This window comes from Paenibacillus sp. J2L1-98, assembly GCF_056269405.1.
Window position 1 is genome coordinate 1 of record NZ_JBWDNW010000003.1, and the last position, 57,671, is coordinate 57,671.

At 46.7% G+C, this 57,671-nt stretch carries 42 protein-coding genes and 1 pseudogene; 34 read left to right on the forward strand and 9 right to left on the reverse strand.

What is annotated here, in order from left to right:
• Nucleotides 1-411: 411 nt before the first annotated feature.
• The gene (gene acpS / locus AC0YNZ_RS08355; RefSeq protein ID WP_475826173.1) at nucleotides 412-807 is read left to right on the forward strand and encodes a holo-ACP synthase; all 396 of its coding nucleotides are present in this window, start codon (nucleotides 412-414) and stop codon (nucleotides 805-807) included.
• Nucleotides 808-862: 55 nt separating this feature from the next.
• Nucleotides 863-1,099 (forward strand): hypothetical protein, encoded by a 237-nt coding sequence (locus AC0YNZ_RS08360; protein WP_475826174.1) that lies wholly within the window; start codon nucleotides 863-865, stop codon nucleotides 1,097-1,099.
• A 111-nt stretch (nucleotides 1,100-1,210) separates the two neighbouring features.
• On the opposite strand, the gene AC0YNZ_RS08365 is transcribed toward AC0YNZ_RS08360, so the two are convergent.
• Nucleotides 1,211-1,561, reverse strand: a complete 351-nt coding sequence (locus AC0YNZ_RS08365; protein ID WP_475826175.1) for a c-type cytochrome — start codon at nucleotides 1,559-1,561, stop codon at nucleotides 1,211-1,213.
• 172 nt (nucleotides 1,562-1,733) lie between these two features.
• Here AC0YNZ_RS08365 and AC0YNZ_RS08370 point away from each other — a divergent pair, with 172 nt between their 5' ends.
• Genes AC0YNZ_RS08370 through AC0YNZ_RS08385 form a run of 4 tightly spaced genes read left to right on the forward strand, consistent with a single transcriptional unit; the run spans nucleotide 1,734 to nucleotide 5,525 of the window.
• Complete coding sequence (locus AC0YNZ_RS08370) at nucleotides 1,734-2,615, forward strand: AraC family transcriptional regulator (RefSeq protein ID WP_475826176.1); 882 nt, start codon at nucleotides 1,734-1,736, stop codon at nucleotides 2,613-2,615.
• A complete protein-coding gene (gene mutY, locus AC0YNZ_RS08375) occupies nucleotides 2,615-3,868 on the forward strand; it encodes an A/G-specific adenine glycosylase (RefSeq protein ID WP_475826177.1) in 1,254 nt (417 codons plus the stop codon). The genes AC0YNZ_RS08370 and mutY overlap by 1 nt, the downstream gene beginning before the upstream one ends.
• A gap of 28 nt (nucleotides 3,869-3,896) precedes the next feature.
• Entirely contained in the window at nucleotides 3,897-4,529 is a 633-nt protein-coding gene (locus AC0YNZ_RS08380) for a bifunctional 4-hydroxy-2-oxoglutarate aldolase/2-dehydro-3-deoxy-phosphogluconate aldolase (protein ID WP_475826178.1), read from the forward strand.
• 18 nt (nucleotides 4,530-4,547) lie between these two features.
• A complete protein-coding gene (locus AC0YNZ_RS08385) occupies nucleotides 4,548-5,525 on the forward strand; it encodes an alpha/beta hydrolase (RefSeq protein ID WP_475826179.1) in 978 nt (325 codons plus the stop codon).
• A gap of 270 nt (nucleotides 5,526-5,795) precedes the next feature.
• Here AC0YNZ_RS08385 and AC0YNZ_RS08390 read toward each other — a convergent pair whose 3' ends face one another.
• Nucleotides 5,796-7,298 carry a glycoside hydrolase family 32 protein gene (locus AC0YNZ_RS08390; RefSeq protein WP_475826180.1) on the reverse strand — a complete coding sequence of 501 codons (1,503 nt, stop codon included), beginning with the start codon at nucleotides 7,296-7,298 and terminating at the stop codon, nucleotides 5,796-5,798.
• Nucleotides 7,299-7,427: 129 nt separating this feature from the next.
• On the reverse strand, nucleotides 7,428-7,658 hold the full coding sequence (locus AC0YNZ_RS08395; RefSeq protein ID WP_475826181.1) for a hypothetical protein: 231 nt from the start codon (nucleotides 7,656-7,658) through the stop codon (nucleotides 7,428-7,430).
• 1,030 nt (nucleotides 7,659-8,688) lie between these two features.
• Between AC0YNZ_RS08395 and AC0YNZ_RS08400 the strand changes: the two genes are divergently transcribed.
• From AC0YNZ_RS08400 to AC0YNZ_RS08445, 10 genes are all read left to right on the forward strand, one after another.
• Nucleotides 8,689-10,479, forward strand: a complete 1,791-nt coding sequence (locus AC0YNZ_RS08400; RefSeq protein ID WP_475826182.1) for a cache domain-containing sensor histidine kinase — start codon at nucleotides 8,689-8,691, stop codon at nucleotides 10,477-10,479.
• Entirely contained in the window at nucleotides 10,476-12,062 is a 1,587-nt protein-coding gene (locus AC0YNZ_RS08405) for a response regulator (RefSeq protein ID WP_475826183.1), read from the forward strand. The genes AC0YNZ_RS08400 and AC0YNZ_RS08405 overlap by 4 nt, the downstream gene beginning before the upstream one ends.
• A 125-nt stretch (nucleotides 12,063-12,187) precedes the next feature.
• Nucleotides 12,188-13,504 carry an ABC transporter substrate-binding protein gene (locus AC0YNZ_RS08410; protein WP_475826184.1) on the forward strand — a complete coding sequence of 439 codons (1,317 nt, stop codon included), beginning with the start codon at nucleotides 12,188-12,190 and terminating at the stop codon, nucleotides 13,502-13,504.
• An 81-nt stretch (nucleotides 13,505-13,585) separates the two neighbouring features.
• Nucleotides 13,586-14,467: a carbohydrate ABC transporter permease gene (locus tag AC0YNZ_RS08415; protein WP_475826185.1), complete on the forward strand. Its 882-nt coding sequence runs from the start codon at nucleotides 13,586-13,588 to the stop codon at nucleotides 14,465-14,467.
• A 13-nt stretch (nucleotides 14,468-14,480) separates the two neighbouring features.
• On the forward strand, nucleotides 14,481-15,350 hold the full coding sequence (locus AC0YNZ_RS08420) for a carbohydrate ABC transporter permease (RefSeq protein ID WP_475826186.1): 870 nt from the start codon (nucleotides 14,481-14,483) through the stop codon (nucleotides 15,348-15,350).
• 22 nt (nucleotides 15,351-15,372) lie between these two features.
• A complete protein-coding gene (locus AC0YNZ_RS08425) occupies nucleotides 15,373-17,142 on the forward strand; it encodes a glycoside hydrolase family 36 protein (RefSeq protein WP_475826187.1) in 1,770 nt (589 codons plus the stop codon).
• A gap of 474 nt (nucleotides 17,143-17,616) precedes the next feature.
• Nucleotides 17,617-19,146: a glycoside hydrolase family 31 protein gene (locus AC0YNZ_RS08430; protein ID WP_475826188.1), complete on the forward strand. Its 1,530-nt coding sequence runs from the start codon at nucleotides 17,617-17,619 to the stop codon at nucleotides 19,144-19,146.
• 494 nt (nucleotides 19,147-19,640) lie between these two features.
• Entirely contained in the window at nucleotides 19,641-22,139 is a 2,499-nt protein-coding gene (locus AC0YNZ_RS08435; RefSeq protein ID WP_475826189.1) for a GH39 family glycosyl hydrolase, read from the forward strand.
• Nucleotides 22,140-22,480: 341 nt separating this feature from the next.
• Nucleotides 22,481-23,722 (forward strand): PTS sugar transporter subunit IIC, encoded by a 1,242-nt coding sequence (locus AC0YNZ_RS08440; protein WP_475826190.1) that lies wholly within the window; start codon nucleotides 22,481-22,483, stop codon nucleotides 23,720-23,722.
• Nucleotides 23,723-23,763: 41 nt separating this feature from the next.
• A complete protein-coding gene (locus AC0YNZ_RS08445) occupies nucleotides 23,764-26,034 on the forward strand; it encodes a beta-glucosidase (RefSeq protein WP_475826191.1) in 2,271 nt (756 codons plus the stop codon).
• Nucleotides 26,035-26,310: 276 nt separating this feature from the next.
• Here the strand turns inward: AC0YNZ_RS08445 and AC0YNZ_RS08450 are convergent, their stop codons facing one another.
• Nucleotides 26,311-27,207 (reverse strand): LysR family transcriptional regulator, encoded by an 897-nt coding sequence (locus AC0YNZ_RS08450; protein ID WP_475826192.1) that lies wholly within the window; start codon nucleotides 27,205-27,207, stop codon nucleotides 26,311-26,313.
• 157 nt (nucleotides 27,208-27,364) lie between these two features.
• Between AC0YNZ_RS08450 and AC0YNZ_RS08455 the strand changes: the two genes are divergently transcribed.
• From AC0YNZ_RS08455 to AC0YNZ_RS08470, 4 genes are all read left to right on the forward strand, one after another.
• Nucleotides 27,365-28,204 (forward strand): SDR family NAD(P)-dependent oxidoreductase, encoded by an 840-nt coding sequence (locus tag AC0YNZ_RS08455; RefSeq protein ID WP_475826193.1) that lies wholly within the window; start codon nucleotides 27,365-27,367, stop codon nucleotides 28,202-28,204.
• Nucleotides 28,194-29,390, forward strand: coding sequence for an MFS transporter (locus AC0YNZ_RS08460; protein WP_475826194.1), 1,197 nt, complete (start codon nucleotides 28,194-28,196; stop codon nucleotides 29,388-29,390). Before AC0YNZ_RS08455 ends, AC0YNZ_RS08460 begins: the two co-directional genes overlap by 11 nt.
• 41 nt (nucleotides 29,391-29,431) lie before the next feature.
• Complete coding sequence (locus tag AC0YNZ_RS08465; RefSeq protein WP_475826195.1) at nucleotides 29,432-30,094, forward strand: SDR family NAD(P)-dependent oxidoreductase; 663 nt, start codon at nucleotides 29,432-29,434, stop codon at nucleotides 30,092-30,094.
• Nucleotides 30,095-30,246: 152 nt separating this feature from the next.
• Complete coding sequence (locus AC0YNZ_RS08470) at nucleotides 30,247-30,354, forward strand: hypothetical protein (protein ID WP_475826491.1); 108 nt, start codon at nucleotides 30,247-30,249, stop codon at nucleotides 30,352-30,354.
• Nucleotides 30,355-30,678: 324 nt separating this feature from the next.
• On the opposite strand, the gene AC0YNZ_RS08475 is transcribed toward AC0YNZ_RS08470, so the two are convergent.
• The gene (locus AC0YNZ_RS08475) at nucleotides 30,679-31,617 is read right to left on the reverse strand and encodes a helix-turn-helix domain-containing protein (RefSeq protein WP_475826196.1); all 939 of its coding nucleotides are present in this window, start codon (nucleotides 31,615-31,617) and stop codon (nucleotides 30,679-30,681) included.
• A 69-nt stretch (nucleotides 31,618-31,686) separates the two neighbouring features.
• Here AC0YNZ_RS08475 and AC0YNZ_RS08480 point away from each other — a divergent pair, with 69 nt between their 5' ends.
• Entirely contained in the window at nucleotides 31,687-33,735 is a 2,049-nt protein-coding gene (locus AC0YNZ_RS08480; RefSeq protein WP_475826197.1) for an alpha-L-rhamnosidase-related protein, read from the forward strand.
• A gap of 89 nt (nucleotides 33,736-33,824) precedes the next feature.
• Here AC0YNZ_RS08480 and AC0YNZ_RS08485 read toward each other — a convergent pair whose 3' ends face one another.
• On the reverse strand, nucleotides 33,825-35,345 hold the full coding sequence (locus AC0YNZ_RS08485; RefSeq protein ID WP_475826198.1) for an AraC family transcriptional regulator: 1,521 nt from the start codon (nucleotides 35,343-35,345) through the stop codon (nucleotides 33,825-33,827).
• On the reverse strand, nucleotides 35,323-37,137 hold the full coding sequence (locus AC0YNZ_RS08490) for a histidine kinase (RefSeq protein WP_475826199.1): 1,815 nt from the start codon (nucleotides 37,135-37,137) through the stop codon (nucleotides 35,323-35,325). The genes AC0YNZ_RS08485 and AC0YNZ_RS08490 overlap by 23 nt, the downstream gene beginning before the upstream one ends.
• Nucleotides 37,138-37,343: 206 nt before the next feature.
• On the opposite strand from AC0YNZ_RS08490, the gene AC0YNZ_RS08495 reads away from it, so the two are divergent.
• The 7 genes and pseudogenes from AC0YNZ_RS08495 (at nucleotide 37,344) to AC0YNZ_RS08525 (ending at nucleotide 47,833) form a co-directional block, all read left to right on the forward strand.
• Entirely contained in the window at nucleotides 37,344-39,668 is a 2,325-nt protein-coding gene (locus AC0YNZ_RS08495; RefSeq protein WP_475826200.1) for an alpha-L-rhamnosidase-related protein, read from the forward strand.
• A 185-nt stretch (nucleotides 39,669-39,853) separates the two neighbouring features.
• On the forward strand, nucleotides 39,854-41,182 hold the full coding sequence (locus AC0YNZ_RS08500; RefSeq protein ID WP_475826201.1) for an ABC transporter substrate-binding protein: 1,329 nt from the start codon (nucleotides 39,854-39,856) through the stop codon (nucleotides 41,180-41,182).
• Between the two features lie 31 nt (nucleotides 41,183-41,213).
• Nucleotides 41,214-42,083, forward strand: coding sequence for a carbohydrate ABC transporter permease (locus AC0YNZ_RS08505; RefSeq protein ID WP_475826202.1), 870 nt, complete (start codon nucleotides 41,214-41,216; stop codon nucleotides 42,081-42,083).
• Nucleotides 42,080-42,898, forward strand: coding sequence for a carbohydrate ABC transporter permease (locus AC0YNZ_RS08510; protein WP_475826203.1), 819 nt, complete (start codon nucleotides 42,080-42,082; stop codon nucleotides 42,896-42,898). Before AC0YNZ_RS08505 ends, AC0YNZ_RS08510 begins: the two co-directional genes overlap by 4 nt.
• A gap of 267 nt (nucleotides 42,899-43,165) precedes the next feature.
• Entirely contained in the window at nucleotides 43,166-46,615 is a 3,450-nt protein-coding gene (locus tag AC0YNZ_RS08515; RefSeq protein WP_475826204.1) for a glycoside hydrolase family 3 C-terminal domain-containing protein, read from the forward strand.
• Nucleotides 46,616-47,031: 416 nt separating this feature from the next.
• A pseudogene (locus AC0YNZ_RS08520) lies at nucleotides 47,032-47,343 on the forward strand (AzlC family ABC transporter permease); the annotation flags it as partial.
• Nucleotides 47,344-47,500: 157 nt separating this feature from the next.
• Complete coding sequence (locus AC0YNZ_RS08525) at nucleotides 47,501-47,833, forward strand: branched-chain amino acid transporter permease (RefSeq protein ID WP_475826205.1); 333 nt, start codon at nucleotides 47,501-47,503, stop codon at nucleotides 47,831-47,833.
• 15 nt (nucleotides 47,834-47,848) lie between these two features.
• Here AC0YNZ_RS08525 and AC0YNZ_RS08530 read toward each other — a convergent pair whose 3' ends face one another.
• Complete coding sequence (locus tag AC0YNZ_RS08530; protein ID WP_475826206.1) at nucleotides 47,849-48,202, reverse strand: winged helix-turn-helix transcriptional regulator; 354 nt, start codon at nucleotides 48,200-48,202, stop codon at nucleotides 47,849-47,851.
• Between the two features lie 188 nt (nucleotides 48,203-48,390).
• Here AC0YNZ_RS08530 and AC0YNZ_RS08535 point away from each other — a divergent pair, with 188 nt between their 5' ends.
• From AC0YNZ_RS08535 to AC0YNZ_RS08545, 3 genes are read left to right on the forward strand one after another with little or no spacing between them, the layout of a single operon-like run.
• Nucleotides 48,391-49,356 carry a zinc-binding alcohol dehydrogenase family protein gene (locus AC0YNZ_RS08535; protein WP_475826207.1) on the forward strand — a complete coding sequence of 322 codons (966 nt, stop codon included), beginning with the start codon at nucleotides 48,391-48,393 and terminating at the stop codon, nucleotides 49,354-49,356.
• A gap of 13 nt (nucleotides 49,357-49,369) precedes the next feature.
• Nucleotides 49,370-50,095 (forward strand): protein-ADP-ribose hydrolase, encoded by a 726-nt coding sequence (locus tag AC0YNZ_RS08540; protein WP_475826492.1) that lies wholly within the window; start codon nucleotides 49,370-49,372, stop codon nucleotides 50,093-50,095.
• Nucleotides 50,096-50,120: 25 nt separating this feature from the next.
• Complete coding sequence (locus tag AC0YNZ_RS08545) at nucleotides 50,121-50,540, forward strand: ester cyclase (protein WP_475826208.1); 420 nt, start codon at nucleotides 50,121-50,123, stop codon at nucleotides 50,538-50,540.
• Nucleotides 50,541-50,545: 5 nt separating this feature from the next.
• On the opposite strand, the gene AC0YNZ_RS08550 is transcribed toward AC0YNZ_RS08545, so the two are convergent.
• On the reverse strand, nucleotides 50,546-51,451 hold the full coding sequence (locus tag AC0YNZ_RS08550) for an AraC family transcriptional regulator (protein ID WP_475826209.1): 906 nt from the start codon (nucleotides 51,449-51,451) through the stop codon (nucleotides 50,546-50,548).
• Between the two features lie 255 nt (nucleotides 51,452-51,706).
• On the opposite strand from AC0YNZ_RS08550, the gene AC0YNZ_RS08555 reads away from it, so the two are divergent.
• From AC0YNZ_RS08555 to helD, 3 genes are all read left to right on the forward strand, one after another.
• Nucleotides 51,707-53,023, forward strand: a complete 1,317-nt coding sequence (locus AC0YNZ_RS08555; protein WP_475826210.1) for an MFS transporter — start codon at nucleotides 51,707-51,709, stop codon at nucleotides 53,021-53,023.
• Between the two features lie 142 nt (nucleotides 53,024-53,165).
• Entirely contained in the window at nucleotides 53,166-54,614 is a 1,449-nt protein-coding gene (locus AC0YNZ_RS08560; RefSeq protein ID WP_475826211.1) for a family 43 glycosylhydrolase, read from the forward strand.
• Nucleotides 54,615-55,192: 578 nt separating this feature from the next.
• Complete coding sequence (gene helD / locus AC0YNZ_RS08565; protein WP_475826493.1) at nucleotides 55,193-57,610, forward strand: RNA polymerase recycling motor HelD; 2,418 nt, start codon at nucleotides 55,193-55,195, stop codon at nucleotides 57,608-57,610.
• Nucleotides 57,611-57,671: the final 61 nt, after the last annotated feature.

Sequence of the window (57,671 nt, forward strand, 5' to 3'; positions counted from 1 at the left end):
TGTTTAGTTTCGTGAAATGAAACTAAACAGCGCTTTTTTCAAACAGTATGAAAATTTAGTTAGCAAAATGAAACTAAATCATAATCCGATGTATCAGCATGGGTTTGAGAATGTAAAAGGTAAGCGTGTCCCGCAGGGACGAAGCGAGTCAAGGAGAAGCGAAACTTACAGCCGCCTGATTCGCACTTACGTTAGTCCAATTGCAGGTGTCCAGAGGACGCAGTCCTCGGGGCCCTCCCTTGGAAGGGAGGGTTTGGGAGGGTTCGAAAGCACTTAAAGGGTTCGAAAGCACTCAGAGGGTTCGCAAGCACTCAGAATTTGTAAGCACTTAAAAGGTTCAAAGAGCCTTTAGCCTTGACTTCGAACGAGCCATCTGCTAATCTCACCTTCAGAGAAAAGGCGGGTGTAAGCATGATCATCGGCATCGGAAATGATTTATCGGATATTACGCGAATAGCAAAAATATTGGAAGGGAGCACAGGCGGACGATTTATGGAGCGTGTGCTGTCCGCAGGCGAACGTGAGCTGGCTGCGCAGTATTCGGGTGAGCGGCTGAGCCAATTTACGGCTGGGCGGTTCGCGGCGAAGGAAGCGGTCGTGAAAGCTTTTGGCTGCGGCATCGGTAATGTTATCGGATTTACGGACATTGAAATATTGCGGGGAAGCTGCGGCAAGCCGGAGTGCAGTCTATCTTCCGCCGCATGGGACCGCCTCGGCTTTAGTCCTGAATCGGTGCGGATTCACGTAACGATTACGCATGAGCATAAGCTGGCTTCTGCTTTTGCCGTTGCAGAACGGATAACGTAGTAACCTTTTGCCTATACTTGGAATGTAATATACCAAGTCAGCTAGTCGAGAGGGGATGGCGGCAGTGCAGGAGCAGCGGCAGCAAAAGACGAAGCGTCGCTTTAAAACGGGGCAGTGGGTCGAAATTGACGGCTTGTATTCGGACGATTGGGGCGGAGATCTGGTGCTGGTGCAGGGCGATCTGTTTCCGATGCACCCCCAAATGGGTGAAACGCATTGGACGTACGCAGGCCAATCCGCTCTTCATTTCACGAAATCTCCCAAAATAAATGGACACCATATCGGCTATTAGGCTGATAAAAAAAGGATGCCAGCAGCAGTAATGTCTGCTTCGGCATCCTTTTCTGTTTATTATCTTAGCTTCGGCATCCCTTTCTGTCTATCATCGAAGCTGCCGCAGCCGTTACTTTTTGCTTGCTAACCATTCGGCTAGTCCGGCAATCTCTTCGGAAGTCAGGCGATCCTTGAAGGCAGGCATCGAGCCTTCTCCCTGCTCAATTTGCTTCGTAATATCCGAAGCGCTCATGCGTGCGCCGACCTTCTGAAGATTCGTTGCAGGGCCTACTCTGCCTTGCAGCCCGGTGCCGTGACAGCTGACGCAATTCGCCTTGTAGACGGAGACCACCTCGGCAGGTCCATCCAGCGCGCTGCTTCTCTCCGCAGCACTATCGCCTCCGCAGCCTGCCAGAGCAACCAGTAGTCCCGCAGAAGCAATAAGCGTTATTCCAACAGTCAGCAAACGATTAAAAGGCATAGAAAGCTCCTCCTTACTAATTTCAATATTTTGGAAATTTTGGACTTGTTCGGGACATTCACAGGACGTCCATATGAATTTTAATCGTTAATTCGTATAATAGAGTAGGCAGATGACTATTCATAGAGGACATGAAATACATTATATCGCAGTATTACCTACAGGAGAATTCATGAAACCGACAATAGAAAGCATTTTGAAAAACCAATTAAAAAAAATCCAAGCTGAGGTTATTATGGCCGCCTATTCGGAGAGCTTGCCAGGCTGGACCGAGCAAAAATCCGAGCCGGATTTTTACCGTTTCTGTTACACGGACAAGGGTGAAGCTTGGCTGAACGTACAAAATGAGAGGTATATCGCACAGCCGGGCACGCTTTATTTACTGCCTGCGGGAACGGTCCAATCGTTTGGCACGGAAGGCGACGAGCCTTTTGGCCGCTATTGGTGCCATTTTCGTTTAGAGCTTGGGGATATTGAGTTTATAAATTCGTTACAGTTGCCGCCATTCGTATATGTGCAGGACAAGCAGATGATGAATGAGCTTTTTTCCAAAATGGAATCGTATCAGCACAGCGCCTCTATCACGAGAGAGCTGCGTCTGAAGGCGGTTTTACTGGAGATGATCGCCTTCTATTTGGATGAAAGCCATGTCCAGAGGCAAACGCTCCAAGACCCAGGCTTTGGAGTAAAATGGAATGAGGTGCTCGCATATATCGAAGCCAATTTGCATGCGAACATTCAAATCGAAGAGCTCGCTAAATTCGCCTTCCTGCATCCAAACTATTTCATTACTTCCTTCAAGAGCATCATGGGCTGCTCGCCGATCCAGTATGTGACGAATCGCCGAATCGCGCATGCCATGCGGCTGCTTATGGATACGGATCTTCCGGTGGCAGCCATCGCGAAGCAGGTGGGCATGCAAAATCATTATTTATCAAGGCTGTTCAAAAGATATACGGGCCTCACGCCGGTTCAATATCGCCGGATCAGCAAGCAAAGCGCGGGCAATCGAGTGGATTTGACAGAGACAACGGGCGAGAAGGAGAATAGTTAATGGAACAGGAAGACATTAATACATTTTTTAGCACGGAGCTGCTTGCCTGGTACCGGCTGATTAAACGGGATTTGCCATGGCGGATGAACCGGGACCCTTATCGGGTATGGGTATCGGAAATTATGCTGCAGCAGACGAGGGTAGATACCGTCATACCTTTTTACAATAATTTCATGAGTAAGTTTCCCACTGTGCGGGCGCTTGCGGAAGCGCCCGAGACGGAAGTGCTCAAAAGTTGGGAGGGTCTCGGATACTACTCGCGCGCACGGAATTTGCAGGCAGGCGCCAAAGAAGTGGTGGCGCGCTATGGCGGCATTGTGCCTGATGATAAGACGTCCGTGGCCGGACTGAAGGGCGTCGGTCCTTACACAAGCGGCGCGATTATGAGCATTGCGTTTAACCGTCCGGAGCCTGCGGTTGACGGCAACGTCATGCGTGTGCTTTCACGTTATTTTTGCTTGGAGGACGATATTGCGAAGCCGTCTACGAGAGCGGGCATTGAGAAGCTGGCTGCCTCTCTTATTCCCGAAGGCGCTGCAGGCGATTTTAACCAAGCGCTTATGGAACTCGGGGCACTCGTATGTACGCCGAAATCGCCAAGCTGCCTGCCATGTCCCGTGATGGAGCATTGCGCAGCTAGGCTTGCGGGCAGAGAGGCGGAGTTGCCGATTAAGACGAAGGCGAAGCCGCCGCGTCCGGAATACAGAGCGGCAGCCATAGTTGTAGGCAGCGGCGAGAATGCAGGCAAAGTGCTCGTAAGACAGCGTCCGGATACCGGGCTGCTTGCCCAGATGTGGGAGCTGCCGCATCTGCTGCTATCGCCGGATCAGGCGAAATGGCTGGCCGAGACGGCGCCGAAGGAGCAAGACGAGCTGGGCGAGATGATCAGCCGCATGCTCGAGGAGGATACGGGGCTGCTTATCCGTCCGCGCAGCTGGTTTGTGGATGCCGACCATATTTTTAGCCATATTCTTTGGAAAATGCGGTTTTACTTGACGGATTTGGGCGAAGAGGCTTGTTCTCCTGCGGAGGCGGCTGCGGCTTCTGCCTTCGAGGGAGCGGGCATGGCTGAGGAGGCGGCTTCCGTATATGAAGTAAGTGCGGGTGATGCGCAGAAATCGGCGGGCAGCGGTGCTTCCGCCGGAGCAGGGGATACGGAGCTGAGCAGTTATCGTTGGATTGGCAAGGAAGATATGGAAACTTTGCCGTTTCCGAATTTATTTTTGCGCATTTTAAAGCAATTTTGGGAATAAATGAATAGAAGATTCGGGGGAGAAGAGAATGAACAGTATGCTTGAGCTGCTGCTGCAGCACAAAATTGTAGCGATCTTAAGGGGAATTGAGGATCGGCATGCGGATGCTGCGGCGCAGGCTTTAATTGACGGCGGTATTCATATGATGGAAATTACGATGAATACGGAGGGGGCGGCGGTTATGATCGAGCGCTGGCGCACGAAGTTTGACGGTCAGGCTGCGGTGGGCGCCGGTACGGTAACCGATGTCGCCCTTGCCGAGCAGGCGGTTGCAGCTGGAGCGCAGTTTCTCATTTCTCCTAATTTGGATGAGGAAGTTATCGCTTATGGGCGTGAGCGCGGCATCTCCGTATGGCCCGGCGTTATGACGCCGACGGAAATCGTAAAGGCATGGAAGGCAGGGGCCGATGCTGTGAAAATATTCCCGATGGGAACGCTTGGCATCGGGTACCTGCAGGAAATTCGCGGTCCGCTGAACGATATACCGATGATTGCGACTGGCGGCGTTGATTTACATAACATCGCAGATTACTTTAAAGCAGGGGCAAATGCCGTTGGAATGGGCAGCAAGCTCATCAATTTGGAATGGGTACGCGAAGGCAAATTCGCTCAGGTAACGGAGCGGGCGCGGCAATTTGCAGATGCCGTGCGGGCTTTGTAGAGCAAGGAGGGGAATGACGTGGACGCTTCATGGTGGCTGCTGGCCAGCTTCTTCATTATCATTGCATTGCTGGCTGCGTTTGTCTGGCAAATGGGAGTACGCAGTCAGAAGCCGCGCAAGCTAACGAATGCGGATGCTCCTGACGTGGACACGCAGTGGCGATCCTTATCCTTCACAAGCAATGGCTCCAAGCTGGAAGGCTGGCTGCTCCTGCCAGCCTCCTGCGCAAAACCCGATGAGGGACTTGCGCCTCTTATCATAGTCGCGCATGGCTGGGGCTCCAACCGGACGAGAGTGCTGCGATACACGCGTCCGCTTTACGAATCGGGCTTCGCTGTATTTATGTACGATGCGCGAAGCCACGGCGACAGCGATTCCATCTCTGCGCCTTCCGCGCTAATGTTTCGCGATGACGTGCAGGCTGCGGTCGATACTGCGAAGCGTCTTCCGGGAATCGATCCGGACCGGATAGCGGTGCTCGGACATTCGCTCGGAGGCTTCGGAGCACTGCTTGCACTCGATCAAGGGATACAGGTATGCGCAGTTGTAACGGACTCGATGCCTGTCCGGTTCGAGACGATGATGAAGTCAGAGCTGAAACGAAAAAAAATTCCGTTCTTTCCCCTAGCCTATCTTATTCCGATGATTTGGCTTATTCGCGCAAACATATCACGGGCTGAGTTCAAAGCCGCCAGCATTCCATTGGTGTTATCGAAGCATGCGGGCAGCCCGGAAGAGGGCCGTACGCCGGTTATGATGATTCACTCGAACGGCGATGATTTTATTAGTGCGGAGGATCTGCGTGTGCTGAAGAGGCAATTGCCTGAGGGCATTATAAGTACGTTGTTCGTATCGACCAAGGGGCATAGCGCATCGGAACAGGAGCCTGCCTTTTGGGAGCGGGTCATCCCTTTTTTGCAGGAAACGGTCATGAATGCTTCGGGCAAAAAGGAAGCCTGCGGCACGGGGCTGCAGGCTACAAGAGAGAATATATAATAAAGGGGGGTCATGAATCTATTATAGAAGCCTAAGATGAAAGCAAGATGAGAGAAATATTACAGTTTGATTACATGGCTGTGAACTAACCAGTCCCGTTAGCTGGGAAAGGTGAGAGAAAATAAAGTTCTTTAATTATATGAATATCATGAAGTTGGGGAAATTGGTAACGGTTAAACTAAGGCTCTTACTGTAATTTTGGCGAGAGCCTTATTTGTGATTGATGCTGCCATTTTTTAAATCGGATTCAATGGAATATCTACAATAATTTCATTTGAAAGATGAAGACTCCACGCCGGAATTTAATTTCCAACATTTCATTATCTTCAATAAGGCGCTTTTGTCCGCGAAAAAGATGATTCCCGTTGAAGTCTCCTGCGGATAAATCCTCGCCGTCATCGCTTTCTCGCCGTCCTGAATAAAAATTTCGACGGAAGACCGGTCGATGAACAGGCGGAGATTGAGCTCGCCGTCCTGCAATTCAACCGGAACTTGGCGAATGCCTCCCGGCCCTTTCACCTTGTGGTTCCGGTCCAGCGTCAGCAAGCCTTCAGCCTTATCGTAGGTTAAAACCGTCGCTTCATGGCCTGCTTGGTCGCATCTGAACTGGATTCCGAAGCTTGACGCCGATTGCGCGGCGATACAAACTTCAAGCTCCAGGCAGTCGCCCGCTATCCCTTCCAGCGAAAGCTCGCCGGAAAGAGGCACATTTTCCATCGTGATTTCGTTCAGGCGAAGGGCTTGAAGCTCCAGGACGGGGAGGCTGATGAGCTTGCCGTCTTTCATTTTCAGCTCGCGCGGCAGCGTCATGGCCCCGGCCCACCGGTCCGACTGCTCCGGCATTTCGCTTTCCCACATCGCCATCCAGGCGATCATAATCCGTCGGCCTTGATCGTCCACAAGGGTCTGCGGCGCATAAAAGTCGAAGCCGTAGTCCAGAAGCCCAAATTCACCGTGATCGAATTTCCCCTGCTCATAATCCATCTGTCCGATTAAATACCCTGACTGATGCAGGTTATGGTACAGATACCCTTTAGGCTTCATGCCCTGCGGAGAGAAGACCAATACATCGTGCTGGTAAAGCGGAAACAGGTCCGGACATTCCCACATAAACCCTAATTTATTGTCTCTCCCGGCGATAACATTGACAAACTCCCAGCGGATCAAATCGTCGGAACGGTACAGCAGCACCTGACCGACCTGATCGAGCGTCCGCGATCCGAGAATGCAGTAGTAAGTGTCTCCGCGTTTCCATACTTTCGGATCGCGGAAGTGATGGGGATGGATGTCGCCTTCCGGCGCTTCTGCGATTACCGGATTTTCAGCGATTTTCTCGAACGTCACGCCGCCGTCCCCGCTGACCGCGAGGCACTGCGCCTGCTTCAAATCGGTGTCGTAATTGCTCCCCGTCCATTCATTGCCGGTATACATCAAGTAAAGCTTGCCGTCCTTCTCGATCGCGCTGCCGGAGAAGCAGCCGTCGCGGTCGTATTCTTCACCGGGGGCCAGCGCTATCGGCAGATGGCTCCAGTTGATGAGGTCGCCGCTTTTCACGTGCCCCCAATGAATGTCCCCCCATACCGGCGAAAACGGATTGTGCTGGTAAAATAAATGGTACTCTCCTTGATAATGAACGAACCCGTTCGGGTCGTTCGTCCAGAAGGCCGGCGGGGAAATGTGGTACTGCGGTTTCCAGTACGACTCGCTTGCCGCCGCTTGAGTCTTGATGACCGAATCCATCGCTTTATGGACCGCTTTCTGATGACGATTCATTTGAGGCCTCCTGTTTTATAATAAGCGTTTGCAAATTACAGCCTCATATGGCTTCAATACGCCTTTTGATGATCCTTCCGGTTTGACAAGACAAGAAACTCGGATAAAGACTCCGGTACAGAGATGCTTCTATTCGTAAACACAGCACCGTCCAGATTTCCTCCCCGAGCGTCCGGGTATGCCGCCGAGCTCCTCGGTTTCCGCGTAAATTTCCTTGTAGTCGCCGTAGAGCGACTGCTCGTCCGCCATCGACTGCTCCATGTTGACAAGCGGATAATCCGGATTGACCGTGAGCCACGGTTCCCCGGAAGTAACCCGGCCATCGGCCCGGCACCTCACTGTATCGGGGGAAGCTTCCACGGATGATACACACCTTGGCAAACGGCTTCGCGTCCAATCCCCTCGAGGATGTTTTTATTATACGAGCATGGATCAGCGTAATGAATGGAAATTCCGCTACGAACTTGGAAGAATCGCGTCACTTTTGGCGGCTGCGGCAACCGCTTCCTGATGACGTTTCATTTTAGAACTCCTGTTTTATTGTATATGTTTTATTGTATATTACCGCCTCATATGGCTTCAAAACGCCTTTTTGATGACCTTTTAAACTAGATAGCACAAGCGATTCGGATAACTCTTCTGAAACGGCGACGGTGCTATCCGTAAAGTTGTACAGTGCCGTCAATATATTCTGCATAAAACACCTAAATTTGAAAATTATATTAGTTGAACCGCAGAGAAATATTTCTTGAACAGAGGCACTTTCATGGAGCTATTTGTCCAGCGAAATGGGCATTAGATAGGACACCGAAGACATGATGAATTCGATGCTCCGTGCATCGAACGCATGGGAGATATCCGACCAGCCGAAGAGCAGGCTAACATGAAAGAGATCTTTGTATCAGTTTGGTCTCAAAATGTCGGAACAGCAGCAAATCTTATTTGAGAATGCTTCGTCAAGTAATTTCTGTTCACAGCCGCCTTCTTTTCGTTTATCATAGACAATTAAAAGCTCCTGCTTATCGATGAGATGGATCGACTCAAATCCGAAAAGATGTCAAAGGATTGATACTACCGACGAATACAAGGGTTGTAAAGGTGAGCGTGAGGATTTTAAAGGCAGATCATGGCTATTCCTGAAGCTGTCAAATGGATGGAAAATTATCAAAAGCGTTTAAGCGAGCAGAAGGAGCTACTTTATGTTTATGTTAGACGTTTTCTTGGATGTGCTGAGGTCATTATGGGAAGAACGGAGAAGGCCCATAGCATCGGGCGACGACATACCCTGCGACAACTAAACTGCTGACCACTTTCGTGGTCAGTTTATTTGTTTTAACAGCGAAGGCGCTTGTCAGCCGCAAGAATGGAAGAAAGGAGCGCGATCTGCAAGATGAAGAAGCTTAGCATCATGTTCTCCAATTTAAGAATCAGGCATAAGATGCTCACTGTGTTTCTGCCACTCATGATTATTCCGATGCTGCTGGTTGGACTGATTTCTTATTTTATCTTTCAACATAATGAAGTAAAGAAGACGATCCAGGATCGCATGAACAGCTCTAATCTGATCAAGCAAAGAATCGATAATGTGATTCAGAATACGGAAAGCTGTCTGGATATGATCACATTCTACATGAATGATCTGTCCGTCTTATTAATGGACAGCAGTGGCACCACGTCGGCGATCGACCGCAAATATGCGATAGAAAATAAGCTGAATTTTGCCTTACTTGTATTCCCCGATGTGAAAGAAGCGATCTTTATTGACAATCAACAGCGAATATACGCTGCGAATGACCGATCGATCACTTCAGCAAATGCCAAGGATCAGATTCAAGCCTATATCGACCAACTGCAAGTGACATCGGGATACAGCAAAGGGTTTGAGATGACTCGTTTTTCCTTTGGCAATGAGCAGCAATCGCAAATTGTACTGCCGATGGGCAAGAAGATAACCGATATCAAGTCAGGAGAAACGCTGGGCGAGCTGATTCTGTTCGTCAGCGAGGACCAGATTTCCTCCTTGTTTGAGCAGATGAACGATCTGACAACGAGCAATTTTTATTTGATCGACGAGAATCACAGGATCATTTCCTCGACGAATCGCAGCAAAGTCTTACAGACGGTCAGCAATCTGGCTCTGAATCCGCTGCTTCAAAGCAGCGCGGCAGAAGGCAACGTGATGAATATCGACAACCAAAAGATGGTGTACACCAAATATCCGCTGAATCGAAACAAATGGCTGATCCTCTATCAAGTATCTTTGGACGAGCTGATGAAGGATTATCAATTTCTGCAAAGGATCTCGATCGTTGTCATCCTGGTGTGCGCACTTGTTACCGTGCTCGTTGCGTTGAAACTATCTGTCTTCATCGTGAATCCCATCCAACGTCTGATCCAAACCATGCGCGAAACGGAACGGGATCTGTATAAGGTAGTCCCGGCTGTTTTCAGTCATGATGAGGTTGGCCAATTAACCTTCACTTATCATCGCATGACTGAGCATATTCGGCAGTTGATCGACGACATCAGAGAGGAACAGCGTACGAAGCGAAAATATGAGCTGGCACTGATGCAGCAGCAGATTCGTCCTCATTTTCTATATAACACATTGGATGTTGTCTATACGCTGGCCGAACTGGGCCGGACCAAGGAAGCGAAGAAAGCGACCAAGGCGCTGGCAGCCTTTTATCGGCATTCCTTGAGCGGGGGCAACGAGATCATCACGGTACGGGAAGAGATCGAAATGATCCGCAATTACTTGTATATCCAGCATCTGCGCTACAAAGATGAATTCGATTACACGATTCGCATACCGGCGGAATGCTTGGACTATCGAATCTTGAAGCTGACGATTCAGCCGTTGGTGGAAAATGCGATTTATCACGGGTTAAAGCCGAAACGAGCCTTTGGACACCTGGAAATAACAGGATACAAGAAAGACGGCATGCTTTGGATCGAAGTCAGAGACAACGGTATCGGAATGTCCGAAGAAGCGCTTCGAAAGCTTTGGACCGATCCAAGCCAGAACGAAGACGGCAGCGGCTTCGGCTTATTCAGCATTGATCATCGAATCAAGCTGTACTTCGGCACGCCATACGGGATCGAACTGCACTCGAAGGTTCATAACGGCACCGCCGTAATTGTGAAAATACCGTTTAACGAAGGAGTGGAAACATTATGAATGTGATCATTGTGGATGATGAACCCATGTTCCGAGAGCGTCTGAGGAAAGAGATCAGATGGGAGCATTATGGATTTCATGTGGCGGGGGAAGCGAAGAATGGTGAAGATGCGCTGGATCAGTGCAAATCGCGCCATATTGATCTGGCATTAGTGGACATTTATATGCCTTTTATGAATGGGCTCGAGCTTTCGAAGCATCTAAAGGACATGTATCCCAACATGGAAATTGTCATCATTACCGCATACAGCGAGTTTGAATATGCCAAACAAGCGATTAAATATGGCGTATCAGACTACCTGCTGAAGCCTTACGATAAGGAAGAGCTGGTCCTGACGCTGCTCAAAATCAAAGCTCGGCATGATGCAATGACGAAGAACCGGAAAATCGCGGAAAGCAACAAGAAAAGCTTGAGAGAAATGCATCTGAACGACTTGGTCATTGGGGGGGATCAGCAAGACCGGGAGGCGATCCTTGAGCAATTGGCCGAGCAGGGGGTTCATTTTCAACCGGAGGACTGGTTCCAGGTGATTTCCATTGAATTGAACCCGGTCAAATACAATTGGGATCAGATGAAGGAAAGGCTGCTCTGGAAATTTGCCGTTAACAATATTTGGGATGAGCTGAGCGAGGAAGAGTGCCGTCAAGTTTCGTTCTACGGGGATGAGGATCGCATTGTTTCCATTATGGTCCTTGAGGATGGTCAGAAGCTCGATCCGGATCTGTACCGCAGACTGTGTGAGTTGATTGAGAAGTATTTGAAGTTGCCAATTACAATCGGGGTAGGACAGTCTCACCGCGGGCTGGAGCAGATCGAGAAGTCGTATCAAGAATCGCTGCTCGCCCTGCACAACCGGTTTCGGCTGATGAACGAAGGGGTCGTATTTTACGATCAGCTTGCGCCAAATGATTCCAACGTCGGGTCTTACTCACTGTTCGTGAATGAGGAGATCCTCATTCATCTGAGAATGAACGAATGGGAGGCCATTCAAGATAAGCTGGTCAAGGTGCAGGCCTATATTATCGATAATAAGCTGTCGCTGGATTATATCTTTGTCATCTACATGGGCTTTATCTCGATGTGTCTTACGTACTTGGAGGAGCTGGGCGGAAGTGTGGAGGACGTGTTCGGTGCGGAATTTTACCCTTATTTGGAATTGAAGCGCCAGAGCTCCATTGGGACCATCCACAGCTGGATCACCGATATCTTCAAGAAGGTCGCGGCCTACAACCGTGTCTCGAAACCGACCAAATCCAAGAAAATTGCGCTGGCAGCCAAAGACTATATTGAAGCGGAATACAGCAAAGAGGACCTCAATATAGAAGCTATTGCAAATCATTTGTACATCAATGCCGGTTATTTGCGCGGTGTATTTAAAAAAGAGATGGGCCTGCAAATATCCAAATATCTGTTAAATATCCGCATGCAGAAGGCCAAGGAAATGCTCAATCAGAATACGATCAAAATCGCAGAGGTTGCATTGATGGCGGGGTACAGCGACCCGGGTCATTTTAGTAAAGTGTTCAAAAAATACTTTGGTTATTCCCCCCGGGAATATGAAAGTCTGAACAAATTATCATAGTCGCTAAAAAGTAATGCGATTCTTCCAAGTTCGTTGCGGAATATCCATTCAATACGCTGATTCATGCTCGTATAATGAAGACATCCTCGAGGGAATTACTACTTAATCAGGAGGGGTCTTACAGGATGTTAAACAGAGGGCTACATCGAATTACGGCGCTGTCTCTTGCGGCAGTGATGCTCGCAGCCGTTATAGGCTGCGGCAGCAACAGCGGGCAGACCAAAGGAAGCACAACCGACAAGACTGCGAGTGATAAGGTCAATTTAAAGCTGTATCTGCAGTATTCCGATGATTCTGAGAAGGTTCCGCTTGATTACGCGATTGCCGAAATGAAAAAAGTCATGCCGGATGTCGAAGCGGAAATTATGCCGGCAGCCAGGGACGACAACCAAAAGCTGAAAACACTGGCGGCAGCAGGGAATTTGCCGGATATTTTCGATGCGAATCCGGATATCATCAAGACGTTTAAAAAATCGAACAATATCCTTCAGCTTGATTCTTATGTCAAGGAATTGAATATCGAGGATCAATTGCTGGACTCTACGAAGGCGAATCTGCGAGACGAAGATGGTCAAATTTATGGCATTCCGTCCGACGCTCCATGGTTTGCAATGTTGTATTATAACAAAGATGTGTTCCAGCAAAACGGGCTGCAGCCTCCGGCGAACTTCAACGAACTATTGGATGTCGTCGAGAAGCTGAAGGAAAAAAATATCATCCCGCTGTCCTTGTTCGCTAAGGAAAAATGGCCGGGCGTTCAATTGTACGACATGATTGCAACGAGAATGGACCCTAAGGGGATTTCCGACCTGGACAAAGGTACGGTAATGGCATCGGATCCTGAATTCTCCAAAACAGCTGATAAAATCAAGCAGCTAATCAGTGCAGGTATGCTTGCTCCGGGCGTCTTCAATACGGGCTATGATGAAGCGCTTTCGCTGTTTGTAGAAGGCAAGGCGGCTATGCTGCTGAATGGCGGCTGGGCGGTACAGGATTTGGGTGCTAAAATGCCCGGCAAAGCCGGAATCTTGAAGTACCCGTTTGCCGATCCCGGACAGGAAAGTGCGACTGCGAATCAAATGAGCGGCGGCGGAACGATCGGAGGATTGGGTGTCTCGCCTAATTCCGAGCATAAGGATATTGCGGCCAAATATGCTATCCAGCTCTCGCTCAAAATATCCGAAGGCCGTGTACTGAAGAGAGGCGCGTTCCCGATTGTGAAAAATGCGATTCAGCCGGAAAAGCCTTACACGGACATCCAAAATGAATACAAGGCTTATGCAAGTCAAGCCAAGAGCTCTAGCGCTTTCACCTTTGGAATGACGAATCCGACGATAAAGACCGCGCTGGAAGATAACGTTCAGAAGCTGCTTGCTGGAGGCTACCCGGCAAAAGATTTCATCAAGGATATGGACGCGGCGATCAACCGGGCAAGAAAATAAATAAGCAAGAAAGCGGAAACATTCGAATGTGACTGCACATTCGAATGTTTCTTGTTAGGACATTGTTAAGGGAGGTAGACCATGAACAAGCTTAGAAGGAACAAAGCAGCAATCGTCCTCTTTGTATCACCGGCCTTACTGCTTTTCAGTATTGTGGTGGTTTATCCTATGCTGCAAACCTTCTACCGGAGTTTATTCGAATGGGATGGACTGGGCAAACCGGTATTCATACAATTGGATAATTATATTCGGCTTTTTCAAGATCCTGATTTTTATATTTCTTTTAAGAATGGGCTTATATTTGCAGCAGTGCTGGTGATTATGCAGATCGGACTGGGAACCGTGCTGGCGATCTTGATCTCGTCCAGACAAATAAGAGGCAAGCGCTTTTTTAAGAATGCTCTGTTTATTCCCGTCGTCTTGTCTGTTACGGTCGTATGCCAGCTATGGCTGAATATCTATAACGGTCAGTATGGACTGCTGAATAAAGCGTTTGAGCTGCTTGGCTTGTCCTATAGACAGGATTGGCTCGGTCATGAGAGCACGGCGATTTGGGCCGTAGCCGGGGTTAACGCTTGGCAGTATATGGGCTTCCACTTTGTGCTGCTTTACACCGCGATTAAGGGCATCCCGGAATCGTATTTCGAAGCGGCGACCATTGATGGGGCTTCCAAATTCCAGGCGCACCTGCGCATCACGATGCCTATGCTTGCAGAGACGTTCAAGTTTTGTCTGATATTTGCCGTCACGGGAGGGCTGCGGGCATTTGAGCATATGGCGATCATGACCGGAGGCGGACCTGGCACGAGCACCTATACATTGACGTATTTCATGTACAGGGCGGCCTTCAGGCTGAACGAATACGGATATGCTTCAGCCTCCGTTGTTTTGTTGGTGCTTGAGTGTTTGATCTTCACGATTCTCATCAATCGCTTTGTGGCGAGAGAACGAATCGTATATTAAGGAGGTATGCTAATTGAGATCGTCCGTTATCAGCTCTAGGCGCTCTAGGTTTCGCTTCAATCCGTTCAGAAGAGAGACGCTGGCCTATGGCTTTCTGACCTTCTATGCGCTGATCTCGGCTTATCCGATTGTGTGGATGCTCTTTTATTCTTTCAAGAATAATAATGAAATATTCGTCACGAACCCGTTCGGGATTCCGAAGGTGTTCCGGATCGAGAACTATGTAAAAGCGCTAACGGAATTTAACATTGCGGTCTATTTTCGCAACAGTCTCATCGTCAGTCTCAGTGTGGTAGCGGCCACCCTCGTGATCGCTTTGCTGTTCAGCTATGCAACGGCCCGAATGGAATGGAAGCTATCGGGCTTCGCCAGGATTTTTATGACGGCCGGCCTATTTATTCCCGTTCAGATTATCTTGATTCCGTTATTGATTCTAGTGAAGGATTTCCATTTGACCAACACGTATTGGTCCTTGATTATACCATATACCGCCTTTCAAATTCCGTTTGCCTCGATGATTTTTTACGGGTTTCTGCGCTCTGTACCCTTTGAAATGGAGGAGGCGGCGGCTATCGACGGTGCGGGCATTTTGCAGACCTTTATCAGGGTCATTGTACCGATCGTCACGCCTGCGGTCGCTACGGTTGCGATTTTTGTCTTTCTGGCGGCCTGGAACGAGTTCACCATTTCTTTGATCCTCATTTCAGATGAATCCTTGAAGACCCTGCCTCTGGGGCTGATGAGTTTTCAAGGCGCCTTCAATACCGATTGGGGGGCAATGGGGGCAGCGTTGGTCATTTCCAGTATCCCTACGATTGTGTTCTACCTGATTTTTAGCGAGCAGGTGGAGAGGGCTATGGGGGTTGGCGGCGCAGTCAAATAAAGATAGGAATGGAGGCTTTGCGTTGAAGCAGATTGAAACACCTTATCAAACGATTTATATGTCCGGCGCGAATGAACTTCAGGTAGAGAGCGCAGTTTCGGAAATCGAGCCAGGATTGATTCACATTCAGGTTACCTTTCAATCCGAGGTGGAGCGGCATTTTCCGCAGCTCGAGCTGTACTGGAAGCACCCGATGGTGGATATCCAGTCGTATTGGCAACCTGCCGCATTTCACAATAAGAGCCTTATTCCCGACTTCAATCATCACATCACCTCCAAGGCGGCAGTCTCTGCGCCAGTCGGCTGCTTTTATAATCTGAATGGTCAGAACCGACTGACGTATGCGCTGTCCGATGCCTTGAATCAAGCTGAATTCACGATGGGTGTCCATGAAGAGGATGCCACGCTGAATTGCCGGGTGCGACTGCTGACGGAACCGACACGACCGAGAACGTCTTACCAGATCGTGCTGCGAATCGATACCCGAAGCATTCCTTACTATGAAAGTCTCAGATTGGTATCCGGCTGGTGGGGACGAATGGAAGGCTATGAGCCTGCTCCTGTTCCCGCTGCTGCGAGAGCGCCCATGTACTCCACGTGGTATAGCTTTCATCAACAGATCACAGCTCAGGACATCGAGGACCAATGCCGATCGGCGCGGGAATTGGGAATTGAGGCCGTAATCGTGGATGATGGATGGCAAACGTCGGACTCGAATCGCGGTTACGCCTATTGCGGAGATTGGCAGGTATGCCCTGATCGCATTCCGGACATGCGTGTGCATGTCGAGAGCATCCATAATCTTGGATTGAAATATATCTTGTGGTACAGCGTGCCCTTCGTCGGTATTCACTCCCAAGCTTGGCCGAGATTCAAGGATAAGCTGCTGAGCTTTAAGGAAAATATTGGGGCGGGCGTATTGGATCTGAGGTACACCGAGTGCAGGGAATACTTGATCTCCACCTATGAGCGGGCTGTAATGGAATGGGGGCTGGATGGCTTCAAGCTGGATTTCGTCGACGAATTCTACTTGAGCGCGGGGCAGGAAGCCGAACCGAGACCTGGTATGGATTACGTTTCCGTTCAAGAGTCGGTGGACCGTCTCCTCACCGATGTGATGGAGCGGCTGAGAGTGATCAAGCCGGACATCATGATCGAGTTCAGGCAGACCTATATCGGACCCTTAATGAGAAAATACGGGAACATGTTCCGTGCAACGGACTGTCCGAACGATGCGCTGACCAACCGCATGGAAACGCTTGATATCCGCTTGTTGTCCGGGACTACGCCCGTACACTCGGATATGGTCATGTGGAATCCTCAGGAGCCAGTAGAAGCGGCCGCTCTCCAGATGGTGAATATTTTATTCTCCGTTCCACAGTTCTCTATGAGATTCGAGGCGCTTCCTAAGCATCATATCGATATGACGAGGTTCTGGTTAACCTTCTGGCGAGAACACCGGGATGTATTGTTAGACGGCGAGCTGTCGCCCCGTTCTCCTGAAGCCATGTATCCGCTGGTGCAAGCCGATACGGTGTACAAAAGGTTGATTGCCGTGTATGCGGATGTGGTCGTACGTACTGGATTGAAGGTACCTAAGAAGCTGATCCTGGTTAATGGAACGCTGCAGGATAAAATCGTCGTTTCTTTTGAGGAGGAATTAGCTGCGCGAAAGGTTCGAGTATTGGACTGCTGTGGTAAGATCGTCCGTGAAGAGACAGTATCGTTCGCGAAGGGGGTACAGATTCTGAAGATTCCTGGACCCGGTGTTGCGCTAATTGAAGATAAATAGTGTGCTAATTTGGGGCAGCCGTAAATGATACGGCTGCTTTTGTTTTTGTCATATTCAACAAGACGGACATCACATCATTACCATGCCCCGGTCGTCTGTTACGTGTACATCGATAAGAGGTCCTGAGCACGATCAGATTGACTTAGCCTCTGATTGTTCTTGATCGGTGAGCCGGTCTTGAATAAGCTATGGGAGAGCATCGAACAGGTTGAGTGTAACATGGTAAGTGGCGTATATTATACGCTGATACAGCATATCCCTTGGGTAAGATATGGTTATGTTATACCACTGACCACTGACTGAGTCGAAGCGGCGATCTATCTACTTTAAAAACATAACATCGGTTTACTAACGAATATAGCTGCGGCTAAATCGATACATCTAGAAATTCAGACTCCACATGTTTAAATGGTGATACAGGCATTCATGTTTGTTCAATAGTGTGGGTGCGAAATCCTTGGATGAGGAGGCTATATGTATAACGTTACCATTAGTGTTCCATTGATGGAAAATGAATATTGGTGGGGCGGGGTCATTAGCGATGGAACGAAAATGCCATTCGGCAGCACGGCATATCAGAGAGATCTGTTCGGAAACGCTGGCAATAACCAGGCATGCCCGCTGCTGCTTTCGAATAAGGGAAGATATGTTTGGTCGGAGGAACCGTTCTGCTTTACTTTTGATGGCGATGAGCTGGTCATTGAAGGAGTGGCAGGAACGATCAAGATCGAGCAAGGCGGCAATCATTTGCGCGATGCGTTTCTTCATGCATCACAATTGTACTTCCCGCCATCTTTCACCTTGCCAGACTTATTGTTTTTCACAGTTCCGCAGTACAACATCTGGATGGAGATGAGCTATCATCCGACGCAAGATAAGGTGATCGCTTACGCCGAAGCGATTATTGCAAACGGGTTTCCGCCAGGCATCCTGATAATCGATGATAATTGGCATGAAGACTACGGGACGCTAACCTTTCACCAAGGTAGGTTTCCCGATCCCAAGGCGATGATCGACCGGCTGCATGCGCTTGGATTCCGCGTCATGCTATGGGTTTGTCCGTTCATTAGTCCCGATGGTGAAGTGTTCCGCTATTTGCAGAAACAAGGGTACCTGATAAGGGAATTACACGGGGAGCCGGTTATTCGCCAATGGTGGAACGGCTATAGCGCCATTTTGGACTGTACGAATTCCGAAGCGGTAAGCTGGTTAACAGGTCAATTGGATCAGCTTATGGAAGAGTACGGTGTCGACGGCTTTAAAATGGATGCCGGAGATCCACAGTTCTACAAGATGACGGATATCAGCGCACGACCATCGACGCCGAACGGCCAATGTGAAGCATGGGCGCGGATCGGCCTTGGCTATTCCTTTAACGAATACCGGGCTTGTTGGAAGCTCGCGGGTCAACCGCTTGTCCAGCGGCAGACCGACAAAAATCACAGCTGGGGTTCCGACGGCCTGGCTAGTTTAATTCCGAACGGACTTGCGCAAGGACTTGTGGGATACGCTTTTAACTGTCCCGACATGGTCGGCGGCGGTCAATATCAGGATTTAATCCAGCCAGACTTCCAGGTGGACGAAGAGCTATTTGTCCGTTACGCACAATGCTCGGCCCTGTTTCCGATGATGCAATTTTCAACAGCGCCATGGAGGGTGCTTGATCAAACGCATTTGTCGTACTGCATCGAAGCCGCAATGCTTCACTGGCGAATGGGGGCCATGATTGTCGAGTTGGCCAGACACGCTGCAGCAACAGGCGAACCGATCATGAGGCACATGGCATACGTGTTTCCTAAAGGTGGTTATGAGACGATAACCGATCAATTCATGCTGGGCAACGACATTTTAGTTGCACCGGTGTTACGTAAAGGCGCAACGGCCCGAAAGGTCGTATTCCCGCAAGGAACGTGGCTGGGAGAGGATGGAAGTCAAGTGTCCGGCCCGCGCGAAGCGGAAGTCGAGGCTCCACTTTCCAGGCTTCCCTGGTTCAGACGGGAGTAACTAAACGGTTATTTCGGTTGGCTGATCGAGGCTACTAGTAGTCTAATCTACTATTGAGCTTGACTCTGATATAGAAAAACAAAAAGTGCTTAACTTTGCTGATGCAAGGTTGAGCACTTTTTTGGATTGTTCTTATACTATATTTTCAATGAGAAGACTTAGGTTACTTCGGGTTATGCGGTTAACCAAATTCATAGATGGGCAGATATCGTATTTCTTGAGTTGCGGCAGGGCTTTAAGATCCTTACTAGTTCCAAAGATGTCTCATTACGATGTGTATGATTATGACCAATCCGGATGTTAGGGCTTTGTACCACTTCTACGTCGAGGTGAAGAAGCTAAAGAAAATGAAATCCATTATGAAATTATGCGGCCAGCCATGGGAGTAGCCAAGCCTCTTTGTAGCGCCCATTTTTTTGATTCAAAGTGGCTACGTGATTGTATCTTTCCTCTTATTTGATACATAATGAGACTATGGAAAGCGAGGTCACCCCATGCGATACCAGTACGAGTTTATCAAACATCAGGATGACTTGCCGATGCACTTGTTCGTCAATAGTGTTACGCATGTTCCTTATCACTGGCACAAAGAAGTCGAGATCATTTATGTTTTGCAAGGAGCCGTCACCCTCCTAGTTGATCAGCATCAATACAATATTAAACAAGATGATATTGTTGTAGTCAACAGCATGTCCATACATAAGTTAATACGCACCCAGCAAGACAATGTGCTGCTCACGTTGCAATTAAGCCCCGGATTATTGGAGGGCGAAACTTTTATCGAATGCAATTCTACCCTGCAAACAGCGGAAAATCGGGAACGCTATAACCAAATCCGCCGATATTTGGCTCAACTGGTTAGGGAATTGACAAAAAAGGCGCCGGGTTTTCATAACTTCTCGCTAGGCTTGCTGCATCTATTAACGGGGTACCTGTTGCGTGAATTCTCCGCCGGTAAGAAGGAAGCGATACACACCGAAGGGAAGCTGTATGAATATGCTCGGCTTAACCGGGTGTTAAAATACATTGATCGTCATTATAGGGGAAAAATCACCCTTCAATCAATCGCCGATCAAGAGCATTTAAGCCTGCATTATTTCGCCCATTTTTTCAGCGGGAAAATCGGGATGCCTTTTCAAAAATATTTGACGTCGGTGCGCTTGGAGAAGGCGGTGGCTGAAATGACGGATTCAAATAAAAATATAACTCAGATTGCCATGGACTGCGGTTTCGCTAACGTCAAATTGTTCAATAAATACTTTAAGGAAAAGTACGATATGACGCCAACCTCCTTCAGAGAATCACTAAAAAAAACCGAGGTAACGCGGCACCGGGAGCATTTAACTTCGCTGACCAAAGAGTCGCCCAGCGCCGATTACTACGTAATCGACACGATTCAAGCCATGGAGACGCTATACCGCCATCTCGAGGAAGCGAGTGGAGACGCGAATGCAATTTCCTCAGCAGGGATTGCCCAGGAACCCACGTTAATTAGCGTTCGTTCTGAGGTTTGCGTTAAACGTTATGTACAACCTTGGAAGCGAATCATCAATGGCGGAAGGGCGATTGAAGGACTGCGCTCGGACTGGCAAGAGCAGTTCAGTGAGGTGCAGCGAAACTTAAGGTTTTCGCATATTCGTTTCCACGGCATTTTTAATGACGAAATGATGGTTTATAACGAGTCGGAAGACGGGAAGGCCATATACAATTGGGCTTATGTCGATAAGCTATACGATTTTTTACTGGCGTGCGGAATACGGCCTTTTGTGGAAATTAGTTTCATGCCGACTTTACTGCGACGCTCGAATGAAACGATATTTTGGTGGAAGGGGAATATTGCGCCTCCCGACGATCAAAGCAAATGGGATGCGCTCGTCCGCGAGTTTATTCGCCACTGTCTGAACCGTTATGGGCTTGAGGAAGTAAAAAAGTGGTATTTTGAAGTGTGGAACGAGCCTGATCTTACTGGTCTGTGCTGGGCCGGAACGAGGGAGGAGTTCTTTCGCTTCTATAAGTCGACGGCCGATAGTATAAAAGGAATCGCCCTGGAGTTGAAGGTAGGAGGACCTGCACTTGGCTATGGTTCGATTTGGAACGATAGCTGGGCGGAGGATTTTACCGCTTTTTGCCGTCTGGAAGGAGCGCCACTTGACTTCTTCTCGTTCCATGTTTACTCCGAATACCCGAATAAGAAGGAGGAAGCGGAGAAGCTGACGACGATGATGCCTCCTCCCTTTTACGTGGACACAATTCATCGTTTGATGGAGCAGATTGATTCGAAAGAGCATCCTTCACTTGAACTTTTCATTACGGAATGGAATTTTTCGCTTTATGACCGCAATTACATCCATGACACTATGTTTATGGCGCCATTTGTTATCCATCATGCGCTGGAAACCAGAGGGCTGCTTGACGGCCTCGGCTATTGGTCTTTTACGGATGTATTCGAGGAAAGTCAGGTTCCCCCTTCCCTGTTTTACGGAGGTTTTGGCCTCCTGAATCGGTTAGGGCTCAAAAAACCGAGCTACTATGGGCTCGAAATGCTGGGCAAACTCGGCGACCGCGTCATGGCCGAAGGCGAGGGCTATATCGTAACGGGCAGTGTTGACGGCAGCATACAGGTGCTGATGTACCATTATGTGCACGTCGATCCACTCTTCGCGAGCGGAGATTGGTCCGGCCTGACGGAAACAAGCCGGTATACGGTATTTGAAGAAAAGGGCAACAAAGCCTTCCATGTCAAGCTGGAGGGGCTGGGGGGGAGCTACAGAGTAACGCAATACCAGTTGAATCGGGAAGAAGGCTCCGTGTACGACGAGTGGATCCGCTTGGGCGCCCCCTTATACTTGACCGGGGAGGAAGAAAGCTACTTGTCCGGCAGATGCGGTCCGACGATCCAGACTTTATTTCTTCGGGATGCGGAGCATTATGAGAATACCTTTATTCTCCCGCCGCATGGCGTGTTGCTGCTCACCTTGTCGAGACAATATTGAAGCATTTTTTGTATAACACGGCACCTTTGCGCTTAGGTAGGGGTGTTTTTTGCTGTATAGTTATAAACCGTTAATAGCAAAACAATGAGATGAAAGCAGTTTCAACAAAAAAGACCCCTGTTCTGCGCAAAGAAGAACAAGAAAGCGTTATCACAACGATATATACTGAGTTTGCAAACGTTAACGAGTGACATAAATGTGGAGGGGATCAACATGGATCACTAGCAAAACAATGAGATGAAGCAGTTTCAACAAAAAAGAGCCCTGTGCGTAAAGAAGAACAAGAAAGCTTTATCACAATTCAAACGTTAACGAGTGACACAAATGTGAAGGGGATCAACATGGATCGAATGATGAAGTGGATGACAGAGCGATTTGCCCCGCGCCTTGAAGCCTTTACCAAGAACGTGTGGGTGGATTCGATTCAGGAAGCGATTATGGTTACGCTTCCGATGATATTTATCGGCTCCTTAGTAACGCTGGTGTCGATTCTAAAGGATTATATACCCGGCATGCCGGATTTAACGCCGATCACGACGTTCAGCTTCGGACTTCTCGGTATTTTCATTGCCTTTTTGACGCCGTATATGGTCATGCAGAAGAAAGAGCGTCACAAAATCAAGCTCATTGCTGGCGCGACCGGATTGTCGCTTTACCTGATGCTTTTAAAGCCAACATTCGGTGATGATGGCACCATCCAATTCGTGCTGGAGAGATTTGGTCCATCGGGTATGATTACGGCCTTGCTCGTCGGTATTGCCGTTGCTGCTGTTATGAATGCATTCAATAAATTCTCCTGGTTCAAAAAAGATACGAAGCTGCCCGAGTTCATTGTCGATTGGTTCGACTTTCTCGTTCCCATTGCACTGATCCTTACCCTAGGATGGATATTGATTTATCAGATGCACTTCGATATTTTCGGACTCATCATCAGTGTCTTCAAGCCTTTGAATGCCATTAGCCAAACGCTTATCGGGTTCACCTTATTTAATCTTATCGGGGTCGTGCTCTTTTCATTCGGCGTCAGCCCCTGGGTCATTACGCCTATTTTGTATTCGATCTGGATACCAGCTATCGAAGAGAACGCCAAATTGGTCGCGCAAGGTATGGAGCCGGTCAACATCAACACGTTCGAAACATTCTTCAGCGGCTGGGTCGGCGTAGGAGGCATGGGGGCAACCCTTCCGCTCGTTATCTGGTTTCTGTTTGCAAAGTCGACAAAGCTGAAGACGATTGGCAAAGCGACGATTGTTCCTTCGTTATTCAATATCAATGAACCCGTTATTTACGGTGCGCCAGTCGCGTTCAATCCGATTCTCATGATTCCGATGTGGATCAATGGCATCGTGACACCGATTATAGTTTATTTGGCACTGGATTGGGGGCTAGCGGCAATCCCGAGCAAAGTGTTCCAGCTCTGGTATACCCCCGTCGGGATCTCGACGTATTTGCTGTCAGGACTCAACGGGCTGCTGCTGTTGGCTTTTGTACTGCTTGTTATATTCGCCGTTTGGTTTCCGTTCTTCAAAATTTACGATACACAGGAATTAAAGAAAGAGCGGCTGGAAGAAGCACGCCCATAAATCAAGCAAAAGAGATCAATAAGGGAAGAGGAGTTGTCAAGATGAAACAAATGAAAGAGATGCTGCTGCAAGCCTTGACGCTGGAAGAAAAAGCGGGCCTGTGTGCAGGTTTAAATATGTGGATGACCAAAGGTGTCGAGCGATTGGGTATTCCGCCGATTCATATGTACGACGGCACGAACGGAATTCGTAAAACGAACAGCAACGACGAAATCGGGATCACGGGCGAAAACATGCCGGCAACTTGTTACCCCACGGGCTCGGCGATCGGTTCTTCCTGGAATACCGATCTGCTGTATGAGGTCGGCGTTGCTCTTGGGATCGAAGGCAAGAAAATGGGCGTAGAGCTTCTGCTAGGTCCCGGGATTAATATGAAACGTACGCCGCTTGGGGGACGAAACTTTGAATATTACTCGGAGGATCCTTGTCTAAGCGGCGAGCTTGGCGCCGCGTTCGTGAATGGACTGCAAAGCCAAGGGGTTGGCGCCTCGGTGAAGCATTTTGCGTGCAACAATCAGGAGTATGAGAAGCTCGTCACTAGCTCGGAGGTGGATGAGCGTACGCTAAGGGAAATTTACTTGAGCGCTTTCGAACGAATTATTAAGAAGGCCAACCCCTGGACGATCATGTGCTCGTATAATTTGCTCAACGGTACCTATACCAGTGAAAATGAGCATTTGCTCCATGACATTCTCCGCGAGGAGTGGGGATATGAGGGCGTAGTACTGTCCGATTGGACGGCGGTCAATGACCGAATCCGCGGTTTGAAGGCAGGGTTGGATATCGAAATGCCGGGTCCTGCCCACTACAACACGAAAGCCATTATCGAGGCTGTCGCAAACGGAAAACTGAGCGAAGGCGAGCTTGACCGCGTCGTATCCCGTATTCTGGAGCTTGTTCGAAAAACGATTCAACATGTTGACGTCTCGGAGCGCCCAGAGACGGATTTCCACCAGCTTGCAAGAAAAGCGGCGGCGGAAAGTATCGTTCTGCTGAAAAACGATAATCAAATTTTGCCGATCCTTTCGGAGAATATCTCGTCGATAGCTGTAATAGGCAGCTTTGCCAAACGGCCTCGAATTCAAGGTGCAGGCAGCGCCAAGGTTACCCCAACGCGGGTCGATGTACCGTGGGACGAAATTCGGGCGCTTGCCGGGGATACGATTAAGCTTTCCTATGCGGATGGTTATCCGCAGCATGAGCAAGTAGATGAGGAGATGATTCAAGAAAGCGTTCAAGTGGCGGCGCAAGCCGATATTGCAATTTTGTTCGTCGGGCAGCCGGAATACTCTGAGTCGGAGATGCATGATTTAGAAGGGATCAATCTGCCGCCGCATCAGGTGAAGCTGATTGAACACGTATGCGCCGCTCAGCCAAGATGCATTGTGGTAACCAGCAGCGGTTCAGCGCTTGCCATGCGGCCTTGGGCGCAGCATGTTCCGGGTATACTCCATGCCTGGCTCACCGGCCAAGGTGGAGGCAGAGCGATTGCAGAGACTCTATTCGGCCGCGTCAATCCATCCGGTAAACTTTCGGAGAGCTTCCCTGTCAAGCTTTCCGACAATCCATCCCATAAGCGGATTCGCGGCGAGAACGGCAAGCTGTATTACCGCGAGGGTCTTTTCGTCGGGTATCGGTACTACGATAGTAAAGAAATTGCGCCACAATTTCCATTCGGACATGGCTTGTCTTATACGACGTTCTCCTACTCGGACTTGAAAGCCGTGCAGCGGGGGGATCAGGTGTCCGTTTCCTTCCGATTGAAGAATACAGGAGATATGGCAGGTAAAGAGGTCGTCCAGCTTTATGTGCATGATGAGGACTGCAAGTGGGTGCGTCCCGAAAAAGAGCTGAAAGCCTTCACTAAGGTAGAGCTGCAGCCAGGGGAGAGTAAGGAAATCCACTTTGTCCTCGATGAGCGGGATTTCGCGTATTATAATACCCAATATAATAAATGGGTCGCGGAAACCGGTTATTTTCAGCTCGTCATTGGCAGTTCATCCCGGGACATCCGAATCCTTGAACGTATCCATTGCCAGTTCAATAGCGAGGCAATGACGCTGCATAAATTTAGTTTGCTCAGTGAATGGCTCAGCAATCCAACCGCAAAGTCGATTCTAATGGACAGTATTGCGGAGATGAACCGTCATGTTGTCGACAAGGTAGCTCTTACAGATGAGTTTCTCGGATTCTTTAATGATTTCCCAACGATAAAATTATTTCAAATGTTCGGTCAGAACTGGCTCATCGACTGGTCACCGGATCAGTTGATCGAGGAAATGATCAGACAGTTTGAATTGCTGCGTAGATAAGCCAAAGTTTTTAGTTTTATTATAACCCAGAAAACATTTAAAAGGCGGTAAGATCATCTGCTCAGGAAAAAGAGAACCTAAAATACTTGCCTAATCGGAGATGATGTTCAGTACCCCCTAAGAGGAGCTGCCTTATTGAGGCAGCTCCTCTTAGGAGTTTGAACTAAATATTTCTGTTAAGGCCAAGAAACGTTATCTGGCTTGATTAACCCCTGCCATACCCATTACCCCAAAAGTTTTTTACCCGAGTTTATAACAACCTCTTACTAGTTTTTCCTACACATCTGTTAATTTCGCCTGAATTTCTTTTAAAAACAAATCGGCAGCTGCCGAAAAGACCTGATGCTTTTTCCAAACCATATTTAAACCAGATTCAAGTCTTGGCTCTAGCGGTCTGAAACAAAGGTTACTATCACTAGACGTATTCACTATTTTATCAAGAGTTATTGCATAACCAATGCCTTCTTCAACCATAATCGCAGCATTATAGGCAAGATTGTATGTAGCTACGACGTTTAATTTATCAAAATCATCGCCAAACCAATACGTAAATTCATTTTTAGAAAATGTCTGCTTCATCGCCTGTCTTGAACAGATTAGTGGAACATTTATTAAATCTGCTAGTTGAATGGCATCTTTGCAAGCAAGAGGACTGTCTTTCCTCATAACAACGCCCCAAACATCTTTGGCGGGGATATTGACATAATTGTATTTTGATACATCAGCTGGTTGAATTAATATACCAAAGTCAAGCAGTCCCTTGTCAAGCCGTTCAGTTACATCATCTTCGTTTCCGCTGTAGAGGTGATACCGTATATTTGGATAACTTAACTGTAAGTCTTTTACTACCCGTGCAATCTGTTTCATGGCGTCTGTTTCCCCACCGCCTATATAGACATTACCACTAACTGTTTCTTCCATGGATCTAAACTCTGCCTCTAATTTATCGACCATATCAACGATTTCTTCGGCTCTCTTTCTTAAGAGCATTCCTTCATCTGTAAGAATGATACTGTGACTACTGCGAATAAATAGTTTTTTTCCTAACGCTTGTTCAAGATCTTTTAATTGTCTAGACAAGGTTGGCTGTGTAAGATGCAAAAAATCAGCCGCCGCCGTAATACTGCCTTCTCTTGCAACAGTAAGGAAATAACGTAAAACTCTAACTTCCATTAACAGTCCTCCTTTGTGCTTTACTATACATGTTTAAGAAATGCTCATCAAGCATATCTTGATATAAGATATAGGTATTTGTTATATGAAAAAAGCGCGCTAAAATAAATACAAACAGTAATGATCATTATTGGAAAAGCTGAAGGGAATGAATAACATGGATAAGAAAAAGGTATGTTTTATCACGGGTGCCGGTCGAGGTATGGGCACAAATATCGCGAAAGCTGCTTTGAACGCCGGGCACAGAGTTGTGGCTACCGGCCGTAATACGGATGTGGTGGCCAAGGCGATCGGTGAAAACGAGAATTTATTGGTCGTCCAATTGGACGTTACTAGGCCTTCTGATGCACATTCCGCAGTCAAGATGGCAATCGACAAATTCGGGACCATCGATGTGCTGGTTAATAATGCTGCACACTTCTATGGGGGCTTCTTTGAGGAATTGACCCCGGACCAAATCGAACGTCAGCTGCAGGTGGCGTTGATCGGCCCCATGAACGTTACCCGGGCGGTGTTGCCTGTGATGCGCAAACAGCGTTCCGGTCATATCATCTCGATCTCCTCGGGCGCCGGCATTTCCGGATTCGAGTTTAATTCCGCCTATTGTGCATCGAAATTTGCGCTAGAGGGGTGGATGGAGTCGTTGGCGCCTGAGGCAGCTCCATTCGGCATTCATACGACCATTGTCAACCCGGGCTTTTTCCGTACAGAATTTCTTACGGAGACGTCGTCGACTTACGCCAAGCTATTGATCGAGGACTATGTGGAACGCAGAGCTAGTTATATGGCATTTTTTAATGAAAAGAATGGGCAACAGTCCGGTGATCCGAACAAGCTTGCCAAGGCACTCCTCATGATTGCAAGCGAATCGCAACCACCGCGACGCTTCATCGCAGGCGCAGACGCGATAGGCATTGCAGAGCAGAAAATTGTAGACCTCCAGACGCAGATCATTGCCTACCGTGATCTCTCAACATCCATGGCCTATGACGACTAAACGAAATAAGTTGATTGTCTATATATTAACCCTGGGTGTATTCGGTATCTTGAATACCGAGATGGGCGTAATCGGGATCTTGCCTTTGATAGCGGACCGCTTTCATGTCAGCATCTCCACCGCAGGGTTAATCGTGAGTCTTTTTGCACTTGCGGTTGCCATCTCTGGTCCAATATTGCCTTCATTGTTTTCGGGCATGAACCGAAAGAAAGTGATGCTGCTCGTGCTTGGCATTTTTATTGCGGGCAATCTTGTCTCCGCCTTCACAACAGACTTTACCATGTTATTGATTGCACGTGTCGTTCCGGCTTTTTTTCATCCTGTTTATTGTTCATTGGCATTTACCGCCGCAGCTGCGTCCGTCAGCAAAGATGAGGCTTCGAAGGCAGTGGCCAAAGTATTCGTTGGCGTGTCTGCAGGGATGGTGCTTGGCGTACCGGTCTCAAGTTTGATTGCCACCGCCGCATCACTTGCTCACGCGATGTTGTTCTTTGCTGCTGTAACGACAGTCGCATTCATCGCGACACTCCTGTTCGTACCATCGATGCCAGTTGCGAAAAGGCTCTCTTATGGTACTCAGTTACGCGTATTAAGAAGATCCATAACCTGGCTCTCCATTGCCGCTGTGATCTTTATGAACGGAGCCGTATTCGGGGTGTACAGTTACCTTGCCGAGTATCTGAAAACCGTGACCAATTATGCCTGGAACACAATCAGTTTGATGCTATTCCTATACGGTGCGGCCAACATTGTCGGAAATATGATTGCAGGGAAGCTGCTTACAAATCTTGCACTAAGAACGGTAATGTCTTATCCATTTGCATTGGGAGCAGTTTACATCATGCTTTTCATCATGGGAAAGTTCAATGTGCCAATGGTCTTCATTATTTTGATTTGGGGAATATTGGGCGGCATAGGAGGCAACATTGCGCAATATTGGATTGTGTCTGCAGCGCCAGAGGCTCCTGAATTCGCGAATGGACTCTTTCTGACATCCGCCAACTTGGGAACAACGATTGGTGCAAGTGTATGCGGACTGTTCATTTCAGGAATAAGTACGCAATACGTCGTACTTGGGGGAATCTTGTTCCTGATATTAAGCACCGCAACAATATATCCAAGAATTTCTATGTCTGGCCGATTGAAGGATGCCGGCCGATTGGAGGATTCCAATGTTGCAGGATAAGCAAGCAGCTCTTGTCACAGGCGCGAATCGGGGAATCGGATATGAACTGGTCAAACAATTGGCTTCAATGGGGTTCAATGGGGTTCAAGGTCATTTTGACAAGCAGGGATCCAAAGAAAGGGTCTGAAGCAGCGCAACGACTTACCGAGTCCGGATTGGATGTTTCGTTCGTCCTCATGGATGTCACAGATCAAGAAAGCATCCGTCAAGCAGCATTAACCATCACCGAGACCGTTGGCCGATTGGATGTATTGATTAACAACGCGGGCGTATATTTGGATGGGAATGCCAAGCTATTGACCTTGGATCATGCGATTCTGGAGAGAACGATGTCCACGAATTTCTTCGGCGTTTACCATGTCATGCGTTCATTTATACCGCTCATGGAAAAGCGGGGATATGGATGGATCATCAATATTTCCTCGGAATATGGAGCCATGAGTGCCATGTCGTCCGAAGGAGCAGGGGCGTACAAGCTCTCCAAACTTGCAATGAATGCCTTGACCCGACTGGCAGCAGCAGAAGTCAGAGGAGATATCAAAATTTATGCAGTTGATCCGGGCTGGGTAAACTCGGATATGGGAGGACCCTCTGCTCCGAGAACTCCGAAACGCGCTGCCGAGTTGATCCTCCGGTTAGTGACGATGGGATCGGAAGGACCTCGTGGAGGGTTCTTCAGAGATGGCAAACCAATCGATTGGTAGAAAACGATGGATTACTGGAGATACAAGTATGATTACTGCGAAAGCACGCGCTTAAGCTGTTGCTGATGTAATAAATAAAGTGGAAGTTCAAGCAGTAGTTGATCTGGCGATCAAAAAATATGGTCGCGTAGCTTTATAATAACGCCGGTATGATGCCAACTGCTCCTCTTTCGGAAACACGCTTTGATGAATGGCGACAAATGTTAGATATGAATATCATGGGTGTATTAAATGGCATTGCTGCGGAGCTTGAATATTAAAAGTGCTTAACTTTGCTGAGGCAAGGTTGAGCACTTTTTTGGTTTGTTTCATAATCCAGTTCCATAATTTCATTCCATTAAACAACTTTAATTTTTTGACCTTGTTTTTGACATCTCGAGAAGCCTTGATTTTGCTGGACCTTCATTATACAACTTTATTTTTTCTCACCAGGGAATGATGTGGGAAAATAAAGTTCTTTAACTGAAAATAAAGTTCTTTAATGAAAAATTGATTCTCCTTGTCGTTCCATAGCATCCCTTGTTATACGGGATCTCGCGTCCCGAACAGCCCAAAGACTAACCTGCACTCATTTTTTGCCTCGATTAGTATTTCTTCCGGTATCCGGTTGGACTTGTCCCAATGACTTTACGAAATACCTCGCGGAAATGAGCTGGATCCCGGTAACCAACGTTTTTTGCAATATGAGAGATTTTATGATCGGTTTCAAGCAGGAGTCGGCAAGCGAACTCGATCCGTTTATGCTGCTGATAGTCAGAAAACCCCATTCCCGTTATTTGTTGAAATAAGCGTATGAAATGGCGTCGGCTTACCCCGGCTTCTGAAGCCAGCTGCTCAACAGTCAAAGACTCTGTAATATTTAAATCGATATAACTAAGCATATTCGTCACATCTGTTCGTCTCAGTCTTCCAGTCGGTATGGAGCCCTTAGAAGCCGCTTCTTGCTTCAGCATCCTAGCTATACGTATCGACAACTGTAGTAGGTCTGCAAACATATTTGTTTCAAAGCCCCATTGTCTTGTTGAAAATTCTCGAAACAGTTGTTCAAACAATTCCCCCAGCTCCATACCCCTATCAATCAGGGAGATATAGGTTTCAGGTTTTCCGTCAAATATGAATAGAGGTTCAGCGCCACTTCCATAACGTGACAACCAAGTCTTAAGCTCAGCAATAAACTCGGGTAGGATGCAGAGATTATAAACGAGTAGCTTGTTCGAGCCTGACGTACCGCTGGGGCGAAAAATATGGGAGGTGCCAACGGGTAAAATGTACAGGCAACCCTTTCCAGTTTTCTCTATACGGTCAGATACATAGTGGTAACCTTCACCAGACATGACATACACCATTTCAAGATAGGCATGTTTATGTTCCCTGAGCTCAAAGCCTTCCTCCCAGCGGTTAATGAATAACGGAAAATCCCCTTGAAAATGTTCCGAGACTGCAGAATGATGTACCGGAGCTTTAGCTGCTTTTTTTGAGAGATTGTTCTGTGAAAAGTCACTATTGACCATGATTGATGTCACATCTCCCTGCTTTTTCTTTGCCTCGTTTATTATACAATCATTCATATAATAGCGAAAGGGGTTATCATATTGGAGAAAAATCCAAATAAACAAGCGGCAACCTGGATCTGGTATCCCGGGGATTTTGAAATTCGCCTTCATGAGAAAATGTCGGTTAAACGTAGAGCACGTGGCGTAGCTTATCCGGCCTATTGGCGGCTTGACCGCCATTATTCGAACATTAAGTTTCAATATACGTACGATTTGCCAGAGGAGGAGCAGATCTCCATCAAGGCGGAAGGGACTTTCTCCCTCTATCTAGACGGAAGGGACAACTATCGCTCGAGTCAAGAAGTCATAACTCTTCCAGCTGGTCGCCATAAAATTACCGTCAGCGTATTCAATGACACAGAGGTGCCTGCACTCTATATTACAGGTGATAACATTTGGACCGATTCTTCCTGGGAGGTGACCTCCTACCAAAACGATTGGCTGCCTGCTGGTTCATGGACATTCCATTCGCCTGACAAAGGGCCATCGCAGTTTCGTCTAGCCGTTACACCGTTGGAGCCCGTGACTGTAGATATCCGAGACGGTAAGCCGTTGTTTGACTTTGGTCAAGAAACGTTCGGGTATCTTCGGTTTCATAGCCTGACAGGCGACGGAGAGGTGCAGGTTTTCTACGGAGAGTCCTTGTCCGAGGCATTATCGCCGGATGAATGTGTAACATTGGATCGATTTAATGTCTCAGATGCGGAGGCAAAGGAACAAGATGGCATTTACACGCTTGAAGAAGGTAAAGCCTTTCGGTATGTGTGGATCCACGCTGATCCAGGCATAAGTTGGGATAGCGTATCGATGCTTTATGAATTTGTACCCGTAACGTATCGCAGTTCATTCGAATGCTCAGAATCAATGCTGAACGAGATCTACAGGATGTCACTTTATACGTTGCACTTAAACACTAGGGAGTTCTTTCTCGATGGGATCAAACGGGATAGATGGGTTTGGTCCGGAGATGCTTACCAGGCATTTCTGATGAATTACTACAGCTTTTTCGATCTTGACGTGACGCGCAGGACGCTTGTTGCCTTAAGGGGGAAAGATCCCCTGACAACACATTTTAATACCATCTTGGACTATTCCTTCTATTGGTTTATCTCCTTGTACGACTACTATCTTTACACCGGGGATTTTACATTTATCACGCAATACTACGATCGGGCTGTCACCCTGATGGATTTCTGTTTGAAACAACTGAACGAAGAGGGATTGCTGGAAGGGAGAGAACAGGATTGGGTGTTCGTAGACTGGGCGGATTTCACGAACACAGGTGCCGTAAGTACGGAACAGATTCTTCTCGTCCGTGGGCTGGAGGCGATGAGCCAATTCGCGGTCTTGATCGGCGATGGCACGGCTGCCGCAGCTTACGGTGATCTTGGGGAGAATATCAAGCAAACCACGCTCCGTCTGTTCTGGGATGATACGAAAGGCGGGCTGCTTCATCACCGAGTTGAAGGTGAAACGAAGCCGACGATAACAAAACATGCCAGCATGTTTGCGATGACCTATGGCTATCTGTCACCGGAGCAGCGCGACAGTGTCATCCGCAATGTCATGTTGAATCCCGACGTGCCGCGCATCCGGACACCGTATATGCGGTTTCATGAACTGGCCGTGCTCTGTGAAAGCGGGGAGCATGATTACGTACGCGCGGAAATGATCTCCTACTGGGGCGGCATGATCGAACTGGGCGCAACGTCATTCTGGGAAGAATACGATCCGTCTTTGGCGAATGATGAGCATTACGGCATGTATGGAATGCCTTTCGGCAAAAGCCTTTGTCATGCTTGGGGAGCCAGTCCGATCTATCTAATCGGAAAATACTTTCTTGGCGTCAAGCCTTTAAGTCCCGGATATGAAACTTTTGTGGTGGAGCCACACCTTGGCGGCTTAGACTGGTTTAAGGGAACCGTTCCAATTGCGAATGGGGAGGCGGAGATCGATATGAATGAAGAACGTATTCGTGTAAGGGCAACACAGGGGAATGGCGTTCTTCGATACAGAAAGCATGGTGAGCAATTAGAAAAAATGATCCCAGTTGATGGAAGTTGGTTGGAAGTCCGCCTAGACACATAAATGTATGTTAGGAGAGAGGAGCTATGAAAACCTGACAAGAGAGAGCCTTCTCCGCTGTGAGAAGGCTCTCTCTTGCATGTCATGGGTATTTATCCATTCTGATTCTTATAATCAGTAGGGCTGTACCCGGTATGCTGCTTGAACACTTTGCTAAAATAATAAGGGTCCAAATATCCCACATGTTCTGCTATATCCTTGATCAGAACAAAGGGATGCTCCCGCATAAAACGGCAAGCCTCGTCCATGCGAATTCTGATCAGATAATCCGGAATGGAGGTTTGGAAAGTTCGCTTAAATACTCGGTTCAAGTAGGCTGGGTGAAGCTGAAACACATCCGCGATACTGGTAAGGGAGATGTTTTTGAGAAAGTGAGCGTGAATGTGCTGTTTGGCTTCCTTTGCCCAGTCCCGCTGCGTCTCTTGATCGTACTCGGATCTAAAAAAATATGAACACCATATCTCCTTGACTTGTGCATGCAGATCGGTTCGTTTTCTAGCTCTCCATACTTCATCGCTTACTTCCAGTTCCATGGTCTGCTTAAGATCGAAGGTACTTGTAAAAGAATCTTTGGCGAGACTGTGGAGCGTATGCGATGCGTGCAGTAGAAGAAGCTCCCAGCCTCTACGGGTGATGGGAAAAGATTGTTTTGGTTCTCCTGCAAAAAAGGTATCCAGTTCCTTGGCAAACAATTGTTTCTGCTGTTTCGTAATGAATTGGGTTAATCGCAACAATGCGGGCTGAAGCGGTTCCAATAATGGTTTGATATCTTCTGGAGAAGCTTCGTCGATCCAGAAGCAGCTTCCTTCAAAGCGGCCTTTCGCCCGTACCTGCTTCTTGCAATCCGCTAACAGGGCAGGAACCGGTTGTAGGCCTTTTGTAGATAAAGCCATCGCAACGGTCACGCCATCCTCCGCTTCCGCGCAAGTTTTAATGGCCTTGGTCCATTCTGTTTGACGTTCATTCGACCAAGTATGCATGCCGAATAAGAGGATGTCTTCATTACCTGCAGTTGAAGGCAGGAGAGTAAACTTTTCCCCCTCTCGCAGCATGGAGATGAAGGTATCATGAATGCCAGCAGGAATATCGCTTAGCAGTGACAAGGCATAAACGAGCAAGTAATTGCCGTGATAGAAAAGTTCCTTTGCAATTCTTTCCCACTCAGCACGAATATGGTCCGTGAAATCGGACGCCTCTATGATTTGTCTGGCAACTTCACGTTCCAGCAGAGTCTGATTGTGCATTAGTTTATCCTTTATTTTATCCAGTAATTCACCAATATCATGATCCGCAGCGGGCTTGAGCAGGTAGTCGGTGATGTCAAGCTTGATAGCTTCCCGCAGGTAAGAGTAGTCATCATAACCGCTGAGAATCGCGCATTGAATTCCAGGCAACAGCGCTCTTACTTTACCGATCAGTTCTAGTCCATTCATTACCGGCATGCGAATGTCCGTGATGATGGTGTGCGGCTGCGTCCAATGCAATTCAACGAGCGCATCTTCCCCGTTGTTGTAGGCACCGACTATCTTAAAGTCAGGACGTAGGGTTCGGATTTTCTCTTTCAAATGCCGGAGAATCCGGGGTTCATCTTCAACGAGGATCAGTCGGAACACCTTCGTTCAACCTCCTTATCTTTATCGTATATTCCATCCCTTGCGGGCGGTATTTCAAGGAAAACCGAACCTCATCATTCCAAAACAGTCTGCAGCGGGTCAGCGTATTGACGATCCCCATATGGCCAAGACCATGGGAAGATAAACTTTCTAACTGCCGAATCCGCCCTTCGTTCAGTTCTTGAATAAGACTCTGGGCTTCAGCAAAAGCAGCGTCTGTAAAGCCTGACCCGTTGTCACCAATTCGGATTTCCCAAGACATCGATTCACCCAATACCTGAGCTGAAATTTCGATATTCCAAGGCGGACGGGCTTTTTGAAATCCATGCGCGAATGAGTTCTCCACGAGAGGTTGCAGAAGAAACTTGGGAATCGGTTCTTCCTCGAGCTGCGGGTCAATTTGAACCGAAAACGTGAATTGTCCCTCGTACCGAAACCTCATTAACTCCATGTATTGGACGGTATAATGAACTTCCTGCTTAAGCGTCACGGTCTTCGACATGGAATTGGTCGAGTAACGAAGCATCCCGCTAAGCTGCTGCGAAATGCGGGCATATTCAGGAAAACCTGATTCCTCTGCATAAGATGCCATAGCCGTCAATGTGTTAAATAGAAAATGTGGATTCATCTGTGCATACATGGCGTGCAAATGGGCGGCATTTTCCCTTTTTTGGGATTGAATTACCTCGTTCAGGGAGTGGTTAAGCCTAGTACGCATCTCCTCAAACGTAGCATACAGCTTGCCAATTTCCTTGATATTCTGAAGCTTCTTAACCTTTGATGTCGTGATATTATCAATCGTTAGCTTCTCAAGACGTTTCTGCAAATAACGAATTGGTGAAGCGATGCCTGCCGTTAGGATATAAGCGATTACTAGCGATGCGATTTCGCCAAAAAGACCCAAGATCATAGTAATCCGGCGAAGGTGAGTGATGGGCTGCATGACTTCCGATTTTGGCTGCTGAATCACAACTGTGAGCCCGCTAAAGTCGGATCGAATCTGGCTCCATAGGTCCGTATCAACACCGTCAGATCGCTTAATTTCCTTTGAACTACCAGCCCAGCGTGGAATCTGCGGACGATCCGCATCCGATGCATAATACGGATAGAAAATTTCGCCTTTGTCGTTAATAACGTACACTTTTGCTTTGGATGATTCACTGCGGCCAACCTCCATGGTCTGCGACAGGAGGTCAAAGGGCTGTTGAACTTCAACAGCGGCCGGCGTGAAAGCAGATGGAAAGTTAAAGCTTCGAACCAGCGAGAAGTAGAGAGGGTGATTATCTTGCCACTCACTTTCATGTGGCGGAACCAAAAGTTTGTCGCCTTCCAATAGGACCGCTTCTTTCAGCCATTCCGATTGCTGAATCCGCTGCTTTAAATTTGAAATGGTATCCATATTTTGTCCGTAGGTTAAGAAGAAGCCATTCATTGTCATCAAATTGATTTGAGTGGCGATAAACCAAGGACCATTGAAGGAGGCTAGCATGTCCTCGTACTTTTTGCGGCTGGCGAAACTTTGGAAAGATGAAGGATCCTCATCATCTTGCCCCACCAGATAGTTCTTGATATCGGAGCTGTATATGACTTGTGCGGAAATGCGGTCCATGTCCTCGATTACGTTATCGAGTGCTTCCTGATAGCGGTATAACTGCTGCCGATTCGTCTCCTCCATGCGGATCATTAGATCTTTAGATGTTTGCGTGAAGTATAAATAGCCGCCACTGGCTACTAATATAGAACTGAGTAAGGTAAAGCTAAGAAATAAACGTGTTTGAATACGAAGTTGCATGTCGCTTCCTCCCCATAATATTGTATCACGCAGTGTTCATGTTTACGGAAAGGTTCGATAATTACAGGGCAAAGGTTCAATTTTTCCATTCTGCAATTATCAACTAAACCCTAAGATAGAGGCACAACAACAGAAGCACTTACCCAGAGGATTATATTTCAATCATAAATAACAACAGTATTAACCAATGAGGGGAGAAGATCGGCATGGATCAAACATGGCAGGCGAAATGGATTTGGATCGACTTACCGGAGCGTACCCCCAATGTATATACAGAAGCGCGCACTGCCTTTTTAATCGACTCTGAAGTACAATCAGCCACACTTCGAATATCAGCAAATCAAGAGTATAGGCTCTTCGTAAACGGCTCGTTTATTGGATCAGGCCCGTCCCCTTCTGATAATTCATGGAAGTATTACGATATTTATCATGTTAAGAGTGCCCTAAAACAAGGGAATAATTGTATTGCTATTCTGGCTTATAATTTTGGAAATCCAGAAATCGTTACAGAACAGCGCAAAGGTCCAGGGGGGCTGATTACCCAGTTGGATATACGTACGGTTGAAGGAGATATTACGGTGAGCACAGATGCAAATTGGAAATGCCGTCGTTCCCCTCGATGGGTACATGCCGTATCCAGAATGCATCTTTGGAGTGGATATAAGGAGATATACATGTCAGAACGGGAAGACGGCTGGGAGCGAACGGATTACGACGATTCCAAATGGGAGAAGGCGAAAATTGCTGCAGTCGCGAACGATCCCGACTCCTCCTGGCCGCGATTGATTCCCCGAGAAATTCCATTCTTATCCCGTGAAACGATCCGCCCTGTTTCCGTTCTCCGGGTGGAGAAAAACTATGGTTCGCTACAGGGAGCCGAGCTTCTCGCAGAAGGTGCAAACGGACGAATGACCATCGACGCTTCAGTTCCAGGCTCACTGCCTAGCGTTGTATATGACTTTGGTGCGGTGAAGACCGGCTATCCAGAGATAGAACTAAACGCACCGGAAGGCGGCGTATTGCAGCTGTCTTACGGAGAGTCCCTAGAACTGACGCTGCTAGATACCTTCGTTCTGAAGAAAGGTATTAATCGGTTGTCACCATTCGGAAGGAGAGCGTTCCGTTACGTGCAGCTCGCGGTACAAGGGACACCTGTTCCAATTATGGCCGACGTTATTCGAATGCAGTTTGTCCATTATCCTTTCCAGCAGGAGGGTTCTTTTGCTTGCAGCGACACGCTTTTGAACCGGATATGGGAAATAGGCCGATACACCACGTTGGTCAACAGCCAGGATCATCTTGAGGATTGTCCATACCGCGAACAAGCGCTTTGGGTTGTGGATGCGGTGGTTATGGCCAAAGTCATTTATCAGACTTTCGGGGACACGAGACTGATCCGGAAATGCTTGCTTCAAGGAGCAAGAATACAAAATGAGGATGGTTCAATTCCAGGCACAGGACCGGAACGCAACCGTTTCTTGCTGCCTGACTTCAATGCATATTGGTTTCTAGGCGTTTACGATTACTGGCGATATTCGGGCGACATTGCATTCCTCTCAGAATTAAAGAATCCAATCGTCCGTCTGATCGGATGGTTCCACGACCAAGAGGACGAGAATGGACTATTCGCAGGAGCCGATCGGAATGGTTGGTGGTGCTTCGTTGATTGGGCGGATTATATCGACAAGCGGGATCGGGTCACAGCCGTCTCGTGTTTGCATTATAAGATGCTGAGGAAAGCGGCTGACATAGCAGCCGCTTTAGGGGATATCACTCTGTCAGAGGTATGCACTGAAAGGGCGGACAGGCTATACACGTCGATTCGCAAAGTTCTTTGGGTTCCTGATAAACATCTGTTTGCCGATTGTATGACCGACGACGGATTGTCGGATAGTTTTACGTACCAAACGAATTTCCTCGCTGCTTGGTCTGGAATCATGACGGATGACGAAACGGCTTATTTTCTTAATGACATTTTTATGAAGGGAGTATGCCCCAAGCTGAAGGGGGCGTTCTTCTACCATATCGTTCTAGATGTTCTGTTCGAACAAGGTTATGTCGAAGCCGCATTGGACATTGTTCGCTCATATTGGGGCGAGATGGTCTCTCGAGGAGCGACAACGTGGTGGGAGACCTTTGATCCTTCATCCCCGGATTGCACCATTCCTAGTCCGTATTTAGGGAATACGCCGACGTATTTATCGGATCATATCCCGGTCAGTCTCTGCCATGGATGGGGGGCTTCGCCGACCTACATTCTGACTCAAAGGGTTCTGGGTATCGATGTGACCAATATATCAGACAGAGAATTTGAGTTTCGTCCTTGCATGGGTGACCTGGAATGGGCAAAGGGAACGGTGCCGACCACATTCGGATGGATTGAAGCGGAATGCATCCGTGAAATGGATGGAACCATCGCTGTAACCTTGAAGCATCCGGCTTGCTTAACCTTACATTCGGCAGCCCTTGAGCAGTTCAATATACAGATTGAGGGCAACTTAAATATTGTCAAAGGAAAGCTGACCGTTTAATGAGTAAAAAAGGTAACATTTTCATCGTGACATCAAGGTTTCATAAACATTGCTCAAACCGACATCTCGTTATCGAAAGGTTCGATAATTACAGGTCTGAGGTTCACTATTTCCATTCCGCAATAGTCACCGAAAATCTAAGATAAAGAGGCAAGACAGTACAACACCAATATGGAGGGGTCAGAATGATTAAGAGTAAGGGTAAAATTGCAGCGCTTCTGCTAGTGCTCGCGGTTGCTTTAACCGCATGCGGAAAAGGCGGAGGCAATGCTGAGAACGGCGGCACGACGAATTCGGCAGCGAGCGGAGCCTCACAGACTAATGATAGCAAGAAGGCCGTTACACTCAAAGTGTTGGTTGCCAGCGACTGGCTGAAAGAGAAGAAGTGGCAGATGATCTTCGATGATTATGAGGAAAAAACGGGGAATAAATTGGATATCCAGAGCGCTCCGGTTAATAATTACGCGGATCTAGTAAGCACGCGGCTTGCCACGAAGGATGCGCCGGACCTTTTGTTCTATTGGGGGCAAGCAGGTAATGTGAAGAAGCTTCAGCCCGAGAAAAATTTGCTCGATCTGAGCAATGAGGAATTCGTATCGCGCATCAACCCGGCGGTCACGAAATATTTCCTCAAAAATGACGGTAAACTGTATGGCATCCCAGTAACCGGTACCAGTGTTTCCGGGGTTATCTATAACAAAAAAGTATTCGAAGATCTGGGGATTGAAATTCCAAAGACTTATGACGAGTTCCTCGCCGCGTGCGAGAAGATCAAGGCTGCAGGTATTACACCGGTATATGAAGCGGGGAAAGAAGGCTGGCCATTGCAATTGTACACTTTCAACGCTGTGGCTAATGTCATGATCAAGCAACCGGATTTGATGGATAAAATCAACGCGCATCAGACGACCTTCGGTCAAATTCCAGAGTTCGTGGATACGCTTCAGAAACAAAGCGACCTTCAGACAAAGGGATATCTGAACAAAGATCTATTTTCTGGAACATATGACATGTCTTTAGAGCAAGTCGCAACAGGCAAGTCGGCGATGATCTTCCAAGCAGATTGGGCAATTGCTCCACTTCTTGAGAAGTACCCTGATGCTGAGATTGGTATGTTCCCACTGCCTTGGGATGGCGATAACTACGCCGGGATTTCCGATCCGAACGGCTTGTATGTTTTTAAGGATTCCCCAAATGTTGAAGCTGCCAAGGACTTCCTGAAATTCTTCAGCAGCCCAGAAGAGCTGTCTAAATACTTTAATGAAGTAAAATCGATTCCGACCTGGACAGGCCTAGACGTGAAGCTAAACCCAGGCACAGCCGATATGAATGCGTATATCGAACAGGGGAAAGCGATTCCGTTTTTCAATTCGCTGGCCGTGGTCGAGATCGGCGATTATCAATCGCTCTTACAGCAGATGTATGGCGGACAGATAACGCCTTCTGAAGTAGCTAGAGGACTGCAGTCTAACATAGATAAGAATGCAAAAGCGGCAGGAGTGGCCGGCTTCTAAGAGATTTTCGCAGGAAAGGGTGGAGAGAAATTTGCTGCACAAACGGATGTATCCCATGTGGTTGATTGTTCCAGCGCTGGCGATATTTGCTGTATTGTATTTATATCCGACATTTTCGGGGTTTTACTATTCACTCACGGACTGGTCCCCCTACAAGGACCAGATCCAGTTCGTTGGATTTGAACAATTCGTAGATTTGTTTCAAACAAAAGGTATGTATCTCGCTATGAAACATACCGTGATTTACGCTGTGCTTGTTACCATTTTACAAAATGGGCTAGGCGTGCTCCTAGCACTTCTTCTTAATTCGACACTTATGGGAAGGAATTTTTTCCGTAGTTTGTACTTCTTGCCATCAATCTTAAGTGCGCTAGTAGTTGGCTATACGTTCACGACCGTACTGCATCCTGATGGTATATTCAATCAACTATTAAACAGTCTGGGATTATCGGATTGGGCAAAAGATTGGCTTGGCGATCCAAAGCTTGCGTTGTATTCCGTGACAGTCGTGAATGTGTGGCAATGGGCAGGACAGTCTATGGCGTTATATCTCGCTGGTTTACAGGGGATTTCAAAAGACATGCTGGAAGCATCAGTCATTGACGGAACGACCTATATGCAGCGGCTCCGCTTTGTGATCATGCCGATTTTGGCCCCTGTCGTAACGATTAGCGTACTGTTGAGCATGATTGGTTCAATGAAAGCGTTCGAGATTATTTATACCACGACTGGAGGCGGACCTGGTGGCGCTACCGAAGTGATGAACACGTTTATTTTCAAACAATTCGGCTCGGGTCTTTATGCATTTGGAACAGCCGCGAACGTCGTTTTGTTCCTCTCCGTAGCTATCATTTCTATCCTGCTGCTTAAACTCATGCGGAAAGGGGAGATGGCGGAATGAAAATGAGATACGGTTCATGGCTCAGGACCTTGCTGGCAACCCTCGGAAGCTTGCTTATTATCCTGCCGCTGTTGTTAGTCGTTTTTGGCTCCTTAAAAAATCCTGCTGAAGCGGTCAAATTGAATCTCAGCCTTCCGAGTGAATGGATGTGGTCCAATTATAAGACGGTATTTATAGAAGGTCGATTACTAAACGGCTTCAAGAATAGTGTGCTGGTTACGGTTTCCACGGTAGTGTTCACCATAAGTGCCGGCTCCATGTGTGCCTATTTTCTTGCACGCCGGCATGGTCGCTGGGTTCAATACTTGTTCTATCTATTCTTTGCGGGTATGATCGCACCACCTTCGATGATTCCGACGATCAAGTTGATGCAATCGCTTCATATATCAGGACAGTTTATCGGTCTCATCCTGTTCATGACCGCACTTAACCTTCCACTCACCATTTTCATCATGAGCGGGTTTGTTCGATCTTTGCCTAGGGAGTTGGATGAGGCGGCGACGATTGACGGCGCAGGCAGCTTCTACACCTTCAGTAGGATTATTTTCCCGTTATTGAAGCCATCGATTGCGACTGTCACCGTATTTGTCGCGATCTCATCTTGGAACGATTTTCTCAACACGCTTTACATTATCAGCGATAGCAGTAAATGGACGCTGCCTTTCTCCGTCTATAATTTCGTTTCGCAATACGGAACCTCGTGGCAATTTGTATTTGCAGATTTACTCTCGGTCATGCTGCCGATGCTTATCGTCTACCTGTTTCTTCAGCGCTACATTATTGAGGGAATGACGGCAGGTTCGGTTAAGGGTTAAACCAGTCATATGTTAAACGTGCGGGGAGATTCTGTCTCGCACTTTAACGGTGACATTTAGACCTCTTTTGAAAGAGGTGATGTGAAGAATAATTTCATTAATTAATGGATGGAAGATGAACTTTGGCAACTTTCTGAGTACATAAGTTGCATTTTATCGAAAGAATTATGAAAGCGCTTAATTTTTGGTTTCCACTAAAGAAAGCTAAGCTTTAAGATTTCGATCAAAAATAAAATGATTAAACTAAGGGAAAGGATTGAAACCTCAATGAATAGTAAGACGTCTAAGTTTGCAAGAAAGCTGCTCTCTTATTCTATGGTCTGTACTTTATCGGTTAGCTTATTAGCCGGCACCGCACGCCCTGTAAAGGTACTTGCAACAAATGCAACAAACATATCCACAGTGTTCAAAACACAAACAGGCGGAGTATTTGACGGGATGCCTCTGTTTGACGGTGTTCCGGAGCATCTGGACGAGTTCGTAGATACTTATTTTGAATATACTGGTATGGAAGGACCAGCAGTATACGTGGCTGGAGCTCGGAACATCTACACGTTAAAAAGTGGTCCGCATGCTGGTAAAAAAATTCCGGGTGCATTATCGGCAGCGGATAATGACCAAGGAATCTCCACCGACTTTCCGTCGTACATTGGGATGGGACAGTCTTGGAATAAGGATTTGATTGCCGATGTAGGTAATGTAATGGGAGCTGAGAAACTCAGCCAGCTTAAAGTGAAGCAAGGAGATTCTAATATTCAAGACGGTCCCAACGCTTCACGTTCAGTGGCCTTCACTGCTACTAGTGATTTAAGGATCAACCCATTGATCGGCCGCTTTGATGAAAGTTTCAGCGAAGATACGTATTTAACCTCAACCTTGGTGGATACAATGGCGACCGGTCTTACTGGGATCGATCAGGAAAAGAGCGACGACGGCTTCTGGATAAGAGCTGCCGTAGGGACAAAACATTATTCCGTTTATAATTCTCAATGGTTCCGAGAATCGACAAGTAATAACGCAAGTGCTCGCTCGATCTACGAGTATTATACCAGAAGCCCGTTTAGAGGGTTTGAGAGCGGTTCATTGGCAGGTGTTATGACTTCATTCGGCATGACAAACGGAATTCCGAATATTCTCTCCCCATTTCAAATCTACGCGAATAATAACTCAAAGTTTGGAGCTTACAGCAGTACGGACTTTTACAGTGACCGTTGGGTCTACAGTAATCCGTTTAGTCCCGGAGGAAATGCACAAGGGAACGGATATGACACGCAATACACGGTAGATCATGCTCATGCCTCCGTACTGTTTACTCTAGCTGAGTCGGGGGACGGGTTGCAGGATGTCCAAACGTTGGTTAACGCTGTTGCAAAGGGACTATATGGAGCCACGAAAGAAGATTTGATTGAAGCCGCGCGATCGCATGTGAACCAAATGGTCCGTCTCGGTATATTCAATGAAACTGACGAAAATGGAATCCCTAAATTTTATCCGTTTGCAAGTGATGCAGGGGATGTGTCATCTACGAAATCTACTTACGAAGTGCCAGAGCACCAGGTCGTAGCGCTAAGAGCCGCGCAGGAGAGCATCGTGCTGTTAAAGAATGATGGAACGCTTCCACTGTCGAAAAGCAAAAAAGCGGCGATTTCGGGTATATATGCCGATTCAAGGTTTAAAACATCAAAATCGTTAGCCGTAACGCCAGTCTTGCCGAATTCAGGTGATGCTCCGCTGACGTCGATCATAAAAAAAATTGGCTCGGCTAACGTTTCCTACAATACCGGCAGCAAAGTGATAGCACTAACTTCTAAATCAAATGGAAATCCAGTTACCAGCAGTTCGGAAGATGCCGGCGCCGGGCTCGTCACGACTGCTGGACCGTTGGATAAATCCAATCCAGCTCAACTATTCGAGGTTTACGATTGGGGACAAGGGGGAGTCAGTCTGCTTTCAATGAAAAACAAAAAGTGGGTTACTTCTCCGAAAACGGCAAATGCTGCGGTTGGAAACACGGATTCCACCAAACTGAACTTGACAAACAACGACTGGAATTCGGATCAGCTAGGCGGGGGAGGCACCAGCGCCATTCCACCAACCTTGAGAATGGAGAAGAACAGTGACGGTACAATCGCTATGGTGGCTGACACCTATCATTTAAGTTTCTTTGGGAATTTCTCTGGAAAATATTATGTAAATGGCAGATTCGTAGTTACAGGTGATGACGGCGAGTTAAAAACGGCAGGCGCGACGTTAACGAATGCCTCTACTGCCAATGAAGCAAGAAAGGACAGCAATGCCAAGTATGAGCAAACGGTTGTTAAAGATGTAGGAGCTGCTGCTGCGACACGAGCGAAAACCGACGATTACGCCATTGTGTTCGTAGGATCCGTTCCGCGTCATAGTGCTGGCGAGGGGAATGACAGGTCTAGCCTGTATATGGGTGATGACGACTACAAACTTGTCAAAACCGTTTCTGACGCTTTCGCTGCGAAAGGCAAGAAAACTGTCGTTGTCGTTCGTTCTAGTTTTCCGGTAATCATGAAGCAAATTCAAGAAAATCCCCATGTTTCTGCGATCTTGTATCAGCCTTACGGTGGACAATACGATGGGCAAGCGCTGGCTCAGGTGCTCTACGGAGACTATGCACCGACAGGCCGTCTGAACTCTACATGGTATGCGGATATGTCTGCTTTACCAGCCATCTCCAAATATTCAATTCCGGATTTGACCCAAACGCTTGATAAAACCGATCCGCGATACACAGTGGATATGACGAATGCGGACCCGATTGAAACCAAACTAACTTATATGTACACGAAATCGTCGGTAACATACGAATTCGGGTATGGGCTATCCTACAGTCACTTCAAATACAGCAACCTGTCCGTGCCAGCTTCCGTAAGTGGCAAACAGCCGTTCACTGTAAAGGTAAACGTGAAGAACGATGGTAAGGTAAATACCTCCGAAGTTATCCAGTTATATGCGAAGAACAACAAGTCGGCTTACGGTTCGAATGCACCGTCCAAGAAGCTAATCTCATACGAGAAGACTAAGCTTAATGCAGGAGAAACAAAAACGGTCACATTGAAAGTGGACCCGAAGGACTTTGCGATCTGGGATGTTAACAAAGGAGATCTCATTGTTGAAAACGGCGTCTATACTTTCATGGTCGGTGCTTCCTCAAAGGACCTTCGGATACAAAAGGATGTAAAGGTCGTGGGTACACCTCTTGAGAAACTCAATATTAACAAAGCCCTCAACGTATTTGATCACTCTTTTGCGTCGAAGAACGTGATTTACAGAGAGGTCTCTAAGGAACGTACAGCAGTAAATCTGAAGGCGAAGAAGGTTATAGGCGCTTACTATGCAGTAGGGTCCATGAATAACGGTGCCTGGATCGCGATTCCAAAAGTTGATCTGACGGCTGCGAAACAAGTGACAGCAAGCGTCGCATCTAATGCTTCTGGCGGTGTGATTACTTTCCATATCGATTCGCCAGCCAATAAACCGATTGCCGTTTTGAATGTGCCGGTTACAGGACAGCGCTCCTATACCATAGCCAATGCCGATGCATCGGTTAAGGAACTCGGATATACAGATGTTACAGTTAATCTGAGTAGCACGAAACTGACGGGAAATCATGATCTGTATGTCGTGTTTAATGCGCCGGACTTACGGATTGACAGCTTGTCTTTCCCAGCGAAAAGGGCTAAATAGGCAGTGCAGGAACCAAGAAGTGTAGGCCAGATTTTTAATGTTAATATTGACTTAGTATAGCACTTATAGAGGTTCCAATAGATCAGCTTAAACTTTGGTCATTTCAAGGTTTAGCTGATCTTTTTATTTTTTAACGAGATTCCAAACGACAGACGCGCAAGAAATCATTAAAGAACTTTATTTTCATAATGCGGATAATTTTCATGTTTGATTGGGCAACTTTGTTTTCACTTTACTAGGTGTTGGTTCGTGGAAAACGCGGAGGCCTTGGCTTTGCAAGGAACTCTCTATTTGCACTGCAGAACCATGGTTCGATATCGGCAGCCATCTGTAAAAGCTTATTGGATGACCATTGCTTGGGGCTTGCGGGAAATACGTTGAAAAAATACGATTCGCCACCTGCGCCAGCTGCTTTTTTTTCCGGCTCCATGGAATTTGTTGCAGTCAACCTGTTGCTCGGGACAATCAATCCATTAGGTGCACTATTGCTCACATTAATGGTCAATGCGCGTCATCTGTTTTATGGGATATCGATGCTTGAAAAGTACAAAGGAACGGGCCTGAAAAAGGTTTATCTGATCTTTGGTCTGTGCGATGAATCCTTCTCCATCAATTACACGGCTGATATCCCTCAAGGGGTGGATAAGGGATGGTATATGTTTTTCGTCACGCTGCTTAATCACTCTTATTGGGTAGTCGGGGCTGCGATTGGCGGGCTTTTCGGGTCGCGGAGAAGACGCATCACAGCGCATTATTGGGGTTAGGGTTATCACTTCTATGTCTTATCGTTTTCGACAGTAACAACTTCATTCTCCCATCGATGATCAGTATACTCTGCCTGCTTACCGTGATAAGGAAGCAGCTGGAAGGAACAGGAGGGCGTGTATGACCATGACAATGCCCGAACAGATGATTACAATCGGTATGGTCGTCTTGGGGACGATGATGACACGATTCATTCCATTTATTTTATTCCCGCCTGGTTGCTCCACTCCACCTTATGTACGATATCTTGGAAAAGTATTGCCGGCAGCGGCTTTGGGGCTGCTGGTAATTTACAGCTTGAAGGATGTCAAGTTGATATCCGGTAACCACGGAGTACCCGAGTTGATATCTGTTATTATAGTTGCTTTGATTCATATTTGGCGAAGAAACATGCTTTTATCTATTGCAAGCGGTACGGTCATCTATATGTTGTTGCTTCAAAAGGGTTTTTAACTTTATCTAAACGGATTAAGTTCCACTTTCTGCATGTTCAGTGGGGTTTGTATTTTTTTGATAATTTAATCCCCATTGTTCCATGACACCGATAATGGGGCGTAATGAATTACCCAAATCGCTTAGCTGATATTCTACTCTTGGTGGAACCTCGGCGAAGACCTCACGGGTAATAATACCATCTTCCTCCATAGCACGCAGGTTTTGCGTTAATACTTTTTGACTAATTTCAGGTATTCCTTTTCGAAGCTCACCAAAGCGCTTTGCTCCCGTCAGTAAGTCCCGTAAAATAAGTATTTTCCATTTATTACCCATTAAGCCGACAGTAGTAGCAACAGGGCATTGGGAATTTTCTTTTTTTGGAATCATTCATGTCCCTCCATTAGTTACTAAAAGGTTTCTATATGATAAAAAGGTGCCTACTTTCAAAAACGCTTTATCGCTTTTATTATAAATGCAACGGGATCAATTGCAAATGAAATAGGAAGAAAAGAAAGTCTCGATTAATGACTATTTAGTTCTGAGTTAGCTTAGCTTCTGAAAGGAGAGCATCACCGATGAAAGCAGTCGTTCTTGAAAAACCGGGTGCGCCTCATGACCTGGTTGTGCATGAAGTGCCGATTCCAGATGTAATATCGGGCTGGGTACGCGTCAAAATAAAAGCGTTTGGTATTAATCGTTCGGAAATGTTTACAAGGCAAGGTCATTCGCCATCCGTTAAGCTCCCGCGAATTATTGGGATAGAATGTGTGGGCGAAATCGACGATCCCTCGGACAGCACTTTTATGAAAGGGCAGCGTGTAGTGTCATTGATGGGAGGGCTGGGACGTGAATTCGATGGCAGCTACGCCGAATTTGCTCTTATCCCTTCTAATCAAGTCTATCCAATTGATAATGAGATGGACTGGGTAGAACTTGCCGCAATCCCGGAAATGTATTATACGGCTTATGCTTCGCTATTTGACTGTCTCCGATTGACCGAAGGAGAGACGCTGCTAATCCGTGGAGGGACCAGCTCTGTTGGAATCGCCGCACTACAGCTTGCTAAGAGCGCCGGTGCAACGGTTATATCGACGACCAGAGACAGAAACAAAGTGGAAGATGTTAAGCAGGCTGGTGCGGATTATGTATTGGTTGATGATGACCGTTTAACCGAACAATTATTTGCCATCGCGCCAAAAGGCGTAAATAAAGTGTTGGAGTTAGTGGGAACAGTTACATTGAAACATTCACTGTCGCTTGTTTCAGCGCACGGCATCTTATGCATGTCGGGGATATTGGGCAACGAATGGGAAATCGATCGCTTTGAACCATTGGTTGATATTCCGACTGGCGTTTATTTTACAGCTTTTACGAGCGAGCTCATTAAAGAAAACCTGCTTATCGATCTGTTTCAATATATTCAGAAGCATAAGATCAAAGCAGCGATTGCTAAAGTGTTCACACTGGATCAAATTCAGGAGGCACATCTCTTGATGGAAAGCAATACCGCGAACGGAAAGATTGTGGTTAGCAATACGTGACTAACGAAGAGCAATCCAGAATTGGAAAGAGTATAGGGGGAGCGTTAGAGAACCGGCACCATTAGATAATGATTTCTTAAGTAAACTAGACTGCCTTTTACAAACCGAATTAAAGGAAAAAGGCGTTATCGAAGTTGAACATCTGGATTCGATTTTAACCTTATTTCCGGGTAGCCGCATTAAACAAGCTGATAAGTTCATTTTATGGCAAGGAGATATTACACGCTTAGATCCAGATACCATCGTGAATGCCGCCAATAAAAATATGCTAGGCTGTTTTCAACCCTTTCATGCTTGTATCGATAATGCCATTCATTCCGCGGCAGGCCCACAGTTGAGGGAAGACTGCAACGTCATCATGTCCATTCAATGTGAGTCAGAGAGTACAGGAGGAGCAAAAATCACAAGAGGCTACAATCTGCCCGCAAGGTTTGTTCTGCATACAGTAGGTCCCGTTGTGCCCAAAGGAACGGAACTGACGGAAAACCAATGCGCCGATTTAGCGGCTTGTTATCGGTCTTGTTTGGAACTTGCGAATGAGATAACGGAAATAAAAACAATCACTTTTTGCGCGATTTCAACGGGAGTATTTGGATTTCCTAAGTCTGAAGCGGCCAAGATAGCCGTTCTGACCGTTAATGAGTGGTTGAATACGCAGGCCCATCATTTTGAAAGGATCATCTTTAATGTTTTCAGCGACGAGGATTACAAGGAATACCTCCTTGCTTTTCAATCCTGATCTTAAACAGAAAGGGAGTTCCACTATGACTTCAGAAACCAACAAACACCTTATGCACCGTTTTACTACGTTCATTAATACTGCCAGCGAGAAGCTTGCTGAAGAGCTCATCGCCTCGGATGCGATCTTCTATGTCCCTGGACAAACCGAGCCGATGAGGGGGCCTTCTGGCTATCTCGCAATTATCGGGATGATGCGAGGCGGCTTCCCGGATATCCAATGGACGCTGGAGGATATGGTTGTCGAGGGGGACAAGGTGGCTGCACGTTTCACAATGCGCGGCACGCACTTAGGCACTTTCTTCGGCTTCCCGCCGACAACGAAGACAATCGAAGTGCAGGCTATGAATTTCTATCGACTATCCAGTGGGCAAATTGTCGAAGAATATGGCCAGCCTGATATGCTTGGCCTGCTGCAGCAGATTGGCGCTTTGAGGGCAGGTTAAGGGCTTCACAGTTTATGAATAGAATTTTTAAGGAATTCTGTAGGAGTTAGTCCCGTCCATCTTTTAAATTGTCTACTGAAATGAGAGAGGTTTTTATAACCTAAACGATTGGAAATTTCTTTTAAAGAAATATTGGGCTGCTGTATTAAAATTTTAGCTTCTTGCAATTTCAGTTCAGATAAATATTTTCGCGGAGACATATGGTAGACTTTCTGGAAAATTTCTAAACCATAATTAGGACTTAAACCAAGAGAAGCAATAATTGGCTGTATATGAATTGCATTATCAATATCCTCATTATCTGAGTAACTTCTTTTAAAATTTGATCTTATGGCGTCTGCAATTTCTTTTGCATATTTTGTTATCGTCATCGATTCGTTTGAAAAATTTTTTTGATTTTGTGAAACAATGTCTACAAATACCTCTAACAGCTCAAATAGGACTATCTGTACCTTCAGTTTATATTTAACAGATCTAACATAGGTGACAGATAGCATATCAAACCATTTTTCAAGAGTGCTTTTTAGTCTTTGATAAAAAGGAGAAGCAGGAGTATAAATTAATTCGCAATCTTTCAACATGCCTATGCGTAAAGAAGGTTCGTCTATATCAAAATGAGCGCAAAAATAGGTCAAATGGTTATTTGTAATACATCTATTGGTATGCTCAACCCCTGGAGGAATAAGCATAATATCCCCACTGTTTAATAAATAAATTTCGTTGTCTATTGTTGTTTCCTGTTTACCTTCCAAAACAATCAAAATCTCGAAAGCATAGTGAGACTCCTTTGCTACAGACCATTCCTTGGAAACAGTTTGCATATGAGCACCAAAAAAGCGTATGTTCCAATCAATAAACGGAAGTCGCAATGCGTTAGTAGATTCATAGGTGTGTTCATAGGTATTTTCCATCCTTGTTAACTCCTTTGATTTGGGTAAATTTAACCTTGATCGTACAATCGCCTTTTAGGTCAGTTGCAATTATAATGTAAATAAATAACAGAAAACGTTTTCTGAGAAAGGTAATATATGATTGCAATCATGTTCTAGACAATAATACATCCATTATAGCGATGAGAGAAAGCGGTATCAATTAGTTTTACAAGGAAATAATTGATGCGTACTACAAAAATGTAAAAGGGTAAACGTTAATAAGGAGAGTTCAGAATGCAAAGTGCTTTAAAAGATGTCATAAATCAATCAAGACAAACAGTCTCATTAGTTCAAGGCATAAAATTTAAAGAAAAATTAGGCTATGGTTTAGGAGACTTTGCTAGTAATTTAGTCTGGAGCGCACTAAGTATGTTTGTGTTATTTTTCTACACAGATGTTGTAGGTATTGCAGCGGGTGTGTTGGGAACTATCATGTTACTCGTTCGAATTTTGGACGGAGCACTTGATATTACTATGGGCGTTATTGTAGATCGTACGAAATCAAAGTATGGGAAAGCACGTCCATGGATGTTGTGGATGGCAATCCCCTTTGGTGCAGCTACCATTTTGCTTTTTACTGTTCCTAATGCGGGTTCAACTGGAAAAGTCATTTACGTAGCTGTCACATATGTCCTGATAAATGTGATTTACACTGCTATCAATATTCCTTATGGTGTTCTAAATTCGTTAATTACGCAGGATCAATATGAAAGATCGGTTATCAATATCTTCAGAATGTTTCTATCTACTACTGGTACACTATGTGTAAGTATATTAATACTGCCAATGGTGAAAATGTTTGGGAATGGGCAAGCTGGGTGGATTATTACGTTTGTTATTTTTAGTATTATATCTTCCGCATTATTTGTTGGAACTTTCTTGACAACAAAGGAACGAGTAAAACCATCAGATATTTCTCAAGTAAAAACTGTACCATTAAAAATTGGTCTTAAGGCTCTATTTACTAATAAGTATTGGGGAGTAATCGTAGCTTTTCTTGTTATTACCTTTGTAAACATGGGCGTATCTGGTGGTGTAACGGTTTACTTCGCTCAATACATTATGGGGAATTCCACTCTTGTTGGTGTTTTATCATTAGCTCAGAATCTTCCAATGCTTTTAGGGATGTTAATTTTTGCAGCACCAATTATTAAAAAATATGGAAAAAGAAACGCCTCGATTTTTGGTTCAGTAGTTACCCTTATCGGCCTAGGATTAATTCTTATTAACCCTAGCAATATCACACTAATTATTATTGCAACCATTATAAAAGGACTAGGGAGTGTTCCACTAGGTGCCTCCATGTTTGCAATGTTAGCTGATACGATTGAGTATGGGGAATGGAAATCAGGTGTACGTACCGAGGGATTAATATACAGTGCAGGAAGTTTCGGTTTAAAAGTTGGAATTGGGCTTGGAACCGCGATCGTTGGTTGGATTCTGTCATGGGACACTATGTTGGAGGTGCAGCAGCACAATCTGATTCAGCCATTTCCTCCATTAAATTTGCTTTTGTTATATTGCCAATTTTATTTACAATCATACAAATGATTTTATTAGGATTTTATAAATTAGATAAAGAGTATCCTCAGATTGTAAAGGAATTACAAGAGCGCAGCAGTAAACGTGTATGAACTAAAAGTACACGTATCTTTTAAAAGCTTTTAATCCTTATTTATTAATGGAGGTATTTATGAAACAGCAAGCATTTAATCCCTATTTACCAAGTTATGAATACATTCCTGATGGAGAGCCATATGTATTTGGTGACAGGGTATATGTGTATGGAAGCCATGATAAGTTTAATGGAACGATGTATTGTGAGAATGATTACGTATGTTGGTCAGCTCCAGTGAAGGATTTAAGTAACTGGAGATATGAAGGGGTAATTTACCAGAAAATTCAGGATCCAATGGGGCGAACTGATAACAGACTCTTATTTGCACCAGATGTCCAACAGGGCCCTGACGGCAGATATTATCTATATTATGCATTTGATTTTCTTGGAGTCATGGCAGTAGCAGTCTGTGATTCACCTGCAGGCAAGTATGATTTTTACGGACATGTGCATTACAAGGACGGAACTTTACTCGGGGGCCGAGAAGGCGAGGGGTTCCAGTTTGATCCTGGTGTGCTAGTAGACGATGATGGAAAAGTATATTTATACTCCGGATTTTGTCCTCAGAATTTTCCTTGGGAGCAATTGGGACTTAAAGAACAAACTATTAAAGGTGGTATGGTAATTGAACTGGAAACAGATATGATTACGGTAAAAGAAGGACCTAAATATATCTTTCCAGACAAGGCAGGCGGTTCGGGTACAGATTTCGAAGGACATGAATTTTTTGAAGCATCTTCCATTAGAAAGGTTAGAGATACTTATTATTTTGTTTATTCTTCTATTAACGGGCATGAACTATGCTATGCAACTTCCAAGAGCCCGATTGACGGTTTTCGATATGGAGGAACAATTATCTCCAATGGGGATATTTATCTGAATGGAAAAACGGACGAGGAAGCATTGAATTACACTGGCAACAATCATGGCAGCATCATCGAAATTAACGGTAAATGGTATGTATTCTATCATAGACAGACTAATAAGCATCAATTTTCACGGCAGGCATGCGCTGAAGAAATTCAAATTGAAAGCGATGGAAGTATCAAGCAAGTAGAAATGACAAGCTGCGGGCTGAATAGTGGTGCATTAATTGGAAAAGGGGAATATCCTGCATACATCGCTTGCAACCTTATGAGCAAATCAGGCGCCATGCGTTATGAGTTTGGTCAAGAAGTTGATGAATTCCATCCATTCTTTACCCAAGAGGGAGTGGACAGGGAAGATAACCCTAACCAGTATATTGCAAACATGACGGATGGAGCAACTGCAGGATTTAAGTATTTTAATATTGAAGATGTTTCTACGATTTCTGTTAAAGTAAGAGGAACAGGAAAAGGAGAATTTCATGTAAGCACAACAATTAGCGGAGAAAAGGCTGCGCGGATTCCTATTTCTCCTAGGGGAGAGGGAGAGTGGCTAATGTATTCGGCTCCTATGCAGATAAGTGATGGAGTGAATGCATTGTATTTTACTTACCAAGGTGAAGGTGCCATTGATTTGTATTCCTTTATTATGGAATAATGAATAAGACTTTCTATGAATATTGCAATGCCAACACTTATAAGGCGCTTACTGTTAAGAGCAGTTACTGGATTTATGATTCAGTTTGGAATAGTCTTTAAAGTGATTCGTGGATTTAAACAATTGTAGAGCGTGGTTACTAGACTTCGCTAAGGTCTACTCTATCAAAGAGCTTGAATTGGATATCGCCATAAATAAAAGTGCTTAACATTGCTGAGTCAATGTTAAGCACTTTTTCGTATGTTCGTTTGTTGTTTGACGATAAACCAGCGTGAATCCAATAACATAAAAAAAGATGCCCCTGACGGATTCGAGGGTCATCTCCTGGCAGCTTAACTTCGCGGTGGTTTGTTTAAACTGTCCACAATCCGGGTCAGTGTTCAGCTCTGCCGGAGGGTGACAACGAAAAAATAAATTGAACACGAATTAACGCTATGATATAATCAGTAGCGTCATCGACAAATTAAAATAAGTAGTACATCTATTTTATTCCCACTTTAATTGTACATCTGGAACTTTGATTTGTCAATGCTCTTTTTTATCCCATTAAATGGAAAAAGGAGTGTGTTCAGGGAGTGATGGAAGCGAAGGATTGGCGGCAGGAACAGGAGCGGCTGGAACGGGTCAGGAACAAGCTGCAGGCGAGAATCGCCGAACTGGAGCCGGAGGTTGCCGGACTGCGCGATCAGGCTACGGACATCCGCAAGCGGTTTTGGGAAGAAGTTACGATCAACACAAGCACGGACGAAGATTTCGAAGAGACCTTTTACACGATTAACCAGCAGTCCGCGGTATTGGCCGAACGGGAGCGCGGCCACAAGCTGTTGACGCAGCAATGGAAAAGCATGAATCGACTGCTCCCGTCTCCTTACTTCGGACGCATCGACTTTCAGGAGGATGGCCTGGACCTCAGCGAGCAGATCTATATCGGCGTATCTTCCTTCGTCGACGAAGACGGATTGAACTTTCTGATCTATGACTGGCGTACGCCAATCGCGAGCCTGTACTACGACTACTCCCCCGGCCCGGCGTCTTATGTCACGCCGGGCGGACGAATCGAAGGGACGATGGAGCTCAAACGGCAGTTTCAGATTCAAAACGGGCAAATCCGCAACATGTTTGACGCGAGCGAAACGATCGGAGACGAATTGCTGCAGCAAGTGCTAGGCAAAGGTGCGGACTCGCAAATGAAGAGTATCGTGGCAACCATCCAGAAGGAACAAAACGCCATCATCCGCAATGACAAAAGCCGGATGCTTATCGTACAGGGGGCGGCCGGCAGCGGTAAGACTTCCGCGGCATTGCAGCGGGTGGCGTACTTGCTGTACAAACACCGCCAGACGATCAGGGCCGATCAGATCGTTCTTTTCTCACCGAATCCGATGTTTACCAGTTATATCTCTACCGTCCTTCCGGAGCTCGGTGAAGAGAATATGCAGCAGACGACTTTTCAAGAATTTCTCGACTATTGGCTAGGTTCCTCGTTACGGCCGGAGGATCCCTTTGATCAGATCGAATATGTACTGACAGCACAAGGAGCGCCGGGGTATGAGGCTCGTCTTCAGGGGATCGGGTATAAAACTTCCGAGGCTTTCCTCGAAGCCCTGCAGAACTATGGAATGTGGTTGGGACAGGAAGGCATGCGATTCATCGATATTCGGATTCGGGACCGCGATTTGATTACCGCGGAGCGAATGAGAGCGAAATTTTACGGTTATAACCGTTCCCTGCCGCTGCTCAATCGTGTCGTTCTCTTGCAGGAATGGCTGCTGAGCGAACTGGCTTCGCTGGAACGTATGGAACGGGAAGCGCCTTGGGTACAGGAAGAGTTGAATTATCTCGACACCGAGCAGTACATGGAAGTCTTCGGAATGCTGCATAAAGATAGGGAAGTATTCGACGTTGCGGAACAATACGCCGCAGTTCGCGAGAAAATGAGTAAGAAGCGCCGGGAAGATGAAGGCGACTTTGACTTCGCCCGGAGGGAGGAAGAGCTGCTCCGCAGAAGGATTGTGAAAGAAAGCTTTACACCGCTAAGGAAGAGTGTGAAGAAATTCTCGTTTATAGATGTTAAAGCCATATATGGCCAATTGTTTGTGGACGAAGCCGCTTATCGGGAGAAAACGAATGGTGCCGTCATCCCCCCGCTGTGGCCTGAAATATGCAGGCAAACCAAGGAAACGCTGCTCCGGAATGAGTTGTTCCACGAGGATGCGACTCCGTATTTGTATGTAAAAGAGCTGATCGAAGGCGTCCGGACGAACACGGAAATCCGGCATGTCTTCGTTGATGAGGGTCAGGATTATTCGTCGTTTCAATATGAATATCTAAAAAAGCTGTTTCCCCGTGCCCGGATGACGGTGCTCGGCGATTTCGGGCAAGCGATCTTCATGCAGGCTACAAGTTTGGCCGCATCCGATTCGCCGCTGGTACGTCTTTTCGGTGAAGCCGAAACAAGCCTTGTCTGCCTGGTACGCAGTTATCGTTCAACCAGGTCGATTGTTGAATTTACGAAGTCGATGCTTCCAGACGGGGAAGAAATTGCACCGTTTGAAAGGGGAGGCCCAAAGCCCCTTCTGACGAGACTGGACGGCGGGGAGAAGCGTGATGCGCAAATTCTGGCAGACATCGCGGCGCTCATGGCCGAGGGCTTCGATTCCATCGCCGTCATTACGAAGACCGCAGCTGAAAGCCGGGAGGCCCATGAATCGTTACGGATTCAAGGAGGCGAAGCTCTGCAGCTCATTACGAAGGAGACGCTGGGCTTTGAAAAAGGAGTGATGCTCATTCCTGTGTATCTCGCCAAGGGTGTCGAGTTCGATGCAGTCTTGGTCTATGATGCTTCGCCCGAAGCTTACGGCCGGGACAACGAACGCAAGCTTCTTTATACGGCGTGTACGCGGGCCATGCACCGGCTTCATCTTTACACGACGGGCGATTGGTCGTCGTTCGTGCAGGCATTGCCTGCGAATTTGTACGAGAAAGCGCCATATTGACGGATCGGAGGTAACGTCGGCCGCGATAAGCCGCCCTCATGATTCAGCAAATCTTCGGCAC

Coding starts and splice junctions, on each gene's coding strand:
- acpS (WP_475826173.1), top strand. CDS start 412: ATGATCATCGGCATCGGAAATGATTTATCGGATATTACGCGAATAGCA.
- AC0YNZ_RS08360 (WP_475826174.1), top strand. CDS start 863: ATGGCGGCAGTGCAGGAGCAGCGGCAGCAAAAGACGAAGCGTCGCTTT.
- AC0YNZ_RS08365 (WP_475826175.1), bottom strand. CDS start 1,561: ATGCCTTTTAATCGTTTGCTGACTGTTGGAATAACGCTTATTGCTTCT.
- AC0YNZ_RS08370 (WP_475826176.1), top strand. CDS start 1,734: ATGAAACCGACAATAGAAAGCATTTTGAAAAACCAATTAAAAAAAATC.
- mutY (WP_475826177.1), top strand. CDS start 2,615: ATGGAACAGGAAGACATTAATACATTTTTTAGCACGGAGCTGCTTGCC.
- AC0YNZ_RS08380 (WP_475826178.1), top strand. CDS start 3,897: ATGAACAGTATGCTTGAGCTGCTGCTGCAGCACAAAATTGTAGCGATC.
- AC0YNZ_RS08390 (WP_475826180.1), bottom strand. CDS start 7,298: ATGAATCGTCATCAGAAAGCGGTCCATAAAGCGATGGATTCGGTCATC.
- AC0YNZ_RS08400 (WP_475826182.1), top strand. CDS start 8,689: ATGAAGAAGCTTAGCATCATGTTCTCCAATTTAAGAATCAGGCATAAG.
- AC0YNZ_RS08405 (WP_475826183.1), top strand. CDS start 10,476: ATGAATGTGATCATTGTGGATGATGAACCCATGTTCCGAGAGCGTCTG.
- AC0YNZ_RS08410 (WP_475826184.1), top strand. CDS start 12,188: ATGTTAAACAGAGGGCTACATCGAATTACGGCGCTGTCTCTTGCGGCA.
- AC0YNZ_RS08415 (WP_475826185.1), top strand. CDS start 13,586: ATGAACAAGCTTAGAAGGAACAAAGCAGCAATCGTCCTCTTTGTATCA.
- AC0YNZ_RS08430 (WP_475826188.1), top strand. CDS start 17,617: ATGTATAACGTTACCATTAGTGTTCCATTGATGGAAAATGAATATTGG.
- AC0YNZ_RS08435 (WP_475826189.1), top strand. CDS start 19,641: ATGCGATACCAGTACGAGTTTATCAAACATCAGGATGACTTGCCGATG.
- AC0YNZ_RS08440 (WP_475826190.1), top strand. CDS start 22,481: ATGGATCGAATGATGAAGTGGATGACAGAGCGATTTGCCCCGCGCCTT.
- AC0YNZ_RS08445 (WP_475826191.1), top strand. CDS start 23,764: ATGAAACAAATGAAAGAGATGCTGCTGCAAGCCTTGACGCTGGAAGAA.
- AC0YNZ_RS08450 (WP_475826192.1), bottom strand. CDS start 27,207: ATGGAAGTTAGAGTTTTACGTTATTTCCTTACTGTTGCAAGAGAAGGC.
- AC0YNZ_RS08455 (WP_475826193.1), top strand. CDS start 27,365: ATGGATAAGAAAAAGGTATGTTTTATCACGGGTGCCGGTCGAGGTATG.
- AC0YNZ_RS08460 (WP_475826194.1), top strand. CDS start 28,194: ATGACGACTAAACGAAATAAGTTGATTGTCTATATATTAACCCTGGGT.
- AC0YNZ_RS08465 (WP_475826195.1), top strand. CDS start 29,432: ATGAACTGGTCAAACAATTGGCTTCAATGGGGTTCAATGGGGTTCAAG.
- AC0YNZ_RS08470 (WP_475826491.1), top strand. CDS start 30,247: ATGCCAACTGCTCCTCTTTCGGAAACACGCTTTGATGAATGGCGACAA.
- AC0YNZ_RS08490 (WP_475826199.1), bottom strand. CDS start 37,137: ATGCAACTTCGTATTCAAACACGTTTATTTCTTAGCTTTACCTTACTC.
- AC0YNZ_RS08495 (WP_475826200.1), top strand. CDS start 37,344: ATGGATCAAACATGGCAGGCGAAATGGATTTGGATCGACTTACCGGAG.
- AC0YNZ_RS08500 (WP_475826201.1), top strand. CDS start 39,854: ATGATTAAGAGTAAGGGTAAAATTGCAGCGCTTCTGCTAGTGCTCGCG.
- AC0YNZ_RS08510 (WP_475826203.1), top strand. CDS start 42,080: ATGAAAATGAGATACGGTTCATGGCTCAGGACCTTGCTGGCAACCCTC.
- AC0YNZ_RS08515 (WP_475826204.1), top strand. CDS start 43,166: ATGAATAGTAAGACGTCTAAGTTTGCAAGAAAGCTGCTCTCTTATTCT.
- AC0YNZ_RS08525 (WP_475826205.1), top strand. CDS start 47,501: ATGACCATGACAATGCCCGAACAGATGATTACAATCGGTATGGTCGTC.
- AC0YNZ_RS08530 (WP_475826206.1), bottom strand. CDS start 48,202: ATGATTCCAAAAAAAGAAAATTCCCAATGCCCTGTTGCTACTACTGTC.
- AC0YNZ_RS08535 (WP_475826207.1), top strand. CDS start 48,391: ATGAAAGCAGTCGTTCTTGAAAAACCGGGTGCGCCTCATGACCTGGTT.
- AC0YNZ_RS08545 (WP_475826208.1), top strand. CDS start 50,121: ATGACTTCAGAAACCAACAAACACCTTATGCACCGTTTTACTACGTTC.
- AC0YNZ_RS08550 (WP_475826209.1), bottom strand. CDS start 51,451: ATGGAAAATACCTATGAACACACCTATGAATCTACTAACGCATTGCGA.
- AC0YNZ_RS08555 (WP_475826210.1), top strand. CDS start 51,707: ATGCAAAGTGCTTTAAAAGATGTCATAAATCAATCAAGACAAACAGTC.
- AC0YNZ_RS08560 (WP_475826211.1), top strand. CDS start 53,166: ATGAAACAGCAAGCATTTAATCCCTATTTACCAAGTTATGAATACATT.
- helD (WP_475826493.1), top strand. CDS start 55,193: ATGGAAGCGAAGGATTGGCGGCAGGAACAGGAGCGGCTGGAACGGGTC.